Origin of the sequence: Micromonospora sp. NPDC005553, assembly GCF_042871765.1 — a bacterium.
Taxonomy (GTDB): Bacteria; Actinomycetota; Actinomycetes; order Mycobacteriales; family Micromonosporaceae; genus Micromonospora.
The window spans coordinates 305,590-361,436 of sequence record NZ_JBIAJD010000004.1; the positions used below are offsets into that span (position 1 = coordinate 305,590).

At 71.8% G+C, this 55,847-nt stretch carries 52 protein-coding genes and 1 riboswitch (1 of these 53 running past the window's edge); of the genes, 26 read left to right on the forward strand and 26 right to left on the reverse strand.

Annotated features, from left to right (window positions below; genetic code table 11):
• Positions 1–1,056: the 3' portion of a DNA glycosylase AlkZ-like family protein gene (locus ACFYPG_RS18560; RefSeq protein ID WP_387353025.1), read on the forward strand. 33 nt of this gene lie to the left of the window's left edge; the window shows 1,056 of its 1,089 coding nt (coding positions 34–1,089); its start codon lies beyond the left edge, outside the window; its stop codon occupies positions 1,054–1,056.
• A 47-nt stretch (positions 1,057–1,103) separates the two neighbouring features.
• On the opposite strand, the gene ACFYPG_RS18565 is transcribed toward ACFYPG_RS18560, so the two are convergent.
• The 3 genes from ACFYPG_RS18565 to ACFYPG_RS18575 all read right to left on the reverse strand — a co-directional run bounded on the left by ACFYPG_RS18565 (position 1,104) and on the right by ACFYPG_RS18575 (position 3,470).
• Entirely contained in the window at positions 1,104–2,090 is a 987-nt protein-coding gene (locus ACFYPG_RS18565; RefSeq protein WP_387353027.1) for an ABC transporter permease, read from the reverse strand.
• The gene (locus ACFYPG_RS18570; RefSeq protein ID WP_387353028.1) at positions 2,087–2,977 is read right to left on the reverse strand and encodes an ABC transporter ATP-binding protein; all 891 of its coding nucleotides are present in this window, start codon (positions 2,975–2,977) and stop codon (positions 2,087–2,089) included. Before ACFYPG_RS18570 ends, ACFYPG_RS18565 begins: the two co-directional genes overlap by 4 nt.
• 85 nt (positions 2,978–3,062) lie before the next feature.
• Positions 3,063–3,470, reverse strand: a complete 408-nt coding sequence (locus ACFYPG_RS18575) for a GntR family transcriptional regulator (protein ID WP_112678633.1) — start codon at positions 3,468–3,470, stop codon at positions 3,063–3,065.
• Positions 3,471–3,734: 264 nt separating this feature from the next.
• On the opposite strand from ACFYPG_RS18575, the gene ACFYPG_RS18580 reads away from it, so the two are divergent.
• Positions 3,735–5,003, forward strand: a complete 1,269-nt coding sequence (locus tag ACFYPG_RS18580; protein WP_387353030.1) for an Nramp family divalent metal transporter — start codon at positions 3,735–3,737, stop codon at positions 5,001–5,003.
• Between the two features lie 290 nt (positions 5,004–5,293).
• Here ACFYPG_RS18580 and ACFYPG_RS18585 read toward each other — a convergent pair whose 3' ends face one another.
• Both ACFYPG_RS18585 and ACFYPG_RS18590 read right to left on the reverse strand, forming a co-directional pair.
• Complete coding sequence (locus tag ACFYPG_RS18585) at positions 5,294–5,566, reverse strand: hypothetical protein (RefSeq protein WP_355006837.1); 273 nt, start codon at positions 5,564–5,566, stop codon at positions 5,294–5,296.
• A 266-nt stretch (positions 5,567–5,832) separates the two neighbouring features.
• Complete coding sequence (locus tag ACFYPG_RS18590; RefSeq protein WP_387353032.1) at positions 5,833–6,783, reverse strand: hypothetical protein; 951 nt, start codon at positions 6,781–6,783, stop codon at positions 5,833–5,835.
• Positions 6,784–6,933: 150 nt separating this feature from the next.
• Between ACFYPG_RS18590 and ACFYPG_RS18595 the strand changes: the two genes are divergently transcribed.
• The 4 genes from ACFYPG_RS18595 to ACFYPG_RS18610 all read left to right on the forward strand — a co-directional run bounded on the left by ACFYPG_RS18595 (position 6,934) and on the right by ACFYPG_RS18610 (position 10,951).
• Positions 6,934–8,046 (forward strand): hypothetical protein, encoded by a 1,113-nt coding sequence (locus ACFYPG_RS18595; protein WP_387353034.1) that lies wholly within the window; start codon positions 6,934–6,936, stop codon positions 8,044–8,046.
• Positions 8,047–8,090: 44 nt separating this feature from the next.
• A complete protein-coding gene (locus tag ACFYPG_RS18600; RefSeq protein WP_387353036.1) occupies positions 8,091–9,140 on the forward strand; it encodes an NAD(P)H-dependent flavin oxidoreductase in 1,050 nt (349 codons plus the stop codon).
• 67 nt (positions 9,141–9,207) lie between these two features.
• Entirely contained in the window at positions 9,208–10,305 is a 1,098-nt protein-coding gene (locus tag ACFYPG_RS18605) for an SRPBCC domain-containing protein (protein WP_387353037.1), read from the forward strand.
• A 13-nt stretch (positions 10,306–10,318) separates the two neighbouring features.
• Positions 10,319–10,951 (forward strand): hypothetical protein, encoded by a 633-nt coding sequence (locus ACFYPG_RS18610; RefSeq protein ID WP_387353038.1) that lies wholly within the window; start codon positions 10,319–10,321, stop codon positions 10,949–10,951.
• A gap of 45 nt (positions 10,952–10,996) precedes the next feature.
• Here the strand turns inward: ACFYPG_RS18610 and ACFYPG_RS18615 are convergent, their stop codons facing one another.
• Entirely contained in the window at positions 10,997–13,033 is a 2,037-nt protein-coding gene (locus ACFYPG_RS18615) for a glycosyl hydrolase family 28-related protein (protein WP_387353040.1), read from the reverse strand.
• A 219-nt stretch (positions 13,034–13,252) separates the two neighbouring features.
• Here ACFYPG_RS18615 and ACFYPG_RS18620 point away from each other — a divergent pair, with 219 nt between their 5' ends.
• The 3 genes from ACFYPG_RS18620 (at position 13,253) to ACFYPG_RS18630 (ending at position 15,282) form a co-directional block, all read left to right on the forward strand.
• Positions 13,253–14,335, forward strand: a complete 1,083-nt coding sequence (locus ACFYPG_RS18620; protein ID WP_355006830.1) for a PIN domain-containing protein — start codon at positions 13,253–13,255, stop codon at positions 14,333–14,335.
• 301 nt (positions 14,336–14,636) lie between these two features.
• Positions 14,637–14,858, forward strand: a complete 222-nt coding sequence (locus tag ACFYPG_RS18625) for a hypothetical protein (protein ID WP_030335934.1) — start codon at positions 14,637–14,639, stop codon at positions 14,856–14,858.
• Positions 14,859–15,123: 265 nt separating this feature from the next.
• The gene (locus ACFYPG_RS18630) at positions 15,124–15,282 is read left to right on the forward strand and encodes a hypothetical protein (RefSeq protein ID WP_355006829.1); all 159 of its coding nucleotides are present in this window, start codon (positions 15,124–15,126) and stop codon (positions 15,280–15,282) included.
• A gap of 42 nt (positions 15,283–15,324) precedes the next feature.
• On the opposite strand, the gene ACFYPG_RS18635 is transcribed toward ACFYPG_RS18630, so the two are convergent.
• The 4 genes from ACFYPG_RS18635 to ACFYPG_RS18650 form a co-directional block, all read right to left on the reverse strand.
• Positions 15,325–15,873, reverse strand: a complete 549-nt coding sequence (locus ACFYPG_RS18635) for a DUF1062 domain-containing protein (protein ID WP_387353042.1) — start codon at positions 15,871–15,873, stop codon at positions 15,325–15,327.
• 220 nt (positions 15,874–16,093) lie between these two features.
• Entirely contained in the window at positions 16,094–17,155 is a 1,062-nt protein-coding gene (locus ACFYPG_RS18640) for a Gfo/Idh/MocA family oxidoreductase (protein ID WP_355006827.1), read from the reverse strand.
• 91 nt (positions 17,156–17,246) lie between these two features.
• Positions 17,247–17,912, reverse strand: a complete 666-nt coding sequence (locus ACFYPG_RS18645) for a response regulator (protein WP_387353045.1) — start codon at positions 17,910–17,912, stop codon at positions 17,247–17,249.
• Positions 17,900–19,192: a sensor domain-containing protein gene (locus tag ACFYPG_RS18650; protein ID WP_355006825.1), complete on the reverse strand. Its 1,293-nt coding sequence runs from the start codon at positions 19,190–19,192 to the stop codon at positions 17,900–17,902. The genes ACFYPG_RS18645 and ACFYPG_RS18650 overlap by 13 nt, the downstream gene beginning before the upstream one ends.
• A 162-nt stretch (positions 19,193–19,354) precedes the next feature.
• Here ACFYPG_RS18650 and ACFYPG_RS18655 point away from each other — a divergent pair, with 162 nt between their 5' ends.
• From ACFYPG_RS18655 to ACFYPG_RS18665, 3 genes are all read left to right on the forward strand, one after another.
• Entirely contained in the window at positions 19,355–20,050 is a 696-nt protein-coding gene (locus ACFYPG_RS18655) for an SDR family NAD(P)-dependent oxidoreductase (protein ID WP_387353047.1), read from the forward strand.
• The gene (locus ACFYPG_RS18660) at positions 20,044–21,678 is read left to right on the forward strand and encodes an MFS transporter (protein WP_387353049.1); all 1,635 of its coding nucleotides are present in this window, start codon (positions 20,044–20,046) and stop codon (positions 21,676–21,678) included. Before ACFYPG_RS18655 ends, ACFYPG_RS18660 begins: the two co-directional genes overlap by 7 nt.
• Positions 21,679–21,754: 76 nt before the next feature.
• Complete coding sequence (locus ACFYPG_RS18665; RefSeq protein ID WP_355006822.1) at positions 21,755–22,522, forward strand: TetR/AcrR family transcriptional regulator; 768 nt, start codon at positions 21,755–21,757, stop codon at positions 22,520–22,522.
• Positions 22,523–22,525: 3 nt separating this feature from the next.
• Here ACFYPG_RS18665 and ACFYPG_RS18670 read toward each other — a convergent pair whose 3' ends face one another.
• Positions 22,526–23,347 (reverse strand): helix-turn-helix transcriptional regulator, encoded by an 822-nt coding sequence (locus tag ACFYPG_RS18670; protein ID WP_387353051.1) that lies wholly within the window; start codon positions 23,345–23,347, stop codon positions 22,526–22,528.
• A gap of 131 nt (positions 23,348–23,478) precedes the next feature.
• Here ACFYPG_RS18670 and ACFYPG_RS18675 point away from each other — a divergent pair, with 131 nt between their 5' ends.
• The 3 genes from ACFYPG_RS18675 (at position 23,479) to ACFYPG_RS18685 (ending at position 26,887) form a co-directional block, all read left to right on the forward strand.
• Entirely contained in the window at positions 23,479–24,396 is a 918-nt protein-coding gene (locus ACFYPG_RS18675) for an SDR family NAD(P)-dependent oxidoreductase (protein ID WP_387353053.1), read from the forward strand.
• 108 nt (positions 24,397–24,504) lie between these two features.
• Positions 24,505–24,726: a hypothetical protein gene (locus ACFYPG_RS18680; RefSeq protein ID WP_355006819.1), complete on the forward strand. Its 222-nt coding sequence runs from the start codon at positions 24,505–24,507 to the stop codon at positions 24,724–24,726.
• Entirely contained in the window at positions 24,719–26,887 is a 2,169-nt protein-coding gene (locus ACFYPG_RS18685; RefSeq protein ID WP_387353055.1) for a hypothetical protein, read from the forward strand. The genes ACFYPG_RS18680 and ACFYPG_RS18685 overlap by 8 nt, the downstream gene beginning before the upstream one ends.
• A gap of 32 nt (positions 26,888–26,919) precedes the next feature.
• On the opposite strand, the gene ACFYPG_RS18690 is transcribed toward ACFYPG_RS18685, so the two are convergent.
• The 3 genes from ACFYPG_RS18690 to ACFYPG_RS18700 all read right to left on the reverse strand — a co-directional run bounded on the left by ACFYPG_RS18690 (position 26,920) and on the right by ACFYPG_RS18700 (position 29,009).
• On the reverse strand, positions 26,920–27,318 hold the full coding sequence (locus ACFYPG_RS18690; RefSeq protein ID WP_387353057.1) for a hypothetical protein: 399 nt from the start codon (positions 27,316–27,318) through the stop codon (positions 26,920–26,922).
• Positions 27,315–27,764: a hypothetical protein gene (locus ACFYPG_RS18695; RefSeq protein ID WP_387353059.1), complete on the reverse strand. Its 450-nt coding sequence runs from the start codon at positions 27,762–27,764 to the stop codon at positions 27,315–27,317. Before ACFYPG_RS18695 ends, ACFYPG_RS18690 begins: the two co-directional genes overlap by 4 nt.
• Positions 27,765–28,130: 366 nt before the next feature.
• The gene (locus tag ACFYPG_RS18700) at positions 28,131–29,009 is read right to left on the reverse strand and encodes an alpha/beta hydrolase (RefSeq protein ID WP_355006815.1); all 879 of its coding nucleotides are present in this window, start codon (positions 29,007–29,009) and stop codon (positions 28,131–28,133) included.
• Between the two features lie 137 nt (positions 29,010–29,146).
• Here ACFYPG_RS18700 and ACFYPG_RS18705 point away from each other — a divergent pair, with 137 nt between their 5' ends.
• Entirely contained in the window at positions 29,147–32,500 is a 3,354-nt protein-coding gene (locus tag ACFYPG_RS18705) for a BTAD domain-containing putative transcriptional regulator (protein WP_387353061.1), read from the forward strand.
• 137 nt (positions 32,501–32,637) lie between these two features.
• Positions 32,638–34,212, forward strand: a complete 1,575-nt coding sequence (locus ACFYPG_RS18710) for a Na+/H+ antiporter (protein WP_387353063.1) — start codon at positions 32,638–32,640, stop codon at positions 34,210–34,212.
• Positions 34,213–34,220: 8 nt separating this feature from the next.
• On the opposite strand, the gene ACFYPG_RS18715 is transcribed toward ACFYPG_RS18710, so the two are convergent.
• The 5 genes from ACFYPG_RS18715 to ACFYPG_RS18735 form a co-directional block, all read right to left on the reverse strand.
• Positions 34,221–34,967, reverse strand: a complete 747-nt coding sequence (locus ACFYPG_RS18715) for an amino acid ABC transporter ATP-binding protein (protein WP_355006812.1) — start codon at positions 34,965–34,967, stop codon at positions 34,221–34,223.
• Entirely contained in the window at positions 34,964–35,737 is a 774-nt protein-coding gene (locus tag ACFYPG_RS18720; RefSeq protein ID WP_355006811.1) for an amino acid ABC transporter permease, read from the reverse strand. The genes ACFYPG_RS18715 and ACFYPG_RS18720 overlap by 4 nt, the downstream gene beginning before the upstream one ends.
• A gap of 39 nt (positions 35,738–35,776) precedes the next feature.
• On the reverse strand, positions 35,777–36,643 hold the full coding sequence (locus ACFYPG_RS18725; RefSeq protein WP_387353065.1) for an ABC transporter substrate-binding protein: 867 nt from the start codon (positions 36,641–36,643) through the stop codon (positions 35,777–35,779).
• A 100-nt stretch (positions 36,644–36,743) separates the two neighbouring features.
• Positions 36,744–36,887 (reverse strand): hypothetical protein, encoded by a 144-nt coding sequence (locus ACFYPG_RS18730; protein ID WP_355006809.1) that lies wholly within the window; start codon positions 36,885–36,887, stop codon positions 36,744–36,746.
• Between the two features lie 32 nt (positions 36,888–36,919).
• Positions 36,920–37,031: riboswitch (SAM riboswitch) on the reverse strand.
• An 86-nt stretch (positions 37,032–37,117) separates the two neighbouring features.
• Entirely contained in the window at positions 37,118–39,076 is a 1,959-nt protein-coding gene (locus ACFYPG_RS18735) for an amino acid transporter (protein WP_387353066.1), read from the reverse strand.
• 155 nt (positions 39,077–39,231) lie between these two features.
• Here ACFYPG_RS18735 and corA point away from each other — a divergent pair, with 155 nt between their 5' ends.
• Entirely contained in the window at positions 39,232–40,359 is a 1,128-nt protein-coding gene (gene corA, locus ACFYPG_RS18740) for a magnesium/cobalt transporter CorA (protein WP_387353067.1), read from the forward strand.
• A gap of 16 nt (positions 40,360–40,375) precedes the next feature.
• On the opposite strand, the gene ACFYPG_RS18745 is transcribed toward corA, so the two are convergent.
• Together ACFYPG_RS18745 and ACFYPG_RS18750 are read right to left on the reverse strand one after the other, a co-directional pair.
• Positions 40,376–40,561 (reverse strand): hypothetical protein, encoded by a 186-nt coding sequence (locus ACFYPG_RS18745; RefSeq protein WP_355006806.1) that lies wholly within the window; start codon positions 40,559–40,561, stop codon positions 40,376–40,378.
• A gap of 209 nt (positions 40,562–40,770) precedes the next feature.
• A complete protein-coding gene (locus tag ACFYPG_RS18750) occupies positions 40,771–41,286 on the reverse strand; it encodes a 2'-5' RNA ligase family protein (protein ID WP_355006805.1) in 516 nt (171 codons plus the stop codon).
• Positions 41,287–41,364: 78 nt separating this feature from the next.
• Here ACFYPG_RS18750 and ACFYPG_RS18755 point away from each other — a divergent pair, with 78 nt between their 5' ends.
• From ACFYPG_RS18755 to ACFYPG_RS18765, 3 genes are all read left to right on the forward strand, one after another.
• Complete coding sequence (locus ACFYPG_RS18755; RefSeq protein ID WP_387353070.1) at positions 41,365–41,874, forward strand: DUF664 domain-containing protein; 510 nt, start codon at positions 41,365–41,367, stop codon at positions 41,872–41,874.
• Positions 41,875–41,954: 80 nt separating this feature from the next.
• Positions 41,955–42,362 (forward strand): SCP2 sterol-binding domain-containing protein, encoded by a 408-nt coding sequence (locus tag ACFYPG_RS18760; RefSeq protein ID WP_355006803.1) that lies wholly within the window; start codon positions 41,955–41,957, stop codon positions 42,360–42,362.
• Complete coding sequence (locus ACFYPG_RS18765; RefSeq protein WP_387353072.1) at positions 42,359–44,422, forward strand: glycogen debranching N-terminal domain-containing protein; 2,064 nt, start codon at positions 42,359–42,361, stop codon at positions 44,420–44,422. Before ACFYPG_RS18760 ends, ACFYPG_RS18765 begins: the two co-directional genes overlap by 4 nt.
• Positions 44,423–44,469: 47 nt before the next feature.
• Here ACFYPG_RS18765 and ACFYPG_RS18770 read toward each other — a convergent pair whose 3' ends face one another.
• Positions 44,470–44,973, reverse strand: a complete 504-nt coding sequence (locus ACFYPG_RS18770) for a DinB family protein (protein WP_355006801.1) — start codon at positions 44,971–44,973, stop codon at positions 44,470–44,472.
• 134 nt (positions 44,974–45,107) lie between these two features.
• Here ACFYPG_RS18770 and ACFYPG_RS18775 point away from each other — a divergent pair, with 134 nt between their 5' ends.
• Entirely contained in the window at positions 45,108–46,013 is a 906-nt protein-coding gene (locus ACFYPG_RS18775; protein WP_355006800.1) for a DUF72 domain-containing protein, read from the forward strand.
• A 36-nt stretch (positions 46,014–46,049) separates the two neighbouring features.
• On the opposite strand, the gene ACFYPG_RS18780 is transcribed toward ACFYPG_RS18775, so the two are convergent.
• Positions 46,050–46,607, reverse strand: a complete 558-nt coding sequence (locus ACFYPG_RS18780) for a hypothetical protein (RefSeq protein ID WP_387353074.1) — start codon at positions 46,605–46,607, stop codon at positions 46,050–46,052.
• 12 nt (positions 46,608–46,619) lie between these two features.
• Positions 46,620–47,249, reverse strand: a complete 630-nt coding sequence (locus ACFYPG_RS18785; RefSeq protein WP_355006798.1) for a hypothetical protein — start codon at positions 47,247–47,249, stop codon at positions 46,620–46,622.
• Between the two features lie 197 nt (positions 47,250–47,446).
• Here ACFYPG_RS18785 and ACFYPG_RS18790 point away from each other — a divergent pair, with 197 nt between their 5' ends.
• Positions 47,447–47,617 carry a hypothetical protein gene (locus tag ACFYPG_RS18790; RefSeq protein ID WP_355006797.1) on the forward strand — a complete coding sequence of 57 codons (171 nt, stop codon included), beginning with the start codon at positions 47,447–47,449 and terminating at the stop codon, positions 47,615–47,617.
• A 19-nt stretch (positions 47,618–47,636) separates the two neighbouring features.
• Here ACFYPG_RS18790 and ACFYPG_RS18795 read toward each other — a convergent pair whose 3' ends face one another.
• Entirely contained in the window at positions 47,637–48,503 is an 867-nt protein-coding gene (locus tag ACFYPG_RS18795) for an alpha/beta fold hydrolase (protein ID WP_387353076.1), read from the reverse strand.
• Between the two features lie 142 nt (positions 48,504–48,645).
• Positions 48,646–49,902 (reverse strand): hypothetical protein, encoded by a 1,257-nt coding sequence (locus ACFYPG_RS18800; protein WP_355006795.1) that lies wholly within the window; start codon positions 49,900–49,902, stop codon positions 48,646–48,648.
• Positions 49,903–50,255: 353 nt separating this feature from the next.
• Between ACFYPG_RS18800 and ACFYPG_RS18805 the strand changes: the two genes are divergently transcribed.
• From ACFYPG_RS18805 to ACFYPG_RS18815, 3 genes are all read left to right on the forward strand, one after another.
• The gene (locus tag ACFYPG_RS18805; protein ID WP_387353078.1) at positions 50,256–52,313 is read left to right on the forward strand and encodes a type IIA DNA topoisomerase subunit B; all 2,058 of its coding nucleotides are present in this window, start codon (positions 50,256–50,258) and stop codon (positions 52,311–52,313) included.
• 92 nt (positions 52,314–52,405) lie between these two features.
• On the forward strand, positions 52,406–54,889 hold the full coding sequence (locus tag ACFYPG_RS18810; protein ID WP_387353080.1) for a DNA topoisomerase (ATP-hydrolyzing) subunit A: 2,484 nt from the start codon (positions 52,406–52,408) through the stop codon (positions 54,887–54,889).
• A 340-nt stretch (positions 54,890–55,229) separates the two neighbouring features.
• Entirely contained in the window at positions 55,230–55,748 is a 519-nt protein-coding gene (locus tag ACFYPG_RS18815) for a TrmH family RNA methyltransferase (protein ID WP_355006793.1), read from the forward strand.
• Positions 55,749–55,847: the final 99 nt, after the last annotated feature.

A 55,847-nucleotide genomic window follows, 5' to 3' on the forward strand; every position in this document is an offset into this window, starting at 1 on the left:
CGGCAGATCGCCATCCGGGCCCAGCTGCTGGCCGCTCCGCGTCCGGCCGACCTGCTGACCGTGGTCCGCCAGTTGACGCTGGTGCAGATCGACCCGACCGCAGCTGTCGCGCCCAGCGCCGACCTCGTCTGCTGGAGCCGGCTCGGCTCGTCGTACCAGCCAGCGCACATGCGCGAGGCCCTCGAACAGGACCGGACGCTCTTCGAGCACCACGCGATGGTGCGACCGATGGACGACCTGGGGCTCTTCCTCGCCGAGATGACGGCCTCGCCCGGTCATGAGCGCCACCGCGAGTGGCTGCGCACCAACGACTCGTTCCGGCGCGACGTGCTCGACCTGCTCGGCCGCCGTGGCCCACTGCTCTCCCGTGACATCCCGGACACCTGCGTCGTGCCCTGGCCGTCCTCCGGTTGGACGAACAACCGCAACATCACCCAGATGCTGGAGTTTCTGGTCCTGCGCGGCGAGGTCGCGATCGCGGGCCGCCAGGGGCGGCAGCGGCTCTGGGACGTCGCGGAGCGGGTCTACCCGTCCGGGGTGCCCGTCATCGAGCTGGAGCAGGCGCGCCGGCTTCGCAACGAGCGGCGGCTGCGGGCTCTGGGCATCGCCCGGCGGAAGGCGGTCATCGTTCCCGGAGAGCCCGCCGAGGTCGGTGACGCGGGGGAGCCGGCGGTGATCGAGGGCGTCGTGGGGGAGTGGCGGGTGGATCCGGCCGCGCTCGGGCAACCCTTCACCGGGCGTACGGCGTTGTTGTCGCCGTTCGACCGGCTGGTGCACGACCGGGTCCGCCTGGCCGACCTCTTCGAGTACGAGTACGTGCTGGAGATGTACAAGCCCAGGGCGAGTCGACGGTGGGGCTACTTCGCGCTGCCGATCCTGCACGGCGACCGGCTGGTCGGAAAGGTGGACGCCACTGCCGAGCGTCGGCGCGGCACGTTCACCGTGCACGCCATTCACGAGGATGTGCCGTTCACCCCGGAGGTGACCCGGTCCGTGCACGAGGAGGTGCGCGACCTGGCGTCCTGGCTGTCGCTCACCGTCGAGGGTCTGCCCTGACGGGTGATCGCCGAGCCCCATGGCCCCGGCGATCACCCGCCGTCGAGCTACGCGATCCGGCGCACCCGGCGAATGGCGAGGTAGAGCAGCAGGAAAGCCAGGGCGACGAAGATGCCGGTCTCGATGCCCTGGAACAGCCAGAACCGGTCCGCCGGTTGGTAGAGCTGCCAGTTGTACGCGCCCGGTTCGAGGCCCAACTCGGCACCGCAGACCCGACCGTCCGGCCCCTTCCCACCCGTTGGGCACTGGATCCGGCCGTCCGAGACCAACTCTCCGTCGGGCTGACGGATGCCCTGGGCGAGGACCCAGTCCCCCCGGCTGATCTCCGGCGGCCCTTCCCCCTCGATGGGGAAGGTCTGGGTGCGGGCCGGCTGGTAGTGCGGTCGGGCCAGTATCGCCACAGCCGCCCGTACCCCGATGTACCCGGCGAGGGTGATGCCCATGGCGGGCAGCATCCGCTTCCAGATGGTGCCGACGAAGACGCCGAGCGCGACGGCGAAGAGGGTGTAGCCGATCGGAGCGACGCCCTGCAGGTCGAAGACGATCACGCCGAACCGACCCTCGAACGCGGCCTGGGTGAGCGGGTCGACCCACCACGACATGCCCAGCCCGTAGACCACCGCGAGGAGCACGACCGCCGCGCCCACCAGCCCGAACTTCACCACGGCCCAGCGGGTCCGGCCGACGCCCTGGGTCCAGACGAACCGGTGCGTGCCCTGCTCCACCTCGCGGGCGACGAGCGGGGCACCCCAGAACAGGCCGACAAGCGCCGGCAGGGTGATCAGCAGTACGGCCACCAGGTTCAGGCTGCCGTACTTGTTGCTGAAGCGGTGGAACCCCGCGTCGCAGGTCTCCCGGGTCGCCTGCGCCACGTCGGCGCGGGCGAGTTGGCTGGCACAGTCGGTCAGCCCGAGGTCGGCGAAGGTGTGCCGCATCGCGATGCCGATCGGCACCAGCAGGGCGGCCAGCGCGGCGAGCGCCAGCAGCGTGTAGAACGCCTGCTTGCGGTGTTGCCGCCAGGTCAACCAGATCATGCTGCCACCCCCCACTCGCTGTGACTGGTCTTCGTGGTGCCGTCGGCCAGGTATGCCAGCACGACGTCCTCCAGGCTCACCTCGCGGACCGTCCAGGCCGGATCGGTGACCGGCCCGTCGGCGCGGACCAGCAGAGTGGACTGCCGGTCGGTGTGGCTGGCCCGGATCACTGCGGCGACGCCCCCGATGACGCCGCCGTCGTGTCGTGGCCCGACGAGCTGCCGGTGCTCGGCGACCAGGTCGTCGACCGCGCCGGTGAGCTGCACCTGGGAGGCGTTGAGCACGATCAGGTAGTCACAGACCCGTTCCAGGTCGGCCAGCAGGTGCGAGGAGAGCAGGACGGTGGTGCCCGACTCCGCGACGCTGCCCATCAGCGACTGGAGGAACTCCCGTCGCGCCAGCGGGTCGAGGCTGGCGACCGGCTCGTCGAGCAGCAGCAGTCGGGGCTGCTTCGCCAGCGCCAGAGCCAGCGCGACCTGGGCCCGTTGACCGCCGGAGAGCTTGCCGACCGGCTTGTCCGGCGGGATGCCGAGCTGTGCCAGCCGCTGGCGGGCCAACGCCGCGTCCCACCGCTTGTTCAGCTTGCCGCCGGCGACGACCAACTCGGCCGCCGTGAAGTCCCGGTACAGCGGGGTGTCCTGGGCGACGAAGCCGATGTCGGCCAGGCCCTCGGTGTCGCCGTAGGGGGACCGACCGAACACCCGGACCGCACCGGCGTCGGGCTTGAGCAGCCCGACGGCCAGGTGCAGCAGCGTGCTCTTACCCGCGCCGTTCGGCCCGACCAGCGCGGCGATCCGGCCGGCCGGCAGATGCAGCGAGCAGTCCCGCAACGCCCAGGTGCTGCCGTACCGCTTGCCGAGCCGGTCTGCTTCCAAGACCATGTCCATTCCTTGTCCTCTCGTTCCGTTCACGCCACCGCTTCGCGGTCTCGCGAGCGCTCGTGGTGCCTGATGCTTCGTTCGCCCTGCTCGCTCACGCAGGCTCCTTCTGTGGGGCGTCGTCGGCGAGGGTGGCGCGCAGCGTGGTCTCCACCAGGGCGATGACGTCCTCCGCCGTGAGGCCCGCCGCCTGCGCCCGGTGCAGCCACGCGACCAGGTCGTCGCGCAGCTCGGCCTGGTTGGGCAGGGACGCGCTGGCCAGCGTGCGCTGGACGAACGTGCCCACCCCGGGTCGGCCGCCGACCAGACCCTCGATCTCCAACTCCCGGTACGCCTTCAGCACCGTGTTCGGGTTGATCGCCAGGGATTGCGCGACGTCCCGGACCTTCGGCAACTGGTCGCCCGGCGTCAGCAGGCCAACCCGGAGCGCCTGTTTCACCTGCTGCACGAGCTGCATGTAGGTGTTCACCTTCGACCGGCTGTCCAGTACGAACTCGATCACTCCCGATGATCCTTCCTGTTGTCCTACGACAGTAGGACTAATAGACAGCTTCATCGGTGGCCCACCGGCTGTCAAGCCCGAAGGGGCACGTTCTGTTCAGGCGCGGGCGCGTCTCGCCCGGCGCGCCGCGTTGCTTGCCGGCGGGCGCATCGAGTCCTGTCGGGCGGGCCGACCCAGGTGGCACCGGCAGGCCACCGGTTGGCACCCAAGGGTCAGCACGTGGGGAAGGGACCGGCAGCGATCCGAGTGGACGGGAGGTGTTCGATGGTCACCAACGAACTGACGACATCGAGGGCGACTCCACTACAGGCCGCTCGCGCCCGGGGCCGCGTACGCGGGCGGTTGATCCTGCTCGGCCCGGCGTTCGTCGCCGCCGTCGCGTACGTCGACCCCGGCAACTTCGCCACCAACTCCGCCGCCGGCGCCCGCTACGGCTACCTGCTGGTCTGGGTCGTGGTGGTGGCGAACCTGATGGCGATGCTGGTGCAGACGCTCACCGCGAAGCTCGGTCTGGCCACCGGGCGCAGCCTGCCCGAGTTGTGCCGGGAACGCCTGCCCCGACCGGTGAACCGGGTGATGTGGGTGCAGGCCGAGTTGGTGGCCATGGCCACCGACCTGGCCGAGGTGATCGGTGGCGCTGTCGCCCTGTACCTGCTCTTCGGCATCCCCCTGCTGCCCGGCGGGATCATCATCGGCACTGCGGCCTTCGCCGTGCTGGCGTTGCGCTCGCGCGGGTACCGCGCCTTCGAGATCGCCATCGCCGTCCTGCTCGGCGTGATCGTGCTGGCCTTCGCCGCCAACCTGCTCGCCTCCGGCTCCGATCCCGGCTCGGCCATGGCCGGCATGGTGCCGCGCCTACAGGGCACTGACAGCGTGCTGTTGGCCGCCGGCATCCTCGGCGCGACAGTCATGCCGCACGTCATCTACGTGCACTCCGCGCTCACCCGCGATCGCATCCCCGCCGCCGACGACAGCGAGCGTCGGATCCTGTTCCGCGGCCAGCGCACCGACGTGCTGCTCGCCCTGAGCGCCGCCGGCGCGGTCAACCTCGCCATGCTGCTGATCGCCGCGGCCAGCTTCCGCGGTGGCGGCCCGGGCGGCGCCGACAGCCTGGAGGGGGTGCACGCCGGGCTCGGCCAGACCATCGGGACCGCCGCCGCGTTCGGCTTCGCCGTCGCACTGCTGGTCTCGGGGCTCGCCTCCACGAGCGTTGGCACCTACGCCGGAGAGGTGATCATGCAGGGCTTCCTGCGGCGGCGGGTTCCGCTGCTGCTGCGCCGACTGGTCACCCTGCTGCCCGCGTTGGCAGTGCTCGCCATCGGCCTCGACCCGACCCGGGCGCTCGTGTTGTCCCAGGTCATCCTCAGCTTCGGCATCCCGTTCGCGCTGATCCCGGTGGTCGCCTTCACCCGCCGACGCGATCTGATGGGCAACCTGGTCAACCACCCGCTGACCACTGCCGCGGCGTCCCTGGTGGCCGTGCTGGTGGTCGCGCTCAACGCGTTTCTCCTCTGGCAGGTCGTCGCCGGCTGAGCCGGCTGGTCGGCGTCGCCGGCTGAGCCGGCCTGGTCGGCGTCGCCGGCTGAGCCGGCCTGGTCGGCGTCGCCGGCTGAGCCGGCCTGGTCGGCGTCGCCGGCTGAGCCGGCCAGGCTGTCTGGGCCCGGACACTCCCACGAGGGTGATGCCTGTGAGTCATCAAGATGACTCACAGGCATCACCCTCGAAGACCACGTCGGGCCGGGTCCCGTGTGGGGGGCCGGACCTGTGTACGTGCCGGAACTGCGTGGGTGACCGGGCGCGCCTCCTGTGGGTGGCGGGTGTGGTCAGGTACGGCGCCCCTCGTCGCGGGCCTGGATCTCCTGGCGCTGTTCGAGGGCGTCCGCCGGGTTGGCGTCGGCAGGCAGCGAGGTGACCTCCTCCAGCGTGCCCGCCGGAAGGGCGCCCTGCTCGGCCAGGTCCGCCTCGGACGCTTCGGGGTCGACGTCACCCGACACCCGGTCCGGCGGCCCGACGTCGACCGCGTCCTGTCGTTGCTCCTGGGCATCCGCCTCCGGAGGGGGGAACGTTTCGCCCTGATCATCCCGGTACGTGCTCATCGGAGCCTCCCACCCGGCGGGTGTCGACATGCCGCCGGGCCGCTGCCTACCCGCCAGCGCTCCAGTCAGGCCGGCAGGCCGGTCGAGATCTCGGCAGTTTCCGGGATGGTGCTGCCTCCGCAGCGGCGGAAGCAGCACCATCCCGGTAGTTGCGCGGATCTTGAGAGGGGTGTGGCGTCACGCGCGACGGCAGTGGCCGGCGGTCGGCGTCCGTACCGTGGTGGGTGCCCCCAGGTCGCGCAGGCAGGTGACACCGGCCGTGACGGTCAGCGGGCCTGGGTGGTGTTCCGGCGGGTACCGGCGGCCAGCCCCAGCGCCAGCAGCACGCACACCGCGCCGACCAGGAAGAGCAGCGACGCGGCCGGCTGGCCCAGCCACTCCCAGTACGGGTGCCAGGCCGGGTGCGGTTCGCCGAGGTGGTGGTACAGCAACTGCGGTGCGGCCAGCGGCACCGGCAGCCACCACAGCACCGTGGCCACACCCATCAGACCGTTCACAGTGCCGCGGCTGCGGCGTCCCTCGGTGCGTCGGCTGACCCAGCCGAAGACCAGCCAACCGGCCACCGCGCCCAGCACCGTGCCGAGCACTCCGGCGGGGACCACCAGGGGTGGCGGCGCGCGGTGCAGCTCGACCGAGAGGTAGTTGGCGTCGACGGCTGTCTGCGAGGAGATCGAGGCGTTCAGGATGGTGTCGCCACGTCGGGCGGTCAGCGCGGTGTCGATGACCGCCCGCGGGGTGGCGCACATCTTGTCCCCGCAGCTCACGCGGTCGGAGACCTGTGGGTCGTACACCCGCCAGCCGGCACCGGTCAGGCGCTCCCGGGCCACCGTGACGATCTGCTCGGCGGGCACCGGTGGCGCGCCGAGGGCGCCGGCGCCGGTGGCGCTCTCCTGGTACTCGCCGCCGTCACCGAGCACGAGGGTCTTGACCGTCGACAGGCGCAGCGCGTGCCCGTAGACGACGAACAGCGCCGGCGGGGTGTCGATCTCGCCGAGGTCGTGGCCGGGAAAGACCTCGGTGAGGATGGCGGCGGCCTCGGCCCGGTCGGGTTGCGGTCGGGAGCTCTCCCAGGCGGCCCTGCTGGCCAGGGCGCCGGTGAAGAGGCCGCAGACGACAGCGGCGAGCGGCACCCAGACGACGGCGGGGCCGCTGGCCGGGCGGCCGAGGCGGCGCAGCAGCCGCCCTGCGAACCGGGTGGCCGGCGCGGTGTCGCTCACGGACATGTCCACCCCCGGCGTGAAGATCAGGCGGAGCGACAGTACATCGACCAGGGGTCCCGGCGCGTCCCCCCGATCACCGCCGACCGTGGCCGGGATCGGCCAGGATGGGCGGGTGGCCGGTCACGGCCGCGACGAGGAGGGTGGGCGATGCGGGTACGTGGACGGTTGACCTGGGGGCGGCGTGCTCGTGCGGGGGCGGTGGTGACCGCGTTGCTCGCGGGCGTGCTGCCGCCGGCCGTGGTGCTGGTGCCGGGCGCTGCCACGGCGGGCGCGGCAGCGGGGACGCCGGTCTGCCAGGTGCGCGACGACCGGCTGCGCGAGATCTCCGGGATGGTAGCCACCGACGACGGGTACGTGGTGATCAACGACGGGGCCGACGACGAGGCCCGTCGCCGGATCTTTTTCCTCGACCAGCGCTGCGCCGTGGTGCGTACCGTCTCCTTCCCGTCCCGGCCGCGCGACACCGAGGACCTGGCCATCGGCCGGGACGGCACCGTCTGGGTCGCCGACATCGGTGACAACGACCGCTCCCGGCCGACGGTCGGCGTGTGGCGGCTGGCACCGGGGGCGAAGCAGCCGGTGCTGCACCGGATGACCTACCCGGACCGTCCGCACGACGCCGAGGCGCTGCTGCTCGACGCGTCCGGTCGGCCGCTGATCGTCACCAAGGGCGGCAGTGGCACCGTCTTCGTCTACGCGCCGGCCACCGCGTTGCGGCCGGACGCGACGACGCCGCTGACCGCGCTCGGCCAGGTGACGGTGCCCTCGACCACGACCAGCAACCCGTTCTCGTTCCTGGGGCGCGGCGTGATCACCGGCGCGGCCAGCGCACCGGACGGACGGCGGGTGGTGCTGCGCAGCTACGCCGACGCCTTCGAGTACGACGTCCCCGACGGCGACGTCGTCCGCGCGTTGACCACCGGCACCCCGCGGATCACCCCGTTGCCGGACGAGCCCCAGGGCGAATCGATCACCTACAGTCGCGACGGCCGGTCGTTGCTGACCGTCTCCGAGTCCGCCGGTCAGCCCGCCGGCACCCGCTCGACGATCCTGCGCTACCCGGCGACGGCCACCACTGTCACCGCCGCGCCCTCCACGGAGTCCGTCGACCCGGTGTCGCCCACTGCGGTCCGTCCGGCCGCCGGAGAGGCTGGCGCAGGGGGTGGGCGGACCTGGCCGCTGGCCCTCGGCGCGGGGACACTGCTGGTGCTGCTCGGGTTCGCCGGCGTGCTGTGGTGGAGACACACCGCGCGCCGCTGAGCGGGCCGGGCCGGGCCGGGCCTGGCCTACGGCAGGATGGGGGGATGTCCGTCCTGTCCACGTTGCGTCACCCGATCATCGCCGCCCCGATGGCTGGTGGCCCGTCCACGCCCGCGCTGGTGGCCGCCGTGTCCGCCGCGGGTGGGCTGGGCTTCCTCGCCGCCGGGATGATCGACACCGGACGGCTGCTCGCCGAAGTTGCCGAGGTCCGCTCGCGTAACGATCGGCCGTTCGGTGTGAACCTCTTCCTGCCCGACCCCGGCGGGGTCGACGAGGCCGCCGTCCGGGCGTACGCCGAACGGCTCGCCCCGCAGGCCGCGCGACGCGGCGTGAGCCTGGGCGAGCCGGTGGGCGGCGACGACGCGTACCCGGAGAAGCTGGCCGCGCTGCTCGCGGACCCGGTCCCGGTCGTGTCCTTCGTGTTCGGGCTGCCCGACCGGGCGGCGGTGAGCGCCCTGCGCGAGCGGGGCACCGAGGTGTGGGCCACCGTCACCCGCCCGGACGCCGCGACCGCCGCCGCCGACCTGGGTGTGGACGCGGTGGTGGTGCAGGGCACCGAGGCTGGTGGGCATCGCGGCGGTCTGCCGGACGACGACGACTACGGGTTGCTGCCGCTGCTCCGGCTGACCGCCGCCCGCTGCGACCGGCCGTTGGTCGCCGCGGGTGGCCTCGTCGACGGCCCCTCGGTGGCCGCCGTGCTGGCCGCCGGCGCTGCCGCCGCGCAACTCGGCACGGCCTTTCTGCGCTGCCCCGAGGCGGGCAGTTCGCCGATGCACCGGGCGGCGGTGGCCGGTGCCGCACCGACCGCGTTGACCCGGGCGTACACCGGTAAGCGGGCCCGTGGCGTGGCCAACGACTTCCTGCGCGAGCACGACGCGGTGGCACCGCGTGGTTACCCCCAGGTGCTGCACCTGACGCGTCCCCTGCTCGCCGCCGCCCGGCGCGATGCGGACGCATCGGTGGCCAACCTGTGGGCCGGGCAGGCGCACCCGCTGGCCCGGGACGTGCCGGCGGCGCAGGTGGTCGCCGAGGTGAGCGCAGACGCACGGGCCGCGCTGGCCACAGTGGTCGAGCGGTCGAGCCGCTGGGGCTGACCAGGACGTCGGCAACCGGCTCGGGCGGGCGGGGCAGGCCGGGCGGGCAACCCGTTAGAGTCTCGCCGTGATCGAGATCGGTGCGCAGGTCGAGCTGTCCCACCCGGCTGAGCGGGTCTGGCGCGCCCTGACCGATCGGGAGTTGCTCGGCCGCTGGTTCGCCGAGGCCGAGATGGTCGAGGGCGTACCGGACCGGTTGCTGCTGCGCACCGCCGGCCTGCCCGGCTTCCAGGCCGATGTCGAGGTCGAGGTCACCGAGCGGCAGGAGCCGGACCTGCTCGTGCTGGCCTGCGACGAGGCCGGTCGGCTCAGCGAGGTGACCTGTGACGTCACGGCCACGACCCAGGGCTGTCGGCTGGAGGTGCGGGAGGTCACCACGCACGGCGGGTGGTCGGTCGAGCAGCAGAAGCCGCGCGAGCAACAGCTCCGGCAGGCGCTGACGGTACGACTGCCCGCCATTCTCGACTGGCTCGCCTTCCAGCAGGTCGACCTGCGCCGGGCCGACGGTGGGATGACCGCGGAACTGCCGCTGATCGGCGTACGCGGCAGGGCCGGCCGCAACCCCCGTCGGCGTCGCACGCTGATCGCCGTGGTCGCCGGGGCCGTGCTGCTGGCGGGGACGGCGGCATGGGTGACGTTGTCGCCCGACCCGAAGCCGGTCGCCGCGCCCGCACCGACCGCTACCGCGTCCGCGTCGCCGACCGCGACGGCCGGCAGGGCGACGGTCGTCTCCACGGCGACCCCCTCGGCGCGCCCCTCCCGGGCCACCGCATCGGCGACCACCCGGCCGACCCGGACCCCGTCGGCGAAGCCCTCGCTGACGCCCACGTCGGCGGCGCCACCTCCGCCACCGGCGCCCGTCACGGCCCGCTACGAGACCGAATCCGACAGACTGTTCGGCTACACCGGAGAGATCGTGGTCGGCAACCCCGGCGGCGCACCCGTGGCGGACTGGGCAGTGGTGGTCACCCTCGCCGAAGGCACCACTGTCGACGACGTCGAGGGCGCGAACTGGCGACAGGACCGACGGGTGATCACCTTCACCGGAGCCGCCGTGGCGGCCGGGGGATCCCAGACGATCAGCTTCGACGTCCGCGACAGCCGGCCGAACGCCCGGGAGCCGGAGAGCTGCACGATCGGCGGGCAACAGTGCGCGGGCCTCTGACTAGGCTGCCGCCATGGCATTGCTGCACAGGGCGACCCTGCACCCCACGAAACTGGACCTGCTGACGGCCTGGCTGCCCACCCGACAGTGGTACGCCGGACCGACCGGAGTCGAGGTGGTCAGCCGGGGCGCCTACCGCTTCGACGACCCGGACGGCGAGGTCGGCATCGAGACGATGCTGGTCGGCGCCCCCGACGGGCCGGTCCACCATGTTCCGCTCACCTACCGCGCCGCGCCCCTCGACGGTGCGGACAGCTGGCTCGTCGGCACCACCGAGCATTCGGTGCTCGGCAGGCGGTGGGTGTACGACGGCTGCGTCGACCCGGTCTACGCGGCCGCGCTCGCCCACGCGATCCTCACCGGCAGCGGCCAGGCGGAGCAGTACTTCGAGGTCGACGGCCGGCGCGAGGTGCGTGAGCCGACGGTGACGGTCGTCGTCGACGGCGCCGCCGCCCAGGTACCGGCCGTCGGCGCGGTGCGACGGGTGGTCGACGAGGACCGCACGCTCATCGCCACCGACACCGTCGAGCTGGTCGTCGTGCGCCGGCCGGGGGCCGGGGCCGACGGGTCGACCGGGGGCACGCTGAGCGGCAGATGGGACGGTCAGCCCACGACCGTTCCGCTGGCGTACGCCAGGATGCGCTGATCCGTGTGCGGTGGGCGGCCCGATCGCTCGGGCCGCCCACCGCTGTCACCACTGCGCCGGCGGCGGGGGCGGCGACACGGGCGGCCGGTCGTCGCAGGTGATGGTGTTGGGCAGCAGCCACGGCGCGAGCCACCCGCCGTCGTTACCGCCGAGGTCGGTCAGTGTGAACTCCGAACCGGCCGGGGTGAAGTGGAACGATCCGCAGTTGTTGACGCCGACCGCGCCCACGTTGCGAGCGTCCACGTTGGCGAACGAGGCGGACCCGGCAGCGCGGGCGCTGAGCACCGAGGTGCCGGTGCCGTCGACCCGGACGTCCCGGAACCGCGCGTCGGAGATCGAGTAGAGGTCCTTCACCGGCCAGTCGCTGACCAGCATGATCGCGTTGTACGTGTTGTCCAGGTACGCGTCGCCGGTCACCTCGATGGGCGCCTCGATGCTGCGATCCAGGGCGAAGACCCAGATCGCGCCCAGCCCGATGTTCCAGTTCAGCTCGTACGTGCCGGCGCGGGCCGTGGTGTTGTTCGTGAAGCGCAGGTGCCCGGTGAACGGCTCCGCGCCGAAGCGGGCCCCGGCGTGCAGGCCGCTGCCCTCCCGTACCGGGTCGGCGACCAGGTTGTGCGAGACGGTGGTGTCGGTGCCGCCGTAGATGGCGATGCCGTTGGCCAGGGTCGGTGACTGCACTGTGTTGTGGTCGAACGTGTTCCGTGCGTTGGCCGTCTTCTCCGACCACATCGCCAGGCCGTCGTCGCCGGTGTTGCGGACGAAGTTGTGCGACACGAGGGAGTCGGTCACGCCGGTGTGGAAGTTGAGCGCGTCGGCGATCTGGTCGACGATGATGTTGTTGGTGACGCGGACGTTGCGCATCGGGCCGTCGAACCACAGACCTGCCTTGGTGTGGTGCAGGTAGAGCCCGTCGATCGTGGAGTCGCTCATCGCCCCACCGATCGCGTTGACCTGGTCGGTGTCGATGCGTTCCCGAACGTCGCCCTCGATCGCGAAGCCGGAGAGGTGCACGTTGCGGCTGCCGCCGTCGGCGGCGTCCCGCCCGTAGAACCCGACCCCGGTGTGCACGGAGCCGTCCGGCGCGGGAGTCGGCAGGGCGACCTCGCGGCCCTTGATCGTGGTGTACCAGCTGCCGGCACCCTCGATGGTCACGTCGTCGACGATGATGTGCCGGTTGACCTGGTAGGTGCCCGGCGGAATGTAGACCTTGAGGTGGGCGCGCCGAGCGAAGGCGATGGCCCGGTCAAACGCGTCGGCGGAGTCCCGCCGGCCGGTGGGGTCGGCGCCGAAGGCGAGCACGTTCGCCGCGAGCAGTCGGACGTGCGGCGGCGCCACCAACTCGGAGTCGAGCAGGTCGATGACCGTCCAGGCTGCGGCGCTGCCGGGCGGCGCGGTGAGCCGGACCTTGTCGCCGGCCCGGTAGGTACGCCCGAGCAGCAGCCGCTGCTCGTCGTAGAAGTGGGTGGGCCGGAACGGCTTGGTGATGCTCGGGTACGGCGTGGTGGCCGACGGCACGCACTGGCACTCGGTGATCCACCAGTCCGGGTGCAGCAGCCCGGCCTGCGGGTCGTTGGTGAACGGGTACTGGTTGTAGAGCCACGAGTACTGCGACGTCAGCGTCATGGTGCGCAGGTGCTTGCCGTTGACGGCGACCCGCAGCGGCGCGGTGATCCCGCCACCCTGCGGCGCGTCCGGGATGCTGTACCGCACGGTGATCCCGTTCGCCGCGCTGGGCAGGACGAACTCCACGTACTCCCCGGGGGTGAGCCGGACCGCCCGGCGGCCGGAAGCCTCCGCGGGCAGCGTGTAGGCGGTCCGGTCGGGCCCGATGATCTCGCCGTTGGTGCGGGCGTTCTCCGCTTCCTGCTCAAGGAAGTCGACGTCCGCGCCGCGTCCGGCGACCAGCGCCGGATCGAGGGCGGCCCGGGTGACCACCGGCTGCGCGCCGGCGGACGCGGGTGGACTGGCGACGGCCGCGGTGGGTCCGGCGACCAGCACGGCGAGACCGGCCGCGAGCGCGACGGCGGTGCCGCCGGGCCGGCCGGGGCGTCCCCGCGCCGGCGTGAGGCTGCGAAACATCGGTGACCCTCCTGGGTGGGTGGTGGTGGAGGTCCGCCCGGCGTCCCCCCGACGCCCGACATTGATCGCCATGATGCAGCACCAGACAGAGCGCTGCAAGACGACTATCGAACAACGAAAATAAACGACTATCAGGCCGCAAGAAATGGACGGTTGTCGAGTTGAGGTGCCGCGCGTCGCCTGCCCCCACCAGCTCACGCCCGGCGTAGGCTGATCCGCGTGGATCAAGAAGACCGGATTGCCCTCTTCCTCGACTACGAGAACCTCGCGTTGGGCGCGCGCGACCATCGTGGCGGCGCGGCCTTCGACTTCCGGCCCATCGCCGACGCGCTGGCCGAACGAGGTCGGGTGGTCGTCCGACGGGCGTACGCCGACTGGTCCTACTTCGACGAGGACCGCCGGATGCTCACTCGGTCCCATGTCGAGCTGATCGAGATCCCGCAGCGGATGGGCGCGTCCCGTAAGAACGCCGCGGACATCAAGATGGCCGTCGACGCGATCGAGTTGGCGTTCGAACGCGACTACATCTCCACCTTCGTGATCTGCAGTGGTGACAGCGACTTCACCCCGCTGGTGCACAAGCTGCGCGAGCTGAACAAGCGGGTCATCGGCGTCGGGGTCGAGGGGTCCACCTCGGGGCTGCTTCCCCCGGCGTGCGACGAGTTCCTGTACTACGACCGCTTGGAGGGCGTGGACATCCCGCCGGCCCGTGGTCGGCGCGCTCGTCCCGCCACCCGGCAGGCCGGCGCGGAACAGCGCCCACCCGAGCCGGAGCAGGAGCAGGACCGTCGACCGCAGGACGCGGAGCCCGATCGGGATGTGGACGCCCTCGCGGTGCTCGTCGCCCAGTCGGTCGCCGGTTTGCAGGGCAGCGCCAACGGCGAGGTCACCGCCTCCCGGCTCAAGCGGACCCTGTTGCGCAAGGACCCCACCTTCAGTGAGTCCGACTACGGCTTCCGCACCTTCGGCGAACTGCTGCGCCACCTCGCCGAGCGCAACGTGATCGAGCTGGCCGAGGGGCCGGCGAAGGGTGACCCCGAGGTCTCACTGCCCGAGCACGGCGACCGGGAGGTGGCGTTCGGTCTGCTCCGGGGCGTCGTGGCGGACCTCGGTAGCGGCGGCAACCCGGTGGCGTTGTCCGGGTTGAAGAACCAGGTACGCCGGGCCCGCCCCGACTTCAGCGAGAAGAAGCTCGGCTACCGCAGCTTCCTACAGTTCTGCAAGGCCGCCGCCACCGCCGGCGTACTGGACCTGCGCTGGAGCCCCGAAGCCGACGACTACCTCCTGACAACCCAAACCTGACCGCCCCGCCGACCCACACCCCACCCTCCCGCTGACCCGCCCTCCCGCACGAGCTGATCAAGAGGTTTCCGTTAGTGGGAACGCGATCCCTGACGCGAACTTCTTGATCAACAAGGTTGGGGATTGCGGGCGGGCTGCAGGGCAGAGCTTCCTGATTCGCAACTCAGGAGCGGGAGAACCGCCCGTTATGGTTTCGAACCGCCAACGGTTGGCCCGAAATGCGCCTGGATTGTCGCCCTTGCCCCAGTCCGGGCATACCTGCGCCGTACCCTCCGCGCGGGAATTGCTATACGGTCGGCGAATGAAGGTGGAGGAGCACTGGTGGAACGGAGACACGACCCCGCGCGGGCGCCGGGACGTGTACATCCGTACTGACGGGCAGGGTTGGGAGGTCCGCGCCCAGATCGGTGGGGCGTCGGGTCGTGAGCGGGTGCAGCAGTGCCCAAGCCGGGCCTCGGCGGCCATCCTCGCCGACGCCTGGCGCGGCACCCACCCATCCTGGCGCGAGCTGAAGCAGCGCTGATCCGGCACCGGGCCGGGTCGGCAACGCTCCTGGGCTACAGCCCGGCGCGCCCGCCGACCGGGCCCGGCGCTCGGTTACCACTCCACAACTCGGCTGGCCGGCTCAACTACTCCTCATCAAGTGATCAAGTGATGAAAAGTAGGTCCCGGGGAGCGGATTGAGCTACTTCTCATCACCTGATCAAGGGATGGCGGCGGATCTCCGTGTCCCCGCCCTCAGGTCGGGTATCCGGAGGGCTGCCGGTCGCGCCCGATGGAGGTCGCCCATGTCGCAGGGTCCCGACGAGGAGAACCCCAGGATCGACGAGGAGGTCCGAGAGGCCGAGCGTCGGCTCGCCAACCTCGGCACCTCGTCGGACGACGCGCTGACCGACGACGACGCCCGCGCGCCGGACGGTGCTCCCACTGAGGAGAACGCCGATTAGGGCCTGCCCGGCGTCCTGCCGGACAGGCCCCCCATGATCGGCTCAGTGCTTCAGCGTGAAGGTGAAGTCGCCGGAGAGCTTGCCGCTCAACCGGAACGCCGAAACGACCTTGCCTTCCATGATCAGTCGGTCGATCTCGCCGCGCGACAGACGGCAACCCTCAGCGATCAGTCGGGTCGGCCGGACCGGGACCCGTGCCGCGTTGCGGACCGCGACGTCGATCACGTCGAGGTCCAGGTACTCCGATCCGCCGGTGTCGAGACGCCAGGCGTCGGTCCAGTCCAGGGCGAATCGGTTCCGGTGCTGGACGGCCGGATCCCGGAGCAGTTCGGCGACCAGGCCTGCATCGTTGGAATGGAGCCGGTCCAGCAGTTCGGGTGGGATGGTGCGTACGGTCATCCGTTCCAGGACGGTGAGTTTCGCCGTCTCCCCGCACTCGGTGCAGAGCACGAGAAGCCAGACGTCGAGGAGCTTGTGGTTGGCGTTGACACGGAACTTGCCGCTCGCCCGAAGGCGTTGGGACGGGCACGCGTGGCAACGGCGGTTGACGATCGGCAGGCAGGTGGGCACGACGGCCCAGTGAATGAGCACAGAGGTACACCGGTTTCAGTGAGAAGTCCGCAGCAAAAAGGAGCGCGGCGCACAGGCGCGACGCGCGACAGATCAGCTCTCGGGAGGTCTCACAGGGTGTACAACGGCACGTCCTTGCCTAGACGACCTGGTTACGCAGCACGGTAACGGCGCACGGCGGCGCCGCTCCACTGGTTTTACGCGTCAGTCAGGAGCCCGGGTGGCGGGACGAGCGAACCGGTCAGGCCTTCGAAACCGGCAGGACCGCGCCCTCGGCCGCCGACCGGTGGGCCAGCTCGATCAACTCGACAGTGTGGACGGAGTCCCGTGGGTCCACCGGCATCGGCGTGCCGTCGCGCAGCGCAGCCGCCACCTGGGCGTAGAAGCTCTGGTACGCGCCGGGTTCGGTCGGCACCGGCCGCAGGTCACCGTCGACGCCGAGCAGGCCGTAGCGGTCCGGCGGGACCTCACCCCAGCCCGGCTGGTCCGGGCGGCCACCGTCGTGCAGCGCCGCCTCCTGCACGTCCAGCCCGTAGCTGGTGTAGCCGGCCCGGTCGCCCAGCACCCGCAGGCGCGGCCCGAGCTGAGCGGTCACCGCACCCATCCACAGGTGCGAGTGGACCCCGCTGGCGTGGGTCAACGCCACGAAGGCGTCGTCGTCGACGGCCGCGCCCGAGCGGCGACGGTCCACCTCCGCGTACACCCTCTCGACCTGGCCGAACAGCTGCACCGCCTGGTCGACGAGGTGGGCACCGAGGTCGAAGAGGGCGCCGCCGGCCTCCTCCGGCCCGGCAAGCTCCCGCCAGCCCGGCTTGATCGTCGGACGGAAGCGCTCGAACCGGGACTCGAAGCGCAGCACCTGCCCCAACTCGCCCTGCTCGACCAGGCGGCGGACGGTCAGGAAGTCACCGTCCCAGCGCCGGTTCTGGAAGACCGTCAGCGGCACCCCACGCTCGGTCGCCTCGTCGATCAGCACGCGGCCCTCCGCGGCGGTCGGGGAGAGGGGCTTGTCGACGACGACCGGCAGGCCGGCGGCGAGCGCCGCGCGCGCCATCGGCACGTGCTGCCGGTTCGGCGTCGCCACCACGACCAGGTCCAGGGCGTCCGGGGTACGCCACAACTCGTCGGCGTCGTCGACCAGGCGGGCGTCCGGGAAGTGCTGTCGCGCCTGCTCGCGTCGCTGCGGATCACGGGTCACGATGGCGTCGAGCCGCAGCCCGGGGGTCGCGGCGATCAGCGGCGCGTGGAACACCCGGCCCGCCAGCCCGTACCCCAGCAGACCAACCCGCAGCGTCTTCGCCATGCCGTGCCCCCGTCTGGATGGTCCGCGCCCTGACCTGGCGCGGTACCGCTGAGAAGAATCTACGCCGGGCCCGATCTCGGCCCGGTGCCGGTCAGGTCACCGGGTCGGCGCGCAGGTAGGTGAGGACCGCGAGCACCCGCCGGTTGGTGTCGTCGCTGGGGGGCAGGTCGAGCTTCAGCAGGATGTTGCCGACATGCTTGCCGACCGCCGCCTCGCTGACGTGCAACCGGCCGGCGATCGAGGCGTTGGAGCGTCCCTCGGCGAGCAGCGCCAACACCTCCCGTTCCCGGGCGGACAGCGCGGCGAGCGGGTCGCGGGGGCGGTGCAGCAGTTGCCGGACCACGTCCGGGTCGATGGCGGTGCCGCCGTCGGCGACCCGGCGCAGCGTGTCGACGAACTCGGTGACCTCGGCGACCCGGTCCTTGAGCAGGTAGCCGACGCGTTGGCCGTCGCCGCTGTCCAGCAGAGCCGCCGCGTACCCGGTCTGCACGTACTGGCTGAGCACCACGACCGGGAGGTCAGGTCGCTCGGTGCGCAATGTGACGGCCGCGCGCAGCCCGTCGTCGCGGCGGCCCGGCGGCATCCGGATATCGGTCAGCACCAGGTCCGGTTGGTGGTCGCGGGCCGCCGCCAGCAGGTCCGGTGCGGAGCCGACGGCCGCGCACATGGTGAAGTCGAAGCGGGTCAGCAGCGCGACCAGACCCTCCCGCAGCAGCACCTCGTCCTCGGCGAGCACCACCCGGGTCACCGACGACATGGCAACTCCACCCGGACCACTGTAGGACCGCCGGGCGGGCTGGACAGCAGTAGCCGGCCGTCCACGGCGGCGACCCGGTCGGCGAGCCCGGTCAGGCCGGTGCCCCGGGCCGGGTCGGCGCCGCCGTGGCCGTCGTCGGTCACCTCGACGACGAGGTCACCGCCGACCCGGGTGAGGCGTACGTCGGCGCGGGTCGCCCGGGCGTGCCGGGCCACGTTGCCCAGCGCCTCGGAGACCACGAAGTAGGCGGTGGTGTCCACGATCTCCGGCAGCTCGTCGTGCAGGTCGGCGTGCACGGCGACCGGGATGGTGGCGGCGTCGGCCAGCTCTCGGACGGCGCCGGCCAGGCCGAGGTCGGTGAGGCTCTGCGGGCGGATGCCGTGCACCAACTGCCGCAGCATCACCATCAGGCCCCGGGCCTGGTCGTGCGCCACGGCGAGGGGGCGGGACGCGGGGGAGTCCTCGGGTACGTCCAGCCGGGCCAGCCCGAGCTGGAGGGTGAGGCTGGTCAGCCGGGGCTGTGCGCCGTCGTGCAGGTCGCGCTCGATGCGACGGCGTTCGGCCTCGTACGCGCCGACCAGTCGGGTGCGGGAGCGGGTGACCTCGCGCAGCGCCGCCGCGTCCACCGGGTGGGCCAGCAACCACCGGGCCACGGCTGCCTGGACGGCGGCGAGCAGACCGACGGCGTACCAGAGAACCGGGACCAGCAGCACCCCCACGATGGCGTACGGAATGGCTTCGCCGGTGCTGTCGATCGGCTGCCAGATCACCACCGGCTGGTTGGCGTCTCCGGCCAGCCAGGGGCTGGAGATCATTCCGAGGTCGAGCAGCACCAGCACCAGGAACACCCAGTAGGCGACCGGAGTGAACCCGCCCAGCCAGAACAGGTAGGCCACCTCCCGCCAGGTCGCGGCGTTGCGGTAGCGGGCGACCAGGCCCGGCCACGGCGACGAGGGCAGCGGGCGACCGTCGACGAGCCCGACCCGCCACCGCTCGACGACGGCCACCGGGAAGCTCACGAGCGGGGCCAACGCCAACAGGGTGAGGCTGCCGGTCGCCAGGAACAGCATCAGCGCGATGCTCGGTGGTCGGCCGTGCAGGCGGAGCCCGTTGGCGGCGGCCAGCAGGGGCGCGCCGATGACGAGCAGCCCGACGCCGAGCACGCCGGCGATCGGCACCGTGGTGACCAGGTAGGCCAGCGCGCGCCAGGGCCACGCGGAGATCAGCCAGCGGCGGCGGCGCAGCGCCTCGGCCAGGTGCGAAGGGTGTTCCGTGGTCATGCAGCAGACGCTAATCGGGGGCAACCGGGTGCCCCAGCCGTCCAGATCCCCTCTTCGGGGTATGCCCAGCACTACCAGCGAACGGGTGTGCGGGGCGCGGAAACGGGAAGAACGCGAGGTCACGCGACCCGCGTGACCTGTGCTGGCGGCGGCTGGAGAGACATGGGTGCCAGAACCTTCGTGGTGGTCGGCGGGACCAGCGGTCTCGGCCTCGCGGTGGCCCGACTGCTCGTCGACGAGCATCAGGTGGTGGTGTTCGGCAACGTGCCCGCCGAGGTCGCCGCCGCTACCGACGAGCTGGGTTGCGACGGCGCCGTCTGCGACATCTCCTCCTACGAGCAGGTCCGTGACTCCTTCGCCGAGGTGGTCGAGCGCTACGGCACGATCGACGGGGTGGCGGCCTGCGCCTCCATGTGGGCGGGCGGCGACCTGGGGGACCTGTCGGTGGAACACATCCGCCGGGCCGTGGAGATCAACGTTCTGGGCATCACGTACCTGCTGCGGGAGGCGGTGCAGCACCTGCACCGGCAGGGCCACGGCAACGTCGTCTACATCGGCGCGCTGGCGCTGGCGGCCCCCCGGCCCGGCATCCCCGTCTACCGGGCCACCAAGAGCTACGGCAACAGCCTTGTCGATTCGCTGGCCGAGGCCCAGCACAGCAACCGGGTCAAGGTGATGCAGCTGCACCCCGGGCCGATGCCGACCCGGCTACAGGAACGGGTGGGTGCCGAGTTCCTGGACGAGGTGTACGCCATGCCCGAACAGGTCGCCACCGAGGTCGTCCGGTTGCTGCTGCTCGAACCCGACGACCTCTACGTCTCCGGTGAGCGCGTGCTGCGCGCGGACGGGCGGTGGTGACGGCCGCAGCCGGACCCGCCGACCGTCCGGTCTCGGTCTGGGCGCCGCTGCGGACGGCGGTCTACCGCAACCTGTGGCTGGCCCTGCTCGCCGCCAACATCGGCACCTGGATGCAGACCGTCGGCGCGCAGTGGCTGCTGATCAACCACTCCAACGCCTCCACCCTCGTCGCGTTGGTGCAGACCGCCAGTCTGCTGCCGGTGCTGCTGCTGGCGTTGCCCGCCGGGGTGCTGGCCGACAGCTTCGACCGCCGGCACCTGCTGATCGCCGTGCAGCTGTTCCTGGTGGCGGTGGCGGTCGTGTTGACGCTGCTCACACTGACCGACCGGATGCCGCCCGCACTGCTGCTCACCCTCACCTTCGCGTTCGGTGTCGGGCAGGCGTTGACCCTGCCGGCCTGGGCGGCGGTGATCCCGGAGCTGGTGCCGCAGGAACAACTCCGGTCGGCGTCCGCGCTCGGGTCGATAAGCGTGAACGTGGCGAGGGCGGTCGGACCCGCGGTGGCCGGCGTGCTGATCGCCCGTACCGGCGTCGCCCCGGTCTTCGGCATCAACGCGGTCGCCTTCGCGATCTTCGCGTACGCGCTGTGGCGTTGGCGGCCCGGCAACGCCCGGGCGGTCGAGGTGCCGGAACGGTTCACCGCCGCGTTGCGCGCCGGCAGCCGCTACGTACGCCACTCGCCGATCGTCCGCCGGCTGTTGCGCCGTGCGTTGGTCTTCGTGGTCCCGGCCAGCGCGCTGTGGGCGTTGCTGCCGTTGGTGGCGAGTCGGCGGCTGGGGCTGGGCTCCGGCGGGTACGGGGTGCTGTTGGCCGCCCTCGGCGTGGGCGCCATCGCGGGTGGCGTGCTGCTGGCCGTGATCCGCACCCGGCTGACGGCCAACCAGCTCCTGCTGATCGCCGGGGCGCTGTTCACAGTGGCGCTCACCGTCGTCGGCACCGTCCGGGCGGTGCCGCTGGTGCTGCTCGCCCTGCTGCCCGCCGGGATGGCCTGGGTGACGGTGCTGGCCAACGTCAACGCCGAGATGCAGCTCTTCCTGCCGAGTTGGGTACGGGCCCGGGGCCTGGCCGTCTACCAGGTGTGCTTCGCCGGTGGGCAGGCCGCCGGCGCGCTGCTGTGGGGTCTGGTGGCCGAGATGGCCGGGCTGCTCCCCGCGTACCTGGCGGCGGCGGCCCTGATGCTTGTCGGCACCCTGACGAGTCGGATCTGGCCGTTGCCGGACCTGCGTTCGGTCAACCGGGAACCGGCTGCCTACTGGCCGCAACTGCACCTGGCGCGGGAGCCGGACCCGGGGGTGGGGCCGGTGCTGGTGACGGTGCAGTACACGGTCCGGCCGGAGCGGACCCAACGGTTCCTGGCGGCGATGGACCTGGTGCGTGGCGCGCGGCAGCGGACCGGCGCGATGCGGTGGGGGCTGTTCCGCCCGGCCGAGACGGTGGACCGGTTCGTCGAGGTGTACCTGGTGCCGTCCTGGGACGAGCACCTGCGCCAGCACGGCGGCCGGTTGACAGGTGAGGACCGTGCGGCCGAGCAACGGGCCCGGGAGTTGACCGACGGGGAACCGGAGGTCCGGCACCTGGTGCCCGCTGCGGCCGGCCCGACGCTCTCCGACGACCGCGAGGCGCTCTGACACCGCGCGGCACCCCCGGAGCAGGGCCGGCGCGGCCGCGTACGACGTACGGTCTCGTTGTTAGGATGGCCGCACCATGGCGAGTGAGCGCAAGGCGACCGCGGACCCGGCCCGCAGCCTGGCCCTTCTCTGGCGCACCCGGGAGCCGACCAGCCGCAGCGCCGGTCCGGCGCTCAGCGTCGATCGGATCGTCCGGGTCGCGATCGACATCGCCGACGCCGAGGGGCTCGACGCGCTGACCATGCGCCGGGTCGGTGAGGCGCTGGGGGTCGGCACGATGTCGGTCTACACCTACGTGCCGGGCAAGGCCGAACTCGTCGCCGTCATGATCGACACCGCGTACGGCGAGATGCCGCGCCCCGCCGTCGAGGGCGACTGGCGTACGCGGTTGGAGCGGATCGCCCGCGACAATCTGGCGCTCTACCAGCGGCATCCCTGGATGCTGCGGGCCGAGACGACCCGACCGGTGCTCGGTCCGCACCTGATGGCCAAGTACGACTACGAGCTGAGCGCCATCGTCGACATCGGGCTCACGGACGTCGAGGTCGACGCCGTGCTCACCCTCGTGCTGGGTCACGTGAAGAGCGCCGCCCGGGCCGCCTCCGAGGTGGTCGACCTGGAGCGCGAGACCGGCATGACCGATGGCCAGTGGTGGCAGTCGCACGCGCCCTGGCTGGAGACATTCCTGAAGCCCGACGCCTACCCGACCGCGTCCCGGGTCGGCACCGCGGCCGGCCAGCAGCACGGTGCCGCGTACGGCCCGGAGTACGCGTTCGAGTTCGGTCTGCAACGCGTCCTCGACGGGATCTCGGTGGTGGTCACCGAGCGGGCGGCCAACCGGTAGCCGCTAGCGCGGTGCTGCCCGTCGAGCCAGCCGGGCCAGCGAGCGCGCCGACGGGCTGCCCGGCTCGGCGTGATAGACCACCAGCGACTGGGTGGTGCCGCTGATCGTGAGCTTCTCGTAGCGCAGCGCCAACTCGCCCACCTCCGGGTGCTGGAACACCCGCACCCCACCGCCGGCGCGGGCCGTGACGTCGTGCCGGGCCCACAACCGCCGAAACCGTTCGCTGCCGGCCGTCAGCTCCCGTACCAGTTCGACGAGGTGGGGGTCGTCCACCTCGGGGCCGACCTGTGCGCGCAGGCCGGCCACCGCGTTGGCCGCGACAGCCGTCAGAGCCGGGTAGAGCGCCGGCACGCCCGGGTCCAGGAAGACCGCGCGCAGGAGATTCACCCCGGTGGTGAAGATCGGCGCCAGCGCGGTCGCGGCGGGGTTGGCGAAGAGCACGTCCAGGTGTCGACCGTGCACGAAGGCCGGCGTCTCGGCCCACGAACCGACCAACTGCCGGATGCCCACCGGCACCCGCTCCGAGGGTCGCGCCGCCCGGCGGGCCGGCACCGGCCGGGCCAGGGCGTGCAGGTGTGCCGCAGCGTCCGCGTCCAGCCTCAACGCGCGTGCCAGCGCCTCGACCACCTGCGTCGACGGGTGCCTGTCACGCCCCTGCTCCAACCGCAGGTAGTAGTCGGCGCTGATGCCGGCGAGCAGGGCGGCCTCCTCGCGCCGCAGGCCGGGGACCCGCCGACGGCCGTGCGCGGGCAAGCCGACGTCACCCGGCCCGATCAGCTCACGCCGGGCACGCAGGTATTCGCCCAGCGGGCCGGCCGCGCTCACCCGCCCATCGTAGGAGCCGCCACCGACCGCCCATCCTGGTCCTGCCACTACCAGGAAAAACAGGGAACCGGCTAACGCCTGCCGCCCGGGTGACAGTGTCGGAGTAAGCGTGATCGAGAGACGGGACAGCAATGACAGAGCGCATCACGACCCCCTTCGGTTTCGCCTCCACCGCCGACCAGGTCATCGCCGGGGTGGACCTCAGCGGCAAGCGGGCCATCATCACCGGCGGTGCCGCCGGCATCGGCATCGAGACGGCCCGTTCCCTCGCCGCTGCCGGCGCCGAGGTCGTGCTCGGGGTCCGCCGGGTCGCGGCGGGTGAGCAGGCCGCCGGCGACATCGCGGCCAGCATCGGCGCGGAGCGGGTCACCGTCCGCGCGCTTGACCTGGCCGACCAGGATTCGGTACGCCAGTTCGTCGCCGCCTGGGACCAGCCGCTGCACATCCTGGTCAACAACGCGGGGATCATGGCGCTGCCCGAGTTGGAGCGCACCGCCGAGGGCTGGGAGATGCAGTTCGCCACCAACTTCATGGGGCACTTCGCGTTGACCGTCGGCCTGCACGACGCCCTCGCCGCGGCCGGCGGCGCCCGAGTCGTGTCGGTCAGCTCCAGCGGCAACCTCTTCTCCCCGGTGATCTTCGACGACCTGCACTTCGCGTTCCGGCCCTACGACCCGCTACTGGCCTACGGGCAGTCCAAGAGCGCCGAGGCCCTGCTCGCCGTGGAAGCCACCCGCCGCTGGTCCGGCGAGGGCATTTACGCCAACGCGCTGAACCCGGGCGCCATCGCCACCGGGTTGCAGAAGCACACCGGTGGGCTGAAGTCGCCCAAGGAGATGCACAAGACCCCGCAGCAGGGCGCGGCGACCTCCGTGCTGCTCGCGGCGTCCCCCCTACTCGACGGTGTCGGCGGTCGCTACTTCGAGGACTGCGCCGAGGCCCCGGTCGTCACCGAGCGGCCCGCCGACTACAGCGGCGTGGCCGCGTACGCGGTCGACCCCGGCAACGCCGCACGGCTCTGGGACGTGGCGTCGGACCTGATGTCGTAGCGCGGCGTCACGCCGGCCGGCCCGGCTCGACGGAACCACTCCGGGCCTGGCAGTCCGGGTGGTACGACTGGTCCGGCGGTGGCAGCTGCGGGCCGGGGAAGGATGGCGATGGCGGGCGGGCTTCCGGGACGGCTGCTGCTTTGGCGGGTTAACCCGGGCAGGGCGTCGTTCCTGGCCCTGGGCGTCATCGGCCCCGCGCTGCTCCTGACCGCCCAGCTGCTGCTCATCGTCCTGGTCGACGGGATGCCCGGCCTGCGGGGATACGCGCGACAGGTCAGCGGACGGGACGGGTCCGACCAGCGGCGGCACGGGGAGCGGCCCGATGCCTGAGAGAGAGCCGGACCACGGCAACCAACCGCGCAGACCCGACGTGGTGGAGTTGCGGGTGCACGGCGTGTCCGGGGGCGAACCCACAGTCATCCTCGACCGCCCGGGAGTCCGGCAGGTCGCCGGCGACAACCGCGGCGGCTTCCACCGCCCCGACCGGTCGGAGGGCACCGACCCGGACGGGGTGACGCTGGAGGCGTACCGCTGGGGTGACCTGCCCGCGGGCACCGTGGCCCGGACCCTCTCCATGGTCTTCCTGCTGCCGTTCATGTTCAGCAACGTGGCCGTGTGGATGCTGCCCACCGGCCGCCGCCGTGCCGCCGGGGTCACCATGCTGTGCCGGCTCCTCGCGCTCAACCTCACAGTGCTGTACGTGGTGTCCATCGCCGGGGTCGCCCTCGACCTGTTCGCCTGGCGGTGTCTCGGTGCGGCCCGCTGTCGTGAGCCCTTCGACACGATGGCCGGGCTCGACGGCCGGCACCTCGGGCAGCGGCTGTGCGTGCTGGCACTCCTGCCGATCGCCGCCATCGTGTTACTCCTACTTGTCGGCAAGCGCCGGTCCCACCCGGACGGCAACGCGGTGTGGACCGTGGAACCGCTGGTGCAGCGGCTGCGAGCGATCCACGTCGCCGCCGCGCTCGCCGTACTCGATCTCATGCTGCTGGTGGCCCGTCACACCGGTGGCGCGACGCTCGGGACGACGTTGCTGCTGACCCTCAGCGTGGTGGTGCTGCTGGTCTGCGTCGGTCTGCTCGCCGCCCCCGGGCTGGCCGACCGGGCCGCGATGGCGCGAACCGCGGATTGGACCGCCCGCACCACAGGCGTCCTGGCCGTCGGTCTGAGCGTGGCGACCCTCGTCCTCGTCGCGCGCGACGACCATGGCTGGCCGTCGTCGACCGGGATGCCCGGCTACGGCGGGATCGCGGCCGGGGCCCTGTTCGGTCAGATGACCCTGCTGGTGGTGCTCAGCGGGCTGGTGCTGTGGCACCGTGGCCGTGCGGGCGGACGGTCCGCGCTGCGGCGTGGCCTGGGCGCGGCGGTCGTCGCCGCCTTCGCGGTCGGCCTGGCCGGCGGGCTCTCCGCCGGTCTCGTCTACCAGATCGGGCAGTTGCTCGGCGGTTACTCCGGCGACGGTGGACCGCCGCTGCCGTACCGCTGGACGCTCCTGTCCTTCTTCCTGCACGTGGTCGCGGGGGTGCTGGTGTGTGGCGCCCTGACCCTCCTGTCGCGGCGACGACGACGCGCCGCGGCAACGGCGATCACCCGTCTCGACTTCCCGGTGGTTCCGCCGGAGGCGGCGGGGCGGCTGCGGCTGACGATGACGACCATCGCCCGGGCGAGGTTCACCGAGTGGCTGGGTCTGATCGCGACCACGTACGCGGTGCTCGCGCTGATCGGACTGATCACGAGCCTGCTGGGGCGTAGCGGGCGTGAGCCGGAGGAGTTGGCGCGACAGGTGTTCGGGCTGCCGCCACGAGCCGTCGAGATGGGGCTCACCGGAAGCACCTACCTCCTCGCGGGACTGCTCCTCACACTGTTGGCCGGGGGTGTGTTCGCCTATCGGACCGCGTGGTTCCGCCGGCACGTCGGCATTCTGTGGGACCTGGGTACCTTCTGGCCCCGGGCCGCGCACCCGTTCGCCCCGCCGAGCTACGCGGACCGGGCCGTGCCGGAGCTGGCCGACCGGATCAGCCAACTGGCCGAGCGGCACGCCGGGGTGTTGCTCTGCGGGCACAGCCACGGGTCCGCGCTGCTGGCGCTGGCGGTGCTGCGGCTGCCTCCGCGCGTACGCCGACGGGTCGCGCTGCTCACCTACGGTTCACCGCTGGACCGCCTGTACGCCCGGCTCTTTCCGGCCTACCTCAACGAGCAGGTGCTGCGGGAGGTGGGGGAGCGGGTCGAGTGGCGGTGGCTCAACCTCTGGCGGGAGACCGACCCGGTCGGCGGCTGGGTGTTCGCCGCACACCGACCCGGTGATCCAGCTCCGGACCCGGCCGATCCGGCGGGCCAGGTCGACAGGCGGTTGCGGGACCCTGCACACCTGCTGCCAGCGCCGGGAGAGCGGTCCGCGCCGCCGCTGCGGGGGCATCATCCGGGCGAGACCGACCCCGAGTTCCGGGCTGCGGTGCGCGAACTCACCGAACGCCTTCGCGACGCCAATTGAGGGTTACCGGCCACAGGGGGCAGCGACGCCGGTCAACGATCCATCTCAGGAATCCGGTCGGACTCCGCCACCGTCGCGCGGACCTTGCGCAGGGTGGCGTCGGGGGCCCGGATCGCGGCCCGCCAGCGGTCCAACGTCCGGGTGAGCACCCGGACGACGAACTGCAACTGGTTGACCTGCTCGCGGAGCGTGCCCAGCTCGGACCGGGCGCTGAACGCCTCGACCTCCAACTGGGTGATCCGTGTCTGCAGCGGCTGCACGAGCGTGAGGGCGGCCTCGGTGAGCGTGTCGGCGGCATCGGCCTTGAACTTGCCCCGCTGCACCACGACTGTGGCGATCGCGGCAAGGCCGGTGCCCCCGCCGAGGATGCCGAGCACGCTGAGCGTCACCTGCACCCAGTGCGGTGCAGCTGGCGCGGGTGCGGTAATCACGTGACACCTGCCTGCAACTGTTCGTAGGTCAGAAATTCGCACGCGCGGGCCAGGCGGCGGAGGTCGATGGCGATCTGCGCGGCCCGCCAGAGCGACCCGACCGTCACCGCCATCACGAACGACGTGGCGACGATGGAGTTTGGGCCCGACATGACCAACACGGCCACCGCGTACATGCCGGTGATCGTGCCGAGCACCAGCACCGACGCGAGTTCGAGGCCGAGCCCTGTGGAGAGCCGGCCGGGCCACAGGATGCCCAGTAGTCCGCCCACGCCCACCGCGACCAGACCCAGCTCCCAGGCGACCTGGATGGGCTCCGGCATCGACGTCTGAACGGACGGCGGCCGGACGTTGAGGGTCATCATCAGAACGCCGCAGAGGGGTGCTGCGGCCAGGACAGCGATCTCGTACGGCTGGTGGCGGGATCGGATACGGAGGGTTCCCACGGCAACTCCTTGGTCGAGGACCGGCGTCCGGCAGCGCCCGGTAGGCCGGTGCCGTTCGGTGGGTCGCGGCGTGGAGCCGCGAACCGTGCGGCGGAGCCCGGTGGTGCGTTGCCTGTGGACGGTCGGTGAGCGAGAAGATGGAGCGACTCGACGTCGTTGGCTGCCGGTACCTGCCTGTGTATCACCGATGACCGGTTGGCGTCCACCTGTGTAACGTCGCATTCCCGCAGGTCAAGGGGCGTTGCACGCTGGTTTTTGGGCGGTGGGAAGGGTGAAGCGCGGCGACCCGGCCGCACGGTCACCCGGTTACAGGGAGTGTCAGATATCTTCCCCAGGGTGACGATCGTGGGCCGGGTCGCCTGTCGATCAGCGAGCGAGCAGGGCGCGCAGCGCCCGGAGCACCTCGGCTGGGGCCTCCTCCGCCATGAAGTGCCCGCAGCTGACCGTCTGGTGGTCCAGATCCGGCGCCCAGGCCCGCCACACCGCCGCCGCGTCGTAGCCCAGCGCCGCGCCCCAGTCCTGCTGGAGCACCGCCACCGGCATCCGCAGCTGGTTGCCGGCCGCCCGGTCAACGGCGTCGTGGGTCACGTCGATACCGGCCGACGCTCGGTAGTCGGCGACGATCGAGGGGACGGCGTCGCGGGACGCGCGCAGATACGCGGCACGCACCTCCGCCGGCAGGGCCTCCGGATCACGGGTCCAGACGTCCAGGAAGTGACCGAAGAAGGCGTCCGGGCTGCCGGCGATCAGCTCTTCGGGCAGGCCGGGTGGCTGCGCCATCAGATAGAGGTGAAACGCCACAGCGGCGCTGGCGCCGTGCAACACGTCCCACATGTCCAGCGTGGGTAGCACGTCGAGCAGGGCCAGGTGACTGATCGCCTCCGGATGGTCGAGGCCGGCTCGGAACGCGACCAGAGCCCCCCGGTCGTGCCCGGCCAGGGCGAACCGCTCGTGACCGAGCGCGCCGGCCAGCGCCACGATGTCGGCGGCCATGGTGCGCTTGGCGTACCCGGTGCCATCGGTGTCGAGGGGCTTGTCGCTGTCGCCGTAGCCGCGCAGGTCCGGGCAGATGACCGTGTGGTCGGCGGCCAGATCGGCGGCGACGTGCCGCCACATGAGGTGAGTCTGCGGAAAACCGTGCAGCAGCACGATCGCCGGCCCGGAACCGCCCACGGCGGCGTTGAGCGTCACCCCGTCGGCGACGGTGACGCGTCGGTAGTCGAATCCGTTGATCTTCGGGTCCACGGGGAACCTTCCTGGTGAGCAGTCCCGGCGGGGCGGTGGCCCGTCGCCGTCGTACCTCACCGAGCCTGCCCGGCGGTGATCAGCAGCCGGTCAGCGTCGGATCAGTGCCGGCCGGGCCACGGGCCTAGATTGGTGCCATGACCAGGCAGCTGACGGCGCCCGTCGCGGTGACCTTCGGCGTACTCGGGCCGGTGATCGCCGCGACCGAGCGCGGCCCGGTCGCCCTGCGGGGACACCGGCAGCGCCTGGTGCTGGGCCGGCTGTTGATCGCCCACGGTCGGGTGGTGCCGGTGGATCGTCTCGTCGACGACCTGTGGGAGGTCGCACCGGACGGCGCTGTGGGCGCGATCCGGACCTTCGTCGCCGACCTGCGCCGGGCCCTGGAGCCCGATCGGCCACCCCGGCAGCCGCCCCGGATCCTGGTCACCGAGCCCCCCGGGTACGCGCTGAAGGCCGCCCCGGACACGGTGGACGCCGGACAGTTCGAGGCGGCCGTTGGTGAGGCGGCCCGGCTGCTGGCGGCCGGGCGTCCCGCGCCGGCCCTGGCCGCGCTGGAGTCGGCGCTCGGGCTCTGGCGCGGGCCCGCGTACGCCGACTGCGCCAACGAGTCCTGGGCGGTCGCGGAGATCAACCGGCTGGACGAGCTGCGGATGCTCGCCGTCGAGCGGCGGGCTGAAGCGCTCCTGGCGGTGGGCCGACCGGACGAGGCCGCCGCTGACCTGCCGGCACACCTGGCCAGCCATCCGCTGCGCGAGGACGCGTGGCGGCTGCTCGCGACGGCCCGGTACCGCGCCGGCCGGCAGGGCGACGCGCTGGCCGCACTGCGGGAGGCCCGCCACGTCCTGGTGACCGAGCTGGGGGTGGACCCGGGACCCGAGCTGCGACGGCTGGAAACCGACATCCTCGCCCAGGCGCCGCACCTCGCCCCGCCCCTCGACCGGGCCGCCACCCCCGGCCCCGGGGAACCCGCGCGACCCGTCGAGACGGAGCAGCGCCCGTTCGTCGGCCGCGACGCGGAGCTGGAGCGGCTGCGGGACGCCGCCGAGGCCGCGTCCCGCCGCCGCCAGCCCACGCTCGCCCTGCTCAGCGGCGACCCGGGTGCCGGCAAGACGGCGCTGGCCGAGGCCCTGACCCGGCAACTCGCCGCCGAGGGCTGGACCACGGCGTGGGGACGCAGCCCGGAGTACGAGGGCGCCCCACCGGCGTGGCCGTGGACCCAGATCACCGACACGCTCGCCGGGACCGCCGCCGCGCCCGCCGCCGCTGCCGAGCCGGGAGACGGCTCGGCTGACGGTTCGGCCGACCCCGCCACCGTGCGGTTCCGTCGACACCGCGCGGTGGCCTCGCTGATCGCGGCGGTCGCCGACCGGGAGCCGGTCCTGCTGGTCCTCGACGACCTTCACCGCGCCGACGGCGACACCCTGGACCTGCTGACCGCACTGCTCACCGGCCCGCAGCCGGCCAGCGGGCCGGTGCTGATCCTCGGCACCTACCGGGCCACCGAGATCAGCCCGGAGCTGACCGCCACGCTGGCCCGCGCCGCGGGGCTGGAGCCGGTCCGGGAGTATCTTGCCGGCCTGCCCGCGTCGGCGACCGGCGAGCTGGCCGGTGCCATCGTCGGGGCGGAACTGGACCAGGCCACCGCCCGGTCGATCCACCGGCGCAGCGGCGGTAACCCGTTCTTCGTCCGCGAGCTGGCCCAGCTGTACGCGAGCACGGGGCAGGCGGGGTTGGCAGCCGTGCCGCCCGGGGTACGCGACGTGATCCGGCACCGGTTGGCGCAGCTACCCGCCTCGACCCGCACCGTCCTGCGGCAGGCGGCAGTGCTCGGTCGGGACCTCGACCCGGACGTGCTGGGCGCGTTGGCCGGTGACCCGACGGCGGCGCTGGACGCCGTGGACCGCGCCCTGGCGGCCGGGTTCCTCAGCGAGCGGGAGTCCGACGGGCGGCTGCGCTTCACCCACATCCTGGTCCGCGACACGCTCTACGCCGACCTGTCAGCGCCGCGCCGCGCCGCCTGGCACGCGGCCGTCGCCGAGGTGCTGCGACAGCGGGAACCCGTTGAGCCGGCGGCCCTCGCATACCACCTGCTGCGCGCCGGCGGGCCGGTCCACGCCGCCGAGGCGTCGACGTACGCCCAGGTGGCGGCCGAGCGGGCCGAGCGGGGCGGCAACCCCCACGAGGCGGCCCGCCTGTGGGGCCAGGCGATCGACGCGTACGACAGTGCCGGCGGGGTCGAGCCGCGTGGGCGGGTGACGGCGCTGCTCGGCCTGGGGCGGGCACTGGCCGTGACGGGCCGGCTGGCCGAGGCGCGGCTACGGCGTGCCGAGGCGATCACCGTCGCCGAGTCCACCGGCGACCCCCTGCTGATCCAGGAGGCCCTAGCTGGCTTCGACGTGCCCGCCAGTTGGACGCGCAACGACGACGACCTGCTCTCCGGGCACATCGTCCGGGCCGCCGAACACGCCCTGACCGCGCTCGGCCCGATCGGCTCGGCGCAGCGCAGCCGGCTGCTGAGCACCCTCGCGCTGGAGCTGCGCGGCACCACCACCGATCGTGGCCGGCGCGCCGCCGCCGAGGCCGAGACGATCGCCCGCGACATCGGCGATCCCGCTCTGGTGGCGTTCGCGCTCAACGCCCGCTTCATGCACGCCTTCCACCGCGTCGGTCTGGCCGACGCACGGGCCCGGATCGGCGTGGAACTGGTCGAGCTGGCCGCCCGGCACCACCTGGTGACCTTCGAGGTGCTCGGCCACCTCGTCCTGGTCCAGGCCAACTGCGCGCTGGCCGACCGGCCCGCCGCCGACGCGCACGCCCTCGCCGCCGACCGCCTCGCCGAGGCGTACGAGCTGCCGTTGGTCGGTGTCTTCACCCAGTGGTACGCCGCGCTGCGGCTGGCGTTGGGCGGCGACCGGGACGCCGCGGCAACCGCGTACCGTGCCGCCGCCGAACAGCTGCCCGCCGACGGTATGCCGGGCCTGGCCCAGGGGTTGCTGCCGCTCGCCCTGCTCGGCGTGCGCCTGGCCGACGCGGTCAGCGACGCCCCGCCGGCAGGTGACCCCCGGCTGGCCGCTGTACCGCGGCCGATTCCCGGGCCGGACGACGAGGACTGGGAGCGGCTGGACTGGGGCCCGCATGAGCCCTGGGTGCGGCCCCTGCTGCTCGCTGCCGCCGACGACCCCGGTGCTGCCACAGCGGCGTTGCGGGCCCTGCCGGACGGGCCGCACGATCTGCTTCGGGAGGTGCGGCTGTGCCTCACCGCGCGGGCGGCGCTGGCCGTCGGCGACCGTCCCACGATGGAACGCGTCGCCCGCGCGCTCCGCCCCGCCGCCACCGAACTGGCTGCCGGCAGCGGTGTGGTCACCGTCGGCCCGGTGGCCGCGCACCTCGCCGATCTGGCCGCTGCGCTGGGCCGCGACGAGGAAGCCGCCGAGCATCGCCGTACCGCCCGGATGCTCCTGGCGCGCGTCCGCGCCGACGACCCATCCTGAGCGCCGAGGCGGGTGTGCCTGGCCGACGCGCTCTGGCTCCCCGGCGACTTGCCGGTTTCGGCCGGAACCAGCCGTGGGGTGCGGTCAGATGGAACCACCGGCGCGTCCACCGTCGGCCATGATCGGAGGGGGTACGCGTGGAGGCGCTCATCCTGATCGTGGCACTCGGCGTCACCGTCCTCGTCGGCACCACCCTCGGTGGCCGCTACCGGGTCGCCCCGCCGATCCTGCTCATCGCGTTGGGTGTGCTGCTCGGGCTCACGCCGCCGCTGTCCGAGGTGACCCTGGAACCCGACCTGGTCCTGCTGATCTTCCTGCCGGCGATCCTGTACCGGGAGAGCCTCACCATCAGCCTTCGGGAGATCCGGGCCAACCTGCCGGTGATCGGGCTGCTCGCCGTGGTGCTGGTGGTGCTCACCATGGTCACCGTGTCGTTCGCCGCGCAGGCGTTCGGGGTGAACCCCGCCGCCGCCTGGGTGCTCGGCGCGGTCCTCGCGCCGACCGACGCCGCCGCGGTCACCGGCCTGGCCAAGCGGCTGCCCCGGAAGCTGCTCACCACCCTGCACGCGGAGAGCCTGATCAACGACGGCACGGCGCTGGTGGTCTTCGCTGTGGCAGTGGGGCTGCTCAGCCACAGCGCCGACCCGGGTGTGCTGGGCATCGGCGAGGAGTTCGTCGGCGCCAGCGTCGGCGGTGTGGTCGCCGGCCTGCTGGTGGGGGCCGCGGTGGTGCTGATCCGCAAACGGCTCGACGATCCGTTGCGCGAGGGCGCGCTGAGCGTGCTGACCCCGTTCGGTGCCTTCCTGCTGGCCGACTCGGTGCACGCCAGCGGAGTGCTGGCGGTGGTGGTCGCCGGCCTGGTCCTTGCCTACGCCGGCCCACGGGTGATCCGCGCCCGGTCCCGGGTCCTGGCGTACGCGTTCTGGGACCTGTCCACCTTCCTGATCAACGGCGGGTTGTTCGTCCTGCTCGGCACCCAGATTCCCCGCGCGGTGCGGGGGATCACCAGCACCTCGCCCCAGCGGGCTCTGGTGATCGTGCTGGTGGTCACCCTCGTCGTGATCGGCACCCGGCTGCTCTTCGTCTACCTCACCGCACAGATCGCGAGGCTGCGGCGTCGCCGCATCATGGACCCGAGCCAGGGGCCGTCGAGCTGGCGGGTCGGAACCGTCGCGGGCTGGTCCGGCTTCCGGGGCGCGGTGTCGCTCGCCGCGGCCCTGGCCGTCCCGACGGTGATGGTCGACGGTCGACCGGTGGTCGAACGCGACCTGATCATCTTCGTCACCGCGCTGGTGATCGTGCTGATCATGCTGCTTCAGGGCACCACCCTGCCGTTGGTGGTGCGCTGGGCCGGGCTCACCGGCGACCCGGAACGCGTCGACGAGGCCCGCAACGCCCGGCGGCGGGCCACCGAGGTGGGCCTGGCCGCCCTACCGCAGGTCGCCGCGGAGGTCGGTGCCCAGGACGACTCGGTGCGCCGGCTGGAGGCCGAGTACCGGCGGCATCTGGAGGACCTCAACGAGAGCGGCGGGTACACCGCCGAGGATCGCCGGTTGGAACACCGACTGCGCCTCGGCGTCCTCGCTCACAAGAGGCGGGAGGTCACCCGACTGCGCGACAACCGGGAGATCGACGACCTGGTGCTCCAGGAACTCCAGTCCGCGCTGGACAACGAGGAGATCCGGCTGCTGGGCCGCGGACCCAACGAGTGACCGAGTGCTCAGAGCACCTGGTCGAGGAACCGGCGAAGCCGCGGGTGCTCGGCCCGTTCGAAGATCGCCTCGGGTGGGCCGGCCTCCAGCACCACGCCCCGGTCCATGAAGGCGACGGTGTCGGCGACCTGCCGGGCGAAGCCCATCTCGTGGGTCACCACCACCATGGTCATGCCGGCGGCGGACAGGTCGGCCATCACCCCGAGGACGCCCTTGACCAGCTCCGGGTCGAGCGCCGACGTCGCCTCGTCGAAGAGCATCACCTCGGGGCGCAGCGCCAACGCGCGGGCGATCGCCACCCGCTGCTGTTGACCACCGGAGAGCTGCGCCGGCCGGGAATCCGCCTTGCCGGCCAGCCCCACCAGCTCCAACTGGGCCCGGGCCACGGCCTCCGCCTCGTCCGTGTCGAGCTTGCGCAGCCGGCGCAGCGCCAGCGTGACGTTGCGCAGCACGCTCATGTGCGGGAAGAGGTTGAACTGCTGGAACACCATGCCCACCCGCTGCCGCAGCGCGTCCGGGTCGTCGCCGAGCACGCTGCGCCCATCCAGCAGCACGTCGCCCCGGTCCGGTTCGATCAGCCGGTTGATGGTGCGCAGCAGGGTGGACTTGCCCGACCCGGACGGGCCGATGACGCAGGCCGTCGCGCCCCGCGGCACCGACAGGTCGACGCCGCGCAGTACCCGGTTCGGCCCGAAGGCCAGGTGCACGTCGCGAACGTCGAGGCTGACCGAGGTGGTCGTTTCGGTGGTGGTCATCGCCGGTCTCCCTGGGTGGCGGTGGGCAACAGTGGCTCGTCGTCCTCGTCGTCAGGTGCGGCGGCCGGCCGGCCGTTGCGCAGCCGCCGGTCGATCCAGTTGACGACGTGCGTCAGCGGAACTGTCAACGCCAGGTAGAAGAGCCCCGCCAGCAGCAGCGCCGACTCGTTGCCCGTGGTGGCCGCGTAGTCCTGCCCGATCCGGAACAGCTCCCGCTGGCTGGCCACCAGGCCGAGGAAGTAGACCAGGCTGGAGTCCTTGATCAGCGCGATGAGCTGGTTCACCCAGGCCGGCAGCACCCGCCGGATGCCCTGCGGAATGATCACCAGTCGCATCGCGTCGCCCCAGGAGAAGCCGAGCGCCCGGGCGCCCTCCAACTGGGCGGCCTCCACCGACTGGATGCCGGAGCGGAAGATCTCCCCGATGTACGCGGCGGCGATGAGCGACAGCGCCAGAATGCCCAACGGGTAGGGATCCGGCCCCCAGACCTGCATGCCCAGCGGGGCCAGCCCGACCCCGATCAGCAGGATCGTCGCCGCGGCCGGCAGCCCCCGGAACACGTCGGTGTAGACCCGCGCCGGCCAGCGCAGCCAGCGGCTGCGGGAGATCCCGGCAACGGCCAGCAACAGGCCCAGCACCGAGCCGAGCAGGGCGGCGGAGACCGCCAGGATCAGCGTGTTGGGCAACCCGACGGTCAGCATCTCGGGCAGCGCCTCGCGCATCGCGTCCCAGTCGAAGAAGGTCTCCCACAGGGTGCTCAACGGATCCATCGGTTGCTCCTCCTACCGCCCCGCTCGCTCGTCACCTGCTCAGGACGCGGCCGACGCGGACGCCGACGGCGCGACCTTGACCGCGCCGCTGCCCGGGGCGAAGTCCGCCGGGATCGGACGGCCCGGGTAGTACTGGGCCTGCAACCGGGTCCAGGTGCCGTCGGCGATGACCTCGTCGAGGGCCTTGTTCAGCGCCTCGCGCAGCTTGTCGTTCCCCTTGGCCACCGCGTACGCGGTCGGTGCCGGGCTGAGCTGCTTGGCCGCCACGGTGATCTTGCCCTTGCTGTCGGCGGCCGACTTCTCACCGATCTCCGCCGGGGCGATCCAGGCGTCGGCGGTGCCCGCCTTGAGCTGGTTGATCGCGCCGTTGTAGTCCGGCACCCGCACCGGGTTGAGCTGCTTGCCGGTGGCGTAGTCGTCCTGGACGGTGCCCTGCACCACCACGACCCGCTTGCCCGCGAGCTGGTCGAAGCTGGTGATCGGCGAGCCGGCCGGGACGTCCAGGCCGAAGTAGCCGAAGTCGTAGCCGTTGCCGAAGTCGACAGTCTTCTTGCGGGCCTCGGTGATGGTGATCGAGGAGCTGCCGACGTCGAACTTGCGGTTGTTGACCTGGCTGAGCAGCGCGGAGAAGTCGGTGCCGACGAACTCGACAGTGAGGGAGAGCTTGCCGGCCACTGCGGTCAGCAGGTCGTTGTCGAAGCCGGTGAACTTGCCGTCCTCGAGGTACACGTTCGGCGGGGCGTCGGTCAGCGTTCCGGCGCGCAGCACGCCCGACTGGGCCAGGCCGTACGGGTTGGCGTCGGCGTCGGAGGAGCTGTCGTCTCCGCAGGCGGTGAGGGCGGTGGCGGCAAGGATCGTGACAGCGCCCAGGGCGGCGGCGCGGGTCAGGGCAGGAAGGAATCGCACTGGTGTCTCCGAAGGGTGGTGTCTCGGCGCGCACGGACGTGCGCCACCGACGGCGCGCCCGATGGGCGTACCGGTGGGAAAGGAGCTCGGGAAGGGGGTGCTAGAGCGCGGTGCCGCGACGACAGGCGGCGCTGCACATTCGCATCATGTCCACGTGCCGTCGCCGGATCAGTGCGGGCGAGGGTCGACCGGTGCGGGAGTCCGCGACGTCGGTCGGTGGGGTGGTGCTGAGGATGATGCGCATGGTTCTCCCGGGTCTGTGCTGACCTGGGTGCCAGGCCACGCTTGCACCGACGTCCTGCCGGTGCCTGGTCTTCACCCGGGGCACCCCACCGCGGAGGAGGGTTGCCGGCCAGCGAGCCGGGGCTTCGCGCTGGCGCTCATGACCTGCGCCGAGGCTAGCAGCAGGAACGGGTGGATCGTCCAGTCGGTATGACCACGCTCACTGTGCGCGACGGACGGCCGGCTCGCAGGTCAGCCGGCATGCACGTGCGGCCGACGGTGCGGGTCGGGCTCCTGGCGGCGCAGGATCTCCCGGGTCACCGAGGCGATGGCGCCCTGTCCGAACGCCAGGTAGCGCAGGAAGTTGCGGGTCGGGCCACCCTCGGACCACTCGAAGTAGATGTGAGGGCGTCGACGGCTGCGGTCGCGGATCTCCAGCAACAGGGCGGCGAGCGCGGTGGGCACCGACGAGCTGGCCAGGCTGAGCACCGGGAAGCGGCCGTCGACCACCCCGCCGCGGACCAGCAGCTCGGTCTCGAAGTCGGACGGGTCGGTGACAGTGACCTCGACGAAGATGACGTCGCTGTCGTCGGGAAAGTCGTTGTCCGCCATGGTTTGCGCCAGCTTGGCGCGGTACTCCGCCTCGTCGCGCCGGTCGGGTTCGTGCGCGATGAGGCGGATCCGTCGTCCGGCGCGTTCGTCGATCATCCGGGCGGCGGTGTCGTCCAGCTCGACGTGGTCGACGCGCAGCTCGTAGGCCCGCATCAGCCGGGACAGCACCGACACCAGGATGATCCCGCCGATGAAACAGCCCGCGATCTTGACACCGTCCGGGCGTTCCACCACGTTCGCCGACGTGGTGTAGACGAAGATCACCGCGATGACGCCGAACGCGATGGTGCGGCCACGCTGACGCTGGCGGCGCGCCGCGAGCGTCACCGCCGTCGCGGCCGAGGTGATCAACACCAGGACCCCGGTGGCGTACGCGCCGCCCTGCGCGTCCACGCTGGCCTCGAAGACGATCGTGATCAGAAACGCCACGGCGGTGAAGACCAGCACCAGCGGCCGGACGGCTCGCGCCCAGGTGGGCGCCATGCCGTAACGGGGCAGGTAGCGCGGCACGAGGTTGAGCAGACCAGCCATCGCCGATGCCCCGGCGAACCAGAGGATTCCGATCGTGGACAGGTCGTAGATGGTGCCGAACACCTCGCCGAGGTGGGCGTGCGCCAGGTAGGCCAACGCGCGCCCGTTCGCCGGTCCACCCGGCCGGAAGGCCTCCGGCGGGATGAGCACCGTGGTCGTCACGCTGCTGGTGATCAGGAAGACGCTCATGATCACCGCCGCGGTGGTGAGCAGCCGGCGCGCGCCACGGATCCGGCCCAGCGGTCGCGCCTCCGAGTCCTGCGGGTCGCCCCGTACGCTCGGCATGACCGCCACCCCGGTCTCGAAGCCGGACAGACCCAACGCCAGTTTCGGAAAGACCAACAGCGACAGCCCGACCACCATCCACGGATCGCCGTGCCCGGTGGTCAGCATCGTGGTCCAGTCGCCGACCGCGCTCGGATGCGTCGCCACCCGCCACAGCGCGTCGGTCACCACCACCGCGTTGAGCGTCAGGTAGACCGCGACCAGGACGACGGCGATCCCGATGGCCTCGGTGAATCCCTTGAGGAACACCGCGCCCAACAGCGACACCAGCAGCAGCGTGACAAGTACCTCGTGACCCTTGAGTCCGCTCGGCCAGAACGGGTTCTCGTCGATGTGCGCCGTCGCGTCGGCGGCCGAGAGGGTGATGGTGATGATGAAGTCGGTGGCCACGAAACCGAGCAGCACCAGCACCAGCAACTTGCCCGGCCAGTAGCTCAGCAGGCGTACCAGCATCGCGATGGAGCCCTCGCCGTGTGGGCTCTCCACCGCCACCCGCCGGTAGACCGGCAGCGCCCCCAGCAGGGTCACCAGCACCAGCACCAGGGTCGCCACCGGTGAGAGCGCCCCGGCGGCCAGCGCCGCGATGCCCGGCTGATAACCCAGCGTGGAGAAGTAGTCGACCCCGGTCAGGCACATCACCTTCCACCACGGGTGGTGCCGGTGCTCCGGCGGGCGCCCGTGCGGCCCCGGGTGCTGCACGGCCTGGTCCGAGCCGGCATCGAGCAGCCACCCCCGCAACCGGCCGGTGCGTCTGTCGACCTTCACCGGCGCGTCCCCCGTCATCCCGCCCACGGTCACCGTGAGTATCCGCCCGACGGGCCGGCCCCGTCCGCCGGTGCGCGGAACCCAACCGACGCCACTGCGGGTTTCAGGGCCCAGGACAGAGGGGAAGCAGCGCCCCGGGCTGGTCGGGACGGCACCGGGGGAGGGGACAGGGCATGGTCGGCGGCCGTCGCTTCCGCCCGGGTGGGGGCTTCGGCCGCCAACTCGACGAGTACGAGACGAGGGTCGGTGTGCCGCCGCCCACGGAGTCACCCGCCGCCACGTCCCACGGCGGCCTGGTGGACAGTGCGGTCTACATCCGGGGGCACCGGTTCGCCTCGCCGTCCGGCCTCGCCGAGACGTACCGCTGCCTCCAGGAGCAGGACGGCGCGATGGCCTGGATCGGGTTGTACCGGCCCGACATCGAGCAGATCACCTCGCTGGCCCGGGAGTTTCGGCTGCACGACCTGGCAGTCGAGGACGCGATCAACGCCCACCAGCGGCCCAAGCTGGAGCGCTACGGGCACACCCTGTTCGTGGTGCTGCGCGCCGCCCGCTACGACGACCTCCGGGAGGAGGTCGAGTTCTCCGAGCTGCACCTGTTCATCGGCCCGGGGTTCGTGGTCACCGTCCGGCACGGTGAGGCGCCCGACCTGGCCGCGGTGCGGCGGCGACTGGAGACCGAGGCGCAGATGCTCGCCCGGGGGCCGGAGGCGGTCCTGTACGCGATCCTCGACCAGGTCGTCGACGGGTACGCGCCGGTGGTGGCCGGACTGGAGAACGACATCGACGAGATCGAGACCCAGGTGTTCGGTGGCGACCCGAACGCCAGCCGCCGCATCTACGGGCTCAGCCGCGAGGTCATCCAGTTCCAGCGGGCTGCCCGCCCGCTGCTCAGCGTGCTCGACGCGCTTGCCGACGGCGCCGCCAGCGCCGACGAGGAGCTGCGCCGCTACCTGCGCGACGTGACCGACCACCTGACCCAGGTGGTGGAGCGGGTGGACGGTTTCCGGCACCTGTTGCAGAACATCCTCACCGTCAACGCCACCCTCGTCTCGCAGCAGCAGAATGAGGAGATGCGCAGCCTCACCGCGGCCAGCTACAGCCAGAACGAGGAGCTGAAGAAGGTCTCCTCCTGGGCGGCGATCCTCTTCGCTCCCACGCTCATCGGCACCGTGTACGGCATGAACTTCGTCCACATGCCGGAGCTGAACTGGCGCTTCGGTTACCTCTTCGCGCTGCTGTTGATGCTGCTGGTCTGCGGCACCCTCTATGTGATCTTCAAGCGGCGCGGCTGGCTCTGACCCGCGCGGCCGGGATTCACTCGATGCCGCGCAGGATGTGCCGTTCTTCCTCGACGTCGTCGTCGCCGGCACTGATCCGGCCGAGCAGTACGGCGGCCGCCCAGATCGTCAGTGGCGTGGCCGCCCCGGTCATTCCCCCGCCGGTCCGGTCGTCCCGGGTCTGGCTCCGCTCCGTGCGCGGTGGCCTGCGCTGAGCCTGCATGGGCCCTGCCTCTCCTCGTCGAAGCCGCCGTGGGAGGCGCGGGGTGACCCCGCGCCACACCGGCCGGGCGGACCACCTGTGAGCAGCCCACCACCGGTACGACAGCCACTCGAACCTTCCCACGCCCGGCCGCATCCGCACCGCTTGTTTTCGGGTTTCCGACTGCCGCCCGCCAAACCGGACATTACGCCTCGACGGTCGAGGTGCGGTCACGGCAGCGGGTGGGCGATTCCTCGCGCGTGGTCGGTGAGCGCCGCGCCGACCACTGTCGCGCTCAGCGGCAACACCTCCAGACAGCGGCGCACCGCGGCGGCCATCAGCGTGTTCGGCACTCGCATGGAGAGCGTGCAGTGCGGCACCCACCGCCCCGGCCGGTAGTGCTCGGCGAGGGCGATGCCGGCGGCGGCGAGCCGGTCGTGCACCAGCCGGTGGTGCGCCAGCAACTCCGGGGTGGGTGCCGGCCCGAGCCAGAGCACCCGACCGACGAACTGGCCGGCATGCTGGAAGTCGAGCCGCAGCGGGGCGGCCACCACCGTCCCCTGTAGCGCCTCGGCGACCTGCTCCCTGTCGAAACGGGGCGCCACCATGAGCGAGACGTGCGGACGGTGGCGCTGCTCCAACAGCGAGCGCATGCTCTGCACCCCCTCGGCCTCCAGCGCGTCCCAGAGCACCCGGATCCGGCGGGTGGCGTCCGGGTCCAGGTACAACTCCACCGCGGCGACCATTCGATCACCGTAGCGGCCGAGGTTTGCGCGCCCTGGGTTGGCGGTACCTGTTCGGAAACCGACCTGGAAGGCGTACCCGTGGACGTGAGTGACCTGCTGACCGAGGCGTACGACAGGCTGCCCGAACTCGTCCGCGCGGCGGTCGACGGCCTCAGTCCCGAGCAACTGCGCCACCAGCCCGGGCCGGGCCTCAACTCGGTCGGCTGGCTGGTCTGGCACCTCACCCGGGTGCAGGACCACCACGTCGCCGACCTGCTCGACGCCGAGCAGATCTGGGTCAGCGGCGACTGGGCGGGTCGGTTCGGGCTCGCCGCCGACCCCGACAACACCGGCTACGGGCACTCGCCCGCTCAGGTCGCCGCCGTGCGGCCGGAGAGCGCGCAGGCGCTGATCGACTACTACCAGGCGGTCGCGGCGCGTACCGGAAGCCTGCTGGCCGGTCTGGGCCCGGCGGACCTGGACCGCGTGGTCGACGAGGGGTGGGACCCGCCGGTCACCCTCGGCGTCCGGTTGGTCAGCATCGTCGACGACGACCTGCAACATGTGGGCCAGGCCGCCTACGTGCGCGGCCTCATCCAGGCCGACTGACGCGTCCCTCACCCGTTGCGGGTGAGCCGGCATCACCCCGACGCGGGTGATCCTGCGGGGAACCGTGGGGAGGGGACCCGATGGGCGCGACGGCGGAGCAGTACCTGCGACAGCTGGACACCGGTCGGCGGCCCGACCTGCCGGAGACCACAGCGGGAACGCTGCGGCTGGACGTCCGCGACGACGGCAGCACCGATCACTGGTACCTCACAATCGCCGACCAGCAGGTTCAGGTGGCACGGTCGGCCGACGACGCCGACCTGGTCGTCAGCGCGGACCGGCGGGTGTTCGACCGGATGGTCAACGGTGAGCTGCATCCCGGCGCGGCCATGCTGAGCAACGAACTGACCATGCAGGGCGAGATGCGCCTGCTGCTGGTGCTGCGGCGAATCTTCGCGGGGCCGGCCGACGCCCGCCACCCTCGGGAGTTGGGTCGGGCCGCCCTGGCAGGCCGGACCACGACGGGCGCTCGGGAGGTTCGGTCGTGAAGCAGGAACTGCTGCACGTGATCGCCGGAAACGTGTTCGCGATCAGCGACGCCCAGGGCGACATCGAACCCGACCCGCAGGCCCCTGTCGGTGTCTTCGCGTACGACACCCGTTTCCTGTCCCACTGGGTGCTCACGATCGACGGTGAACGGATCAACGCGTTGTCCCGCGACGACATGACGTACTTCGAGACTCGGTTCGTCCTGGTCCCCGGTACTTCGAGCCACTACGTCGACGCCGACGTCTCGATCATTCGGTACCGCTCGGTGCACGACTGCATGCACGAGAACATCACGGTGCTCAACCACTCGCCGGAGCCGGCCGACTTCACGATACGAGTGGAGATGGGCAGCGACTTCACTGACATCGCCGAGATCGGACACCTCCGGCGGCGGGCCGTCGAGATCACCCCGGACTCGGCCAACCGCCAGCTCGTCCTGCGCTACCAACGGCAGCGGTTCGTGCGTCAGACCACAGTGCAGAGCACCGCTCCGGCCGAGGTGGACGAGGGGGGAATGACGTTCCGGATCCGGGTCGCCCCGGAAGGCACGTGGGAGACCGACCTGCACATCGCCATGAACATGGGCGGCGAAGGCGGCCAGGACGTACGCGCCTCCCTGGAGTCGCACCAGCGGGCTGTGCGGGTGGGGATGCGGGAGGACCTGGCCGACTGGATGGACGCCGCCCCGACGCTGACCGCCGAACGCGACGGCCTGGAGGCGATGTACTCCGGTGCCCTGGCGGACCTGGCGGCACTGCGGTACAAACCGTGGTCGTCCCCCGATCGGGTGCCGATCGGGGGTCTGCCGTGGGCGATGTGGCTGTGCGGGCGCCAGAGCATGATGACGTGCCTGCAGACGGTGGCGTTCACTCCCGAGCTGACCCCCGCGACGCTGCGGATGCTGGCGTTCCTGCAGGGGGCCCAACTCGACGACGACCTGGACGAGGAGCCGGGCAAGATCCTGGCCCACCTCCGGTACGGCGAGTCCGGCGCCTTCGGCGACCAGGCGAACGCGCTGTACTACGGATCGGCGGACACCAGCCCGCTCTTCGTGGTGCTGCTCGACGAGTACGAGCGGTGGTCCGGCGACGGGGACCTGGTACGCGAGTTGCGCCACCCGGCCCGGATGGCGCTGGACTGGATCGACGAGTACGGCGACCTGACCGGAGACGGCTATGTGCGCTACCAGCGTCGAAACGAGCGCCACGGCGCTGTCAACCAGTGCTGGAAGGACTCCCCGGACTCGATCACCAGCGCCGACGACAGGCAACCCGCATTTCCCCGCGCCACCTGCGAGTTGCAGGGCTACGCGTACGACGCGAAGAGGCGTGGCGCCCGGCTGGCCCGGGAGTTCTGGGACGACCCGGCGTACGCCGACCGGCTGGAGCGGGAGGCCGCGGCGCTGAAGGACCGCTTCAACCGGGATTGGTGGCTGCCCCACCGGGACTACTACGCGTTGGCGCTCGACCCGTACGGTGAGCCGGTCGACGCGTTGGCCTCCAACATGGGGCATCTGCTCTGGAGCGGGATTGTCCCGGACGGCCGCGCGGGGACGGTCGCCGAGCACCTGGTCGGACCGCGCTTGTTCAGTGGTTGGGGGGTGCGCACCTTCGCCACCGGGCAGCGCCCGTACAACCCGGTGGGCGCCCACCTGGGGGCGGTGTGGCCGGCGGACAACGCCCTGATCGCCGCGGGTCTGCGCCGTTACGGCTGCGACACGCACGCGGCCACGATCGCGGGCGGCATCTTCGACCTGGCGCAGACTCTCGGCGGCGCGGTGCCGGAGGCGATCGCCGGGCACGAGCGCAGCCTGACGAAGTATCCGGTGCAGTTGCCGGGGGCCGCGCGCCCGCAGTCGTGGTCGTCCGGGGCACTGCTGATGCTGTTGAGCACCACCCTGGGGTTGCGACCCACCGGCGACAACCTGCTGGTGAACCCGGCTGTGCCCGAGGGGTTCGGTCGGCTGGAGCTGCTGGACATCCCGGGCCGCTGGGGCCACTCCGACGCCTACGCCAGGGACCGCACCACCGAGGTTCGGGCACGCACCCGACTCCGCTGAGGCTTGTTGTTCGGCGACCACCGCGCGGCCCGCCCGCGCGTGTCGGGTCAGCCCATCGTCTTGGCGCCGTCGATCGACTCCCGCAGGATGTCGGCGTGCCCGGCGTGCTGGGCCGTCTCGGCGATCAGGTGCAGCAGCACCCGCCGGACCGTCCAACTCGCTCCCGGCTCGAACCAGGGCGCCTGCGGCAGCGGGTGCGCCGCGTCCAGGTCGAGGGTGGCGGTCAACTCGTCGGTCCGGGCGGCCACCTCCTGGAAGCGCTCGACCAGCCCGGCGAGGGTCTCGCCCGGCAGCATCTGGAACTGACCGACCCAGTCGACCTCCTCGCGGTTCATCGCCTCCGCGCCACCGGCGGCGAAGAGCATCCACCGGTGCTCGACGCCGGACACGTGCTTGATGAGGCCGCCGAGGCAGAGCCCGCTGACGGTGGGGCGGCTGGCCGCCTGCTCGTCGGTGAGCCCGTCGACCGTCCGCAGGAGGAAACCGCGGTGCGTGTGGAGTGTCTGCAGGAGATCGGCGCGCTCACCGGTGAGCCGCTCAGTGCTGGTCATGCCGCCACCCTTCGTTGATGTCCACCCGGTGCCACCGTAGGGCGAGGCACCGACACTTCCCGGGCACGACACCTCCTCGACCGGAGACCCGCCAGCGGTTGCCGATCCGCGCCGGTGGCGGTCCACTGAATGACATGGGTGTGATTAAGGTGGGCACGTCGTCCTGGGCGGACCAGTCCCTGCTGCGTTCCGGGTGGTACCCACGCTCGGCCAGCACGCCGGCCCGTCGCCTGGGCTTCTACGCCAGCCAGTTCCCGATGGTCGAGGTGGACACGTCCTACTACGCCATCCCGGTGCCGGAGACGACCCAGGGCTGGGTGGACGCCACGCCGGACGACTTCACCTTCGACGTCAAGGCGTTCAGCCTCTTCACCGGTCACCCGACACCGGTCGCCGTGCTGCCGCGGGACCTGCGACCGGCCGGCGGCCCGAGCCGGATCCGCCGGCGAGACCTGCCGGAGCCGGCGTACGACGAGCTGTGGGCCCGGTTCCGCGCGGCCCTCGACCCGATCGCGGCGGCCGGCAAGCTCGGTGTGGTGATGTTGCAGTTCCCGCCGTGGCTGGTGCGCAGCCCCGCTGCCGAACGCCGGATCGTCGAGCTGGCGCAGCGCTGCCGCCCGTGGCGCGTCGGTGTCGAGCTGCGGCACGGCTCCTGGTTGGACGACGACGCGACGGCGGACACTCTGGACCTGTTACGCGCCCACGACCTGTCAGTGGTCTGCGTCGACATGCCACAGGGGCACCCGTCGTCGGTGCCGCCGATCCTGACCATGACAGCGGAGCCGGCGATCGTCCGGTTCCACGGTCACAGCGACGCCTGGCGCGACGGAGACAAGCAGGAGAAGTTCCGGTACGCGTACGCCGAGGACGAGCTCCGACACTGGGCCGGGCTGTTGGCCGAGTTCGCCGACCTCTCCGACGAGCTGCACGTGCTGTTCAACAACTGCTGCGCCGGGCAGGCCCAGCGCGACGCCACCCGGCTGGCGCAACTGCTCGCCGAGACGATGCTCGTCGAACAGGCCGTCCCGGCGACCGGCTGACCTCCGCACCGGTCACCCGGCCCGACGCCGGTCCCCTCAGGACCGCCGCCCCCGGCTGCGCAGGGCGTCCTGGGTCGACTCGCCGATGTCCGCGTCGTCGGGGAAGCTCCTGCCGCTGGGGACGGGATCGGGTGGGGCACCGGGTCCGGCCATCGTCGTACGGGTCGGCTCGACCGAGCCGAAGCCGTGTCGTCCCGCCGGGTCCGACCGGCCCACCGGGGCACCCGCGCGTCGCTCTCCGCGCCGTCCCTCGGGCACCGCGGTCTCCTCGCTGCCCTCGTCCATCGGTGAGTCGTCGCCAGTGCCCCAGGGCGCGTCGGCGTCGAAGTCGTCGCCGGTGCCCCACGGCCTGGTCGCCTCCGGCTCCAGCCGGTCGTTGTTCCCGCTGCGTCCCTCGTGCGCCGTCATGGCCACCCCGCTCGTCGGTCCGCCGCTACGGCGGACGATGTGCCGTCCTCGGGCCGGGACCGCCCGCCCGAGCGCGGCGTACGACATGTCGCCGGCACGCTCCCCGCCCGCGTGGGACCCGTCATCGCTCCGGTGCGCGCGCAGGCCGGTCAGCGCCCCGCCGTCGAGGTGGCGGCGGGACGCCAACCGGCCTGCCGTTCAGCGTCCGGCCATCGCCATCGGCCGCTTGCCGTTGCTCATTCCCGCCATCTTGATCATGCTTTTCGAGGCGCCCTTCATCCCACCGGCGCGACCGAGCATCCCGCGGAGTACCTGCCCGGGCTTCTGCTGCTCACCCATGTACGCGGTGACCACGACCAGGGTCCCGGTCAGCGCCGGAATGGCCCACTGGAGCAGCTTCATCTGCCGCTGCGACGAGGCCACACTTGCCGGTGTCTGGTGGTTCGGTTCGGTGGCACCGCTCACCGACGGACCACCCGCCTTCTCCAGCCGCATGCCGACCAACCGGCTGTAACCGGTGACCGCCAGCGCGCCGATGGTCAAGGCGGTCTTGATGGCGCTGGCCCGGGCGACGCCGGACTGGGCCGCCACCCGTGGGCTCTCGGTCACCAGCTCGCCGACGGCCCCGGCCAGGTGGGCGCCGATCGCGGCCGCGTTGACCGGTGTCCACTTGGACCATCCGGCCGAGGCGACCGGGAGCCGCTGGGTCGAGTCGCTGATTTTCGCCGCTGCGCCGTTGACGCCGAAGGCACCCATGAGGGAGCCGCCAAACCAGGCCGCCAGGCCCAGATCGTGCATCGAGCGCAGTGCGGTATGCCGTTCGGACATGTGATCCCCTTCCGCCGTGTCGGGCGGTGCGGCTTACCCGCCGGTCGAGCGGCTAACCCCGCCCCGGGCGGGCCGATCACCGCCGTGGCGGGCCGCTACCGGACATCAGCGGCGTCGGCGGGTCTACCTGCCCCGGGCAGGAGTCGTTCGCCCGGCGGCGGGTAGATCCCGAGCGACGCCGACGAGAGGGGAACGCGATGTCGCAGCCGGACGAGAGCCGGGAGAAGACCCCCAAAACAGACGCGGTGCTCATGCACCCCGACAACGACCCACATCGGAACACCGCAGAGGTCCCACCCCGCAAGGAGCACGCCGAGATCCAGGTGGAACGGGACGGGAAACTCGTGCCGCTGGATCAGGACGAGTGAGCCGACCGGCCGGTACGGCTCAGCGGGGCGGCAGGTCGCCGACGAAACCGGCGATCCGCCGCGCCAGCGGGGCGCCCGCGCGGACCCAGGTGAAGTGGTCCAGTGTCGCCCCGGCCTGCGCCACTGTGTAGCGCTCCCGGGTGACCGGCGCGTCGACGAGCTTCGCGCACAGGTGGTCCATTGTCTCGTGCGGGGTGTACTGGTCGTCGTCCACACTGACGGCCAGCACCGGGGTCCGCACCGCGCGGACCGCCGCCTCGGTGTCAGTACCGTCGAGCCTGGGGAAACGGCCGCTCCGCGCCGTGTACGCCCAGTCACGGACCACGCCGCGCGCCTGCCGGCCGCCGAAGCCCCAGCCTGGCCAGACCCCGAGCAGCGCCGCCGTCGCGGCGATCCCCTGGGTGAGAGGCAGCACGCCGAGGCCTCGCCGGCCCGGGTAGGTCCGCCAGTACGGGATGCCGACCGCGATGAGCGCCAGGCCGTCCACCTCGTCGGTCCCGTGCAGGGCGAGATGCAGCAGGCTGGCCTGCCCGCCGAGTGAGTGCCCGAGGAGCAGTCGGGTGCGCCCGTCCAGTCGCGGCTTGAGAGCGGCCAGGACGGCGCCGACGTCGTTGGCCAGCTCGGCGTAACCGTGCCGGTCCGCCCGACTCGGCGTGGGCGTGCTCGCCCCGGTACCGCGCAGGTCGGCCACGACCACGGCGAGCCCGGCGGCGCGCAGCAGCTCGGCGGCGAAGGGGCGGTAGTACCGGGCCCGGACCCCCATCGCCGGCCAGATCACCACCACCGGCGCGCCGGTCACCCCGGGCGGCTCCGGATAGACCTGCACACCCAGCCGGCCACCGTCGACGTCGACGAACTCCTGCGCGTATTCCGGGTCCCCGTTCATTGACCCAGCCTACGGCCTGACGTTACCGGCGGGTAGTAGCCGGCCGTGCGGCCCACGACAGCGACGGGCAGACGTGCCGAGCGCTCGCTGGACGCGACGGAGGGCCCCGCCGATCGGCGGAGCCCTCCGAAGGACACTGTGGTCAGGAGACCGAGATCGCCCCGTTGCTGGCCCGGACGCAGGCCACCGCTCGGGCGCTGGTGGAGGCCGCGCCGCTCAGGCACTGGCCGAGCACCTGGTGCCCGGTGGCGTTCGGGTGCCACGACTCCTGGCAGGTCTGGAAGTAGCTGACGCAGGTGTTGGCGATGCGCTGGATGGCGATCTTGTCCTTGCCGGCGAGGCTGGTGACGAAGGTGCCGGTCGCGCCGTCCTGGAGCCGGATCGGGGTGGCCAGCGAGCCACTCGGGCTGCTGGTCTGCTCGCAGAGCCGGGCACCGTTGAAGGCCTGCTGCACGTTGAGGTACACCAGGTCGTCGGCGGGGAACTCGGCGGCCAGAGTGTTCCGGGTGGACTGCACGATGCCGCCCAGACCCTGGGAGAAGCGGTGCCCCGGCGCCAGGCTGGCCCGGTGGATCGGGCAACCGGCCGCGTACCGCTCGGCACCCAGGTCACGGAACTTGTCCCGGGTGTCGTCCCGGCTGTCCTCCTCGTGGAACTGCTGGTTCAGGTCCAGCGGCAGCGGGTTCGTGTAGTCCTGGAACACCACCCGGTGCTGCCCGTCCGCGTCCACCTGGTCGAGGGTGGTCAGGATCTGGCGTACGGCTGCGGTGGTCTCCGCGGTCGCGGCGCTGAGCTGCGCGGCGGTGGCCAGGTCGGCGTCGCTGCACGGCTTCTGCTCCACCGGCCCGTTCAGGTACGCCCAGAACTCCCACCAGCCGGTCCAGGCGTCGGCGATGAACCGGTTGGCGCACTTCTCCGCGACGCTGCCGAAGGTGAACGAGCTGTTGTTGGAGCCGAGGCCGATCAGGACCAGGTCGATGTCCTGGGTCTGCGCGACGGCGCGCAACTGGCTCAGCTGCGAGGCCACGGTACGACCGTTGGTCCGCGCCTGGGAGGCGTTGGCGATGTCGTGCGGCTGGCCACCGGAGCAGGCCAGGTTGAACCGGTTCTGGATGCCCGGCAGGTTGGCCTGGTTGAGCGAGGCGTTCGCCGAACGGTGGCAGAAGAACGCGTTGTTGTTCGCCGCCGTCCAACCGGGGAAGCCCTGGCTGACTCCGTTGACGTCGACGACCGGGGTGTACGCCCCGGCACCCTCACCACTGATGAAGCTGTCCCCGAGTGCCACCGCCGCGGTGGGCAGCGCGGCAGCCGCGGGTGCGGGCAGCGCGACGGCGGTCGACAACGCGGCCATGGCGATCGTTAGTCCCGCGGCGAGCGCGGTACGCCGGAACCTGGGCATGGGGCCCCCAACCATCGAAAGATGAAAGATTCTCTGAGAGCGCGATCAGATCACCCCGGCGCGACAGGCGTCAATGGCCCGTAACAGATTCGTTCGACGAAAGACACTGGCGCGTAGGCATGACCCGCTATCGCGTCGAGTTGGCCCCGCGCCGCCGGTGGCGGTGTCTCCGCGTGGTTTCATGATCACCCGAACGCTGTTCGTTGGCTCACGTCCGGACGGCCACGCGCGGCGGGTCGCGTAGGTCCTCCGGTGGTTGTCCTAGCCTCGGGCTAGGCTCGCTGCGGCGCGCCACGCCGGCTGATGTCGCCGGTGACAGGCAGCACACCGCCGAGACCGGGGAGTACGACCAGTTGACCGCAGAGCCAGACACCCTGTACGGGGCCGATGACCTCACCCACCTTGAGGGGCTGGACGCTGTCCGCAAGCGGCCCGGCATGTACATCGGTTCCACCGACAGCCGTGGCGTGGGTCACCTCGTCAACGAGATCCTCGACAACTCCACCGACGAGGGTGTCGCCGGTCACGCCAGCCACGTCGAGGTGATCCTTCACGCCGACGGCTCGGTGCAGGTCGACGACGACGGCCGGGGCATCCCCACCGACGTGCACGCCAAGTCCGGCATCTCCGGCGTCGAGCTCGTGCTGACCCGGTTGCACGCCGGCGGCAAGTTCGGCGGCTCCGGCTACAAGACCTCCGGAGGTCTGCACGGCGTCGGCGCGTCGGCCGTCAACGCGCTGTCCCGTCGCTTCGACGTGACCGTCCGCCGGGCCGGCAAGATCCACGCGATGTCGTTCCGACACGGCGTCCCGGGCATCTTCGACGGCGACGGGCCGGACGCCCCCTTCGCCGCCGGCCCCGGGCTCCAGGTGGCCGGGGCCATGAAGCGCGGCCAGCGCACCGGCACCTCGATCCGCTGGTGGCACGACGCCCGCTACTTCGAGACCGGCGCCGCGCTCGACGTCGACGCCGTCCGGATGAAGCTGCGCAACACCGCTTTCCTGGTCCCCGGCGTGACCTACCTGCTCCGCGACCTGACCGGTGAGGCGCCCGCCGAGGAGCGGTTCCACTACCCCAACGGGCTCAGCGACATGGTGGAGTTCCTCGCCCCGGCCGGCGACCGGCCGGTCTCCGGCACCCTGCTGGTCAACGGCGAGGGCACCTACCGGGAGAACGCCGCCGACGCCAACGGCGTCATGCAGTCCAACGTGCAGCGGCGCGCCGAGGTCGAGGTGGCGTTCCGGTGGGGCACCGGTTACGAGCGCACCGTCGAGTGCTTCACCAACACCATCCGTAACGCGCACGGTGGCACCCACCGCAAGGGTTTCGAGCGGGCCCTCGTCCGCGCGCTCGCCGACGCGATCCGCAACACCCGCGGACTGCTCAAGGCCAAGGAGGAGCCGCCCACCCTGGACGACGTCCTGGAGGGGATGACGGCGGTGGTGCACGTGCGGATCCCGGAGCCGCAGTTCACCTCGCAGACCAAGGACGAGCTTTCCACCACCGGCATCACCAAGGTTCTCCAGTCCCTGGTCGACGCGCACATCAAGGCATGGCTGGAGGACCGGCGCACCAAGGCCGAGGCGCGCACCGTCCTGCAGAAGATCGTCGACGCCGCCCGGGTGCGGCTCACCCAGAAGCAGCAGAAGGACGCCGCCCGGCGCAAGACCGCCCTGGAGGGCGCGTCCATGCCGCCGAAGCTCGTCGACTGCCGGGCCACCGGCATCGATCGCAGCGAGCTGTTCATCGTCGAGGGTGACAGCGCCCTGGGCACGAGCCGGATGGCCCGTTCCTCGGAATACCAGGCGCTGCTGCCGATCCGCGGCAAGATCCTCAACGTGCAGAAGGCCAATCTCCAGCAGGTTCTGGACAATGCCGAGTGCGCGGCCATCGTGCAGGTTCTCGGCGCAGGCTCGGGGCGCACCTTCGACCTGTCCGCGCTGCGCTACGGCCGTGTGCTGATCATGGCCGACGCCGACGTGGACGGCGCCCACATCCGTACGCTGCTGATCACTCTGTTCGCCCGGTACATGCGACCGCTGATCGAGGCCGGTCGGCTCTACGCGGCGATGCCACCCCTGCACAAGATCACCACCAAGGGGCGCAGTCCGCAGACGGTCTACACCTACACCCAGGCCGAGATGGAGACGACGGTCCGCAAGCTGGAGAAGGCCGGCAAGCAGATCGTCACGCCCATCCCACGGTTCAAGGGTCTCGGTGAGATGGACGCCGACGAGTTGTGGGACACCACGATGAACCCGGCCACCCGGGCCGTCCGCCGGATCACCCTCGACGACGTGGACGCCGCCGAACGCATCCTCGAACTGCTGATGGGCGAGAAGGTCGAGCCGCGCCGCAACTGGCTCATCGACTCCGCCGACCGCGTCGACCGGGATGCGATCGACGCATGAACGAGCGGGTTTTCGATACAGCGCGACGGTGTCTCGTGCCGCCGCTTCGCGACGGCGTGAGCGCCCGTTCCGTTCCGATGGAGAGCTGAGTCATGGCACGCCGTAAGGAAAACAAGGTCGACCTCTCCTCGTTCGATCAGGCCGGCGCGCGGGTCTTCGACAACCCGCTGGTCACCGAGGTCTCCGACTCCTACCTGGAGTACGCGTTCTCGGTCATCCACTCCCGCGCCCTGCCCGACGCCCGCGACGGCCTCAAGCCCGTGCACCGGCGCATCCTCTGGTCGATGTACGAGCAGGGCTACCGCCCCGACCGTGGGCATGTGAAGTCTGCCCGAATTGTCGGGGATACAATGGGAAAGTACCATCCGCACGGCGACACGGCGATCTACGACGCCATGGTCCGCCTCGCGCAGGACTTCTCCCTCAACGTGCCGCTCATCGACGGGCACGGGAATTTTGGGTCCCCAGACGATGGACCGGCAGCATCGCGTTACACGGAAGCTCGGATGTCCCGCGAGGCCATGCTGCTCGTCGGTGAGCTGGGCGAGGACACCGTCGACGTCGAACCCAACTACGACGGGTCGCTGACCCAGCCGACAGTGCTGCCGGCGGCCTTCCCCAACCTGCTGGTCAACGGCGCGTCCGGGATCGCGGTCGGGATGGCCACCAACATGATCCCGCACAACCTGGCAGAGGTCGTCTCCGCAGCCCGCTGGCTGATCAACCACCCGGACGCCACTCTGGACAAACTCATGGAGTTCGTTCCCGGCCCCGACCTGCCCACCGGTGGGGTGCTGCTCGGCCTGGACGAGGTGCGCCGGGCGTACGAGACCGGCCGCGGCGTGGTGCGGATGCGCGGCAAGGTGGAGATCGGCCCGATCGAGGGCAGCCGGGGCCGTCAGGCGATCACAGTTGTCGAGCTGCCCTACGGCGTCGGCGCGGAGAAGGTCATCGCCGCGATCACCAACGAGGTCACCAAGACCAAGCGGCTGACCGGCATCGCGGACGTCAAGGACCTCACCGACCGGGAGAGCGGCACCCGGCTCGTCGTGGAGTGCAAGGTCGGAGTCAACCCACAGGCGCTGCTGGCCGACCTCTACCGGTTGACCCCGCTGGAGCAGTCGTTCGGCGTCAACAACCTGGTCCTGGTCGACGGGCAGCCGCGCACGCTGGGCCTCAAGGCGCTGCTGGAGGTCTTCCTGGCCCACCGGTACGAGGTGGTCACCCGGCGCACCTCGTACCGTCGGCGCAAGCGTCAGGAGCGGCTGCACCTGGTTGACGGTCTGCTGATCGCGCTGCTGGACATCGACGAGGTGGTCCGGCTGATCCGGGGCAGCGACGACGCGCAGGCCGCGAAGGACGGGCTGATGAGCCGGTTCGGCCTCTCCGACATCCAGGCCACGTACATCCTGGACACTCCGTTGCGCCGGCTGACCAAGTTCGACCGGATCGAGCTGGAGGCCGAGCAGGAGCGGCTGCGCTCCGAGATCGCCGAGCTGAGCAAGATCCTCGACGACGAGCGGGTGCTCAGGAAGGTCGTCTCCGACGAGCTGGCGGCCGTGGTCAAGCAGTTCAGCACCGAACGTCGTACGACGCTTGTCGACGGTGACCTCAAGGAGGTGTTGGCCGCGTCCGCGCCGGCCGGCCCGCTGGAGGTCGCCGACGACCCGTGCCAGGTGATCCTCTCCGCGACGGGGCTGGTCGCCCGGACCGCGGCCGAGTCGGAGGAGAGCTCCGAGGGGCGCCGACGCAACGGCCGGGTCAAGCACGACACGGTACGCGCCACAGTGCACTCCACCGCCCGTGGTCGGGTGCTGCTGTTGACCAGCGCCGGTCGGGCGTTCAAGGTCGACGTCCTGCCGCTGCCGGTGCTGCCCGAGCAGGCGGGCACCGTGTCACTGCGTGGCGGTATGTCCGCGGCCGAGCTGGTGCCGTTGGCGGCGGGGGAGACCGTCGTCGGCCTGGCCCCGCTCGGCGGGCAGGCGGAGGGCTCACCGGGGCTGGCGTTGGGCACCCGACAGGGCGCGGTGAAGATCTGCTCACCGGAGTGGCCGGTGCGCTCGGACGAGTTCGAGGTGATCGGTCTGCGCGACGGTGACGAGGTGGTCGGGGCGACCTGGCTGACCGACGGCACCGAGACGCTGACCTTCGTCACCTCGGAGGCTTCGCTGTTGCGCTTCCCCGCCGGGCTGGTGCGGCCGCAGGGTCTCAAGGGCGGCGGTATGGCCGGGATCAACCTGCCGGCCGGGGCGCGGGTCGCGTTCTTCGGCGCGGTGCGCACCGACGACCCGGGGCACGGCGAGCCGATGGTGGTCACCTCCACCGGCGCGACGGTCAAGGTGACGCCGTTCAAGGCGTACCCGGCAAAGGGCCGGGCGACCGGCGGCGTGCGCGCGCACCGCTTCCTCAAGGGTGAGACGGACGTGGCCGTCGCCTGGGTTGGCCCGCGACCGGTCGGCGCGACCGGCACCGGCGAGCCGGTCGAGCTGCCCGCCGCGGACCCACGCCGCGACGGCAGCGGCTTCGCGGTGATGCTCGGCCCAACGGTGGTAGGCCACCTGATCGAACGCGACTGACCCCTCACCCGCGTTGTCGCGCCGCCCTCCGGGGCGTGCCCCGGCCCCAAGATCTGCACAACCTGGGGGAAGTTGCTGCTTCCGGATACCGCAGGCAGCAGTTTCCCTGAAGCTGTGCGGATCTTGACGGTCGAGCCGCCGAAGATCGTGCTCGATCCAGGAAGTAGTGGTTTCACCGACGAGGTGATGCCACTCGCTCCTGGATCAAGCACGATCATGCGGAGTGGGGCGTCCGCCGGCGCGGTATGGTGGTCCCTCTGTTGTCGGTGAGGGTCCGGGTGCACCGCGAAGCACCCCTCAACATGATTTCTTCTTTGTCCGGCGGAGTCGCCGGCGCGGCGTGAGCGCCGCCATCCGGGTCCGGCCGAGGCGTGAGTTACGTGCCGCCCGCCGTCCCCGGCCACACCGCTGTTGGGGCCACCTGATCGCCGCGCCACTCTGGCCGCTGCACGGCGCGAACCTGGGCACCCTGTTGCGTACGTGTGACGCGGTCGGCGCCTGCCTCGCCGTGCCGCCGTTCCGTTGGGTGGACGAGGCCGTCGCCCGGGGCAACACGCTTCGCCAGCCCGGCTGCGTTCACCGGGTCGGCAGTCCGCTGCGCTGGCTGGCCGCCGAACGGGCCGCCGGCGCCCGGGTCCTCGGGGTGGAGTTGGCCGACGAGGCCGTCCGGCTCGGTGATCTGCCCGCCGCTCGGAGCCGTACCGTGGTGCTGTTGGGCCACGAGGCGACGGGCATCCCGCCCGAGGCGCTCGACCAGCTGGACGCGGCGGTGGAGATTCCCATGGTCGGCCACGGCCACAGCCTGAACGTCGCCGTCGCCGGCTCCCTGGTCCTCTACAAACTAGCCGGCCTCCTTTGAGGCCTGTTTCATAAGAACTGGCCGGCCTGCGGCGGGCCCGGACGACGACCGGCGGCGTTGCGGTTGCGTCCGGATACGACACCGGTATCCGGACACAAC

Excerpts from the sequence above, each read along its gene's own strand:
- ACFYPG_RS18655 (WP_387353047.1), top strand. The coding sequence starts at position 19,355 with ATGGGTGCCAGAACCTTCGTGGTGGTCGGCGGGACCAGCGGTCTCGGC.
- ACFYPG_RS18745 (WP_355006806.1), bottom strand. The coding sequence starts at position 40,561 with ATGCAGGCTCAGCGCAGGCCACCGCGCACGGAGCGGAGCCAGACCCGG.
- ACFYPG_RS18595 (WP_387353034.1), top strand. The coding sequence starts at position 6,934 with ATGCGGGTACGTGGACGGTTGACCTGGGGGCGGCGTGCTCGTGCGGGG.
- ACFYPG_RS18685 (WP_387353055.1), top strand. The coding sequence starts at position 24,719 with ATGCCTGAGAGAGAGCCGGACCACGGCAACCAACCGCGCAGACCCGAC.
- ACFYPG_RS18810 (WP_387353080.1), top strand. The coding sequence starts at position 52,406 with ATGGCACGCCGTAAGGAAAACAAGGTCGACCTCTCCTCGTTCGATCAG.
- ACFYPG_RS18570 (WP_387353028.1), bottom strand. The coding sequence starts at position 2,977 with ATGGACATGGTCTTGGAAGCAGACCGGCTCGGCAAGCGGTACGGCAGC.
- ACFYPG_RS18705 (WP_387353061.1), top strand. The coding sequence starts at position 29,147 with ATGACCAGGCAGCTGACGGCGCCCGTCGCGGTGACCTTCGGCGTACTC.
- ACFYPG_RS18650 (WP_355006825.1), bottom strand. The coding sequence starts at position 19,192 with ATGACCACGGAACACCCTTCGCACCTGGCCGAGGCGCTGCGCCGCCGC.
- ACFYPG_RS18630 (WP_355006829.1), top strand. The coding sequence starts at position 15,124 with ATGTCGCAGGGTCCCGACGAGGAGAACCCCAGGATCGACGAGGAGGTC.
- ACFYPG_RS18715 (WP_355006812.1), bottom strand. The coding sequence starts at position 34,967 with ATGACCACCACCGAAACGACCACCTCGGTCAGCCTCGACGTTCGCGAC.
- ACFYPG_RS18675 (WP_387353053.1), top strand. The coding sequence starts at position 23,479 with ATGACAGAGCGCATCACGACCCCCTTCGGTTTCGCCTCCACCGCCGAC.
- ACFYPG_RS18770 (WP_355006801.1), bottom strand. The coding sequence starts at position 44,973 with ATGACCAGCACTGAGCGGCTCACCGGTGAGCGCGCCGATCTCCTGCAG.
- ACFYPG_RS18760 (WP_355006803.1), top strand. The coding sequence starts at position 41,955 with ATGGGCGCGACGGCGGAGCAGTACCTGCGACAGCTGGACACCGGTCGG.
- ACFYPG_RS18775 (WP_355006800.1), top strand. The coding sequence starts at position 45,108 with ATGGGTGTGATTAAGGTGGGCACGTCGTCCTGGGCGGACCAGTCCCTG.
- ACFYPG_RS18790 (WP_355006797.1), top strand. The coding sequence starts at position 47,447 with ATGTCGCAGCCGGACGAGAGCCGGGAGAAGACCCCCAAAACAGACGCG.
- ACFYPG_RS18580 (WP_387353030.1), top strand. The coding sequence starts at position 3,735 with ATGGTCACCAACGAACTGACGACATCGAGGGCGACTCCACTACAGGCC.
- ACFYPG_RS18615 (WP_387353040.1), bottom strand. The coding sequence starts at position 13,033 with ATGTTTCGCAGCCTCACGCCGGCGCGGGGACGCCCCGGCCGGCCCGGC.
- ACFYPG_RS18565 (WP_387353027.1), bottom strand. The coding sequence starts at position 2,090 with ATGATCTGGTTGACCTGGCGGCAACACCGCAAGCAGGCGTTCTACACG.
- ACFYPG_RS18645 (WP_387353045.1), bottom strand. The coding sequence starts at position 17,912 with ATGTCGTCGGTGACCCGGGTGGTGCTCGCCGAGGACGAGGTGCTGCTG.
- ACFYPG_RS18680 (WP_355006819.1), top strand. The coding sequence starts at position 24,505 with ATGGCGGGCGGGCTTCCGGGACGGCTGCTGCTTTGGCGGGTTAACCCG.
- ACFYPG_RS18795 (WP_387353076.1), bottom strand. The coding sequence starts at position 48,503 with ATGAACGGGGACCCGGAATACGCGCAGGAGTTCGTCGACGTCGACGGT.
- ACFYPG_RS18750 (WP_355006805.1), bottom strand. The coding sequence starts at position 41,286 with ATGGTCGCCGCGGTGGAGTTGTACCTGGACCCGGACGCCACCCGCCGG.
- ACFYPG_RS18735 (WP_387353066.1), bottom strand. The coding sequence starts at position 39,076 with ATGACGGGGGACGCGCCGGTGAAGGTCGACAGACGCACCGGCCGGTTG.
- ACFYPG_RS18600 (WP_387353036.1), top strand. The coding sequence starts at position 8,091 with ATGTCCGTCCTGTCCACGTTGCGTCACCCGATCATCGCCGCCCCGATG.
- ACFYPG_RS18665 (WP_355006822.1), top strand. The coding sequence starts at position 21,755 with ATGGCGAGTGAGCGCAAGGCGACCGCGGACCCGGCCCGCAGCCTGGCC.
- ACFYPG_RS18625 (WP_030335934.1), top strand. The coding sequence starts at position 14,637 with ATGAAGGTGGAGGAGCACTGGTGGAACGGAGACACGACCCCGCGCGGG.
- ACFYPG_RS18730 (WP_355006809.1), bottom strand. The coding sequence starts at position 36,887 with ATGCGCATCATCCTCAGCACCACCCCACCGACCGACGTCGCGGACTCC.
- ACFYPG_RS18720 (WP_355006811.1), bottom strand. The coding sequence starts at position 35,737 with ATGGATCCGTTGAGCACCCTGTGGGAGACCTTCTTCGACTGGGACGCG.
- ACFYPG_RS18610 (WP_387353038.1), top strand. The coding sequence starts at position 10,319 with ATGGCATTGCTGCACAGGGCGACCCTGCACCCCACGAAACTGGACCTG.
- corA (WP_387353067.1), top strand. The coding sequence starts at position 39,232 with ATGGTCGGCGGCCGTCGCTTCCGCCCGGGTGGGGGCTTCGGCCGCCAA.
- ACFYPG_RS18640 (WP_355006827.1), bottom strand. The coding sequence starts at position 17,155 with ATGGCGAAGACGCTGCGGGTTGGTCTGCTGGGGTACGGGCTGGCGGGC.
- ACFYPG_RS18785 (WP_355006798.1), bottom strand. The coding sequence starts at position 47,249 with ATGTCCGAACGGCATACCGCACTGCGCTCGATGCACGATCTGGGCCTG.
- ACFYPG_RS18800 (WP_355006795.1), bottom strand. The coding sequence starts at position 49,902 with ATGCCCAGGTTCCGGCGTACCGCGCTCGCCGCGGGACTAACGATCGCC.
- ACFYPG_RS18585 (WP_355006837.1), bottom strand. The coding sequence starts at position 5,566 with ATGAGCACGTACCGGGATGATCAGGGCGAAACGTTCCCCCCTCCGGAG.